The 57,465-nt window shown below is 67.8% G+C and carries 50 protein-coding genes, 1 pseudogene and 1 riboswitch (1 of these 52 running past the window's edge); of the genes and pseudogenes, 22 read left to right on the forward strand and 29 right to left on the reverse strand.

What is annotated here, in order from left to right:
* Positions 1–151: 151 nt before the first annotated feature.
* Positions 152–724, reverse strand: coding sequence for a hypothetical protein (locus AC06FE_RS03690; protein WP_478072249.1), 573 nt, complete (start codon positions 722–724; stop codon positions 152–154).
* 386 nt (positions 725–1,110) lie between these two features.
* On the opposite strand from AC06FE_RS03690, the gene AC06FE_RS03695 reads away from it, so the two are divergent.
* The 6 genes from AC06FE_RS03695 (at position 1,111) to AC06FE_RS03720 (ending at position 6,425) form a co-directional block, all read left to right on the forward strand.
* Positions 1,111–1,593: a hypothetical protein gene (locus AC06FE_RS03695; protein ID WP_478072250.1), complete on the forward strand. Its 483-nt coding sequence runs from the start codon at positions 1,111–1,113 to the stop codon at positions 1,591–1,593.
* A 98-nt stretch (positions 1,594–1,691) separates the two neighbouring features.
* On the forward strand, positions 1,692–2,465 hold the full coding sequence (locus tag AC06FE_RS03700; protein WP_132865263.1) for an SDR family oxidoreductase: 774 nt from the start codon (positions 1,692–1,694) through the stop codon (positions 2,463–2,465).
* A gap of 86 nt (positions 2,466–2,551) precedes the next feature.
* Complete coding sequence (locus tag AC06FE_RS03705; RefSeq protein WP_478072251.1) at positions 2,552–4,003, forward strand: aldehyde dehydrogenase family protein; 1,452 nt, start codon at positions 2,552–2,554, stop codon at positions 4,001–4,003.
* 3 nt (positions 4,004–4,006) lie between these two features.
* Positions 4,007–4,258, forward strand: a complete 252-nt coding sequence (locus AC06FE_RS03710; protein ID WP_132865265.1) for a DUF4209 domain-containing protein — start codon at positions 4,007–4,009, stop codon at positions 4,256–4,258.
* 28 nt (positions 4,259–4,286) lie between these two features.
* Positions 4,287–5,450, forward strand: coding sequence for a low temperature requirement protein A (locus AC06FE_RS03715; RefSeq protein WP_478072252.1), 1,164 nt, complete (start codon positions 4,287–4,289; stop codon positions 5,448–5,450).
* Between the two features lie 186 nt (positions 5,451–5,636).
* Positions 5,637–6,425: a hypothetical protein gene (locus AC06FE_RS03720; protein WP_478072253.1), complete on the forward strand. Its 789-nt coding sequence runs from the start codon at positions 5,637–5,639 to the stop codon at positions 6,423–6,425.
* On the opposite strand, the gene rarD is transcribed toward AC06FE_RS03720, so the two are convergent.
* The 4 genes from rarD to metX form a co-directional block, all read right to left on the reverse strand.
* Positions 6,400–7,302 (reverse strand): EamA family transporter RarD, encoded by a 903-nt coding sequence (gene rarD, locus AC06FE_RS03725; RefSeq protein ID WP_478072254.1) that lies wholly within the window; start codon positions 7,300–7,302, stop codon positions 6,400–6,402. The genes AC06FE_RS03720 and rarD overlap by 26 nt on opposite strands.
* Before the next feature lie 228 nt (positions 7,303–7,530).
* Positions 7,531–8,598 (reverse strand): homoserine dehydrogenase family protein, encoded by a 1,068-nt coding sequence (locus tag AC06FE_RS03730; RefSeq protein ID WP_313251712.1) that lies wholly within the window; start codon positions 8,596–8,598, stop codon positions 7,531–7,533.
* On the reverse strand, positions 8,595–9,842 hold the full coding sequence (locus AC06FE_RS03735) for an O-succinylhomoserine (thiol)-lyase (protein ID WP_478072255.1): 1,248 nt from the start codon (positions 9,840–9,842) through the stop codon (positions 8,595–8,597). Before AC06FE_RS03735 ends, AC06FE_RS03730 begins: the two co-directional genes overlap by 4 nt.
* Positions 9,839–10,867, reverse strand: a complete 1,029-nt coding sequence (metX, locus tag AC06FE_RS03740) for a homoserine O-succinyltransferase MetX (RefSeq protein WP_478072256.1) — start codon at positions 10,865–10,867, stop codon at positions 9,839–9,841. The genes AC06FE_RS03735 and metX overlap by 4 nt, the downstream gene beginning before the upstream one ends.
* Before the next feature lie 69 nt (positions 10,868–10,936).
* Positions 10,937–11,056: riboswitch (SAM riboswitch) on the reverse strand.
* A gap of 54 nt (positions 11,057–11,110) precedes the next feature.
* Between metX and AC06FE_RS03745 the strand changes: the two genes are divergently transcribed.
* The 4 genes from AC06FE_RS03745 (at position 11,111) to AC06FE_RS03760 (ending at position 16,561) form a co-directional block, all read left to right on the forward strand.
* Positions 11,111–11,977 carry a M23 family metallopeptidase gene (locus AC06FE_RS03745; protein ID WP_478072257.1) on the forward strand — a complete coding sequence of 289 codons (867 nt, stop codon included), beginning with the start codon at positions 11,111–11,113 and terminating at the stop codon, positions 11,975–11,977.
* 139 nt (positions 11,978–12,116) lie between these two features.
* Positions 12,117–13,721, forward strand: coding sequence for a peptide chain release factor 3 (locus AC06FE_RS03750; RefSeq protein WP_132865272.1), 1,605 nt, complete (start codon positions 12,117–12,119; stop codon positions 13,719–13,721).
* Positions 13,722–13,846: 125 nt separating this feature from the next.
* The gene (gene trhA, locus AC06FE_RS03755) at positions 13,847–14,479 is read left to right on the forward strand and encodes a PAQR family membrane homeostasis protein TrhA (RefSeq protein WP_132865273.1); all 633 of its coding nucleotides are present in this window, start codon (positions 13,847–13,849) and stop codon (positions 14,477–14,479) included.
* 120 nt (positions 14,480–14,599) lie between these two features.
* Positions 14,600–16,561, forward strand: coding sequence for an AsmA family protein (locus AC06FE_RS03760; protein ID WP_478072258.1), 1,962 nt, complete (start codon positions 14,600–14,602; stop codon positions 16,559–16,561).
* A gap of 18 nt (positions 16,562–16,579) precedes the next feature.
* Here the strand turns inward: AC06FE_RS03760 and AC06FE_RS03765 are convergent, their stop codons facing one another.
* The 3 genes from AC06FE_RS03765 to mtgA are packed head-to-tail and all read right to left on the reverse strand — an operon-like array spanning position 16,580 to position 18,772.
* Positions 16,580–17,011, reverse strand: coding sequence for a CBS domain-containing protein (locus tag AC06FE_RS03765; protein ID WP_132865275.1), 432 nt, complete (start codon positions 17,009–17,011; stop codon positions 16,580–16,582).
* Positions 16,971–17,990 (reverse strand): glycosyltransferase family 2 protein, encoded by a 1,020-nt coding sequence (locus AC06FE_RS03770; RefSeq protein WP_132865276.1) that lies wholly within the window; start codon positions 17,988–17,990, stop codon positions 16,971–16,973. Before AC06FE_RS03770 ends, AC06FE_RS03765 begins: the two co-directional genes overlap by 41 nt.
* Positions 17,991–18,016: 26 nt before the next feature.
* A complete protein-coding gene (gene mtgA, locus AC06FE_RS03775) occupies positions 18,017–18,772 on the reverse strand; it encodes a monofunctional biosynthetic peptidoglycan transglycosylase (RefSeq protein ID WP_192287396.1) in 756 nt (251 codons plus the stop codon).
* A gap of 77 nt (positions 18,773–18,849) precedes the next feature.
* Between mtgA and hslO the strand changes: the two genes are divergently transcribed.
* The 3 genes and pseudogenes from hslO to AC06FE_RS03790 all read left to right on the forward strand — a co-directional run bounded on the left by hslO (position 18,850) and on the right by AC06FE_RS03790 (position 23,568).
* Positions 18,850–19,743, forward strand: coding sequence for an Hsp33 family molecular chaperone HslO (hslO, locus tag AC06FE_RS03780; protein ID WP_192287397.1), 894 nt, complete (start codon positions 18,850–18,852; stop codon positions 19,741–19,743).
* A gap of 151 nt (positions 19,744–19,894) precedes the next feature.
* A complete protein-coding gene (locus AC06FE_RS03785) occupies positions 19,895–20,713 on the forward strand; it encodes an XOO1806 family protein (RefSeq protein ID WP_192287912.1) in 819 nt (272 codons plus the stop codon).
* 235 nt (positions 20,714–20,948) lie between these two features.
* A pseudogene (locus AC06FE_RS03790) lies at positions 20,949–23,568 on the forward strand (TonB-dependent receptor plug domain-containing protein).
* A 123-nt stretch (positions 23,569–23,691) separates the two neighbouring features.
* Here the strand turns inward: AC06FE_RS03790 and AC06FE_RS03795 are convergent.
* Positions 23,692–24,294, reverse strand: a complete 603-nt coding sequence (locus tag AC06FE_RS03795) for a TetR/AcrR family transcriptional regulator (RefSeq protein WP_132865284.1) — start codon at positions 24,292–24,294, stop codon at positions 23,692–23,694.
* A gap of 165 nt (positions 24,295–24,459) precedes the next feature.
* Here AC06FE_RS03795 and AC06FE_RS03800 point away from each other — a divergent pair, with 165 nt between their 5' ends.
* The 4 genes from AC06FE_RS03800 to AC06FE_RS03815 all read left to right on the forward strand — a co-directional run bounded on the left by AC06FE_RS03800 (position 24,460) and on the right by AC06FE_RS03815 (position 28,794).
* Complete coding sequence (locus AC06FE_RS03800) at positions 24,460–25,368, forward strand: alpha/beta fold hydrolase (protein ID WP_478072259.1); 909 nt, start codon at positions 24,460–24,462, stop codon at positions 25,366–25,368.
* Positions 25,365–27,839 (forward strand): acyl-CoA dehydrogenase, encoded by a 2,475-nt coding sequence (locus AC06FE_RS03805; RefSeq protein ID WP_478072260.1) that lies wholly within the window; start codon positions 25,365–25,367, stop codon positions 27,837–27,839. Before AC06FE_RS03800 ends, AC06FE_RS03805 begins: the two co-directional genes overlap by 4 nt.
* Positions 27,840–27,903: 64 nt before the next feature.
* On the forward strand, positions 27,904–28,383 hold the full coding sequence (locus tag AC06FE_RS03810; protein ID WP_478072261.1) for a hotdog fold domain-containing protein: 480 nt from the start codon (positions 27,904–27,906) through the stop codon (positions 28,381–28,383).
* A 6-nt stretch (positions 28,384–28,389) separates the two neighbouring features.
* Positions 28,390–28,794: a hypothetical protein gene (locus AC06FE_RS03815; protein ID WP_192287402.1), complete on the forward strand. Its 405-nt coding sequence runs from the start codon at positions 28,390–28,392 to the stop codon at positions 28,792–28,794.
* Between the two features lie 29 nt (positions 28,795–28,823).
* Here the strand turns inward: AC06FE_RS03815 and AC06FE_RS03820 are convergent, their stop codons facing one another.
* Complete coding sequence (locus tag AC06FE_RS03820; protein WP_478072262.1) at positions 28,824–29,171, reverse strand: DUF1304 domain-containing protein; 348 nt, start codon at positions 29,169–29,171, stop codon at positions 28,824–28,826.
* A gap of 50 nt (positions 29,172–29,221) precedes the next feature.
* Positions 29,222–30,547, reverse strand: coding sequence for an NTP/NDP exchange transporter (locus AC06FE_RS03825; protein ID WP_192287403.1), 1,326 nt, complete (start codon positions 30,545–30,547; stop codon positions 29,222–29,224).
* Positions 30,548–30,712: 165 nt separating this feature from the next.
* Here AC06FE_RS03825 and AC06FE_RS03830 point away from each other — a divergent pair, with 165 nt between their 5' ends.
* Together AC06FE_RS03830 and AC06FE_RS03835 are read left to right on the forward strand one after the other, a co-directional pair.
* On the forward strand, positions 30,713–32,296 hold the full coding sequence (locus tag AC06FE_RS03830) for a GMC family oxidoreductase (protein WP_478072263.1): 1,584 nt from the start codon (positions 30,713–30,715) through the stop codon (positions 32,294–32,296).
* A 212-nt stretch (positions 32,297–32,508) separates the two neighbouring features.
* Positions 32,509–33,921: a serine hydrolase domain-containing protein gene (locus AC06FE_RS03835; protein ID WP_192287404.1), complete on the forward strand. Its 1,413-nt coding sequence runs from the start codon at positions 32,509–32,511 to the stop codon at positions 33,919–33,921.
* Positions 33,922–34,203: 282 nt separating this feature from the next.
* Here AC06FE_RS03835 and AC06FE_RS03840 read toward each other — a convergent pair whose 3' ends face one another.
* The 10 genes from AC06FE_RS03840 to nudE all read right to left on the reverse strand — a co-directional run bounded on the left by AC06FE_RS03840 (position 34,204) and on the right by nudE (position 41,558).
* Complete coding sequence (locus AC06FE_RS03840; protein WP_132865293.1) at positions 34,204–34,707, reverse strand: histidine biosynthesis protein HisIE; 504 nt, start codon at positions 34,705–34,707, stop codon at positions 34,204–34,206.
* An 804-nt stretch (positions 34,708–35,511) separates the two neighbouring features.
* Complete coding sequence (gcvH, locus tag AC06FE_RS03845; protein WP_132865294.1) at positions 35,512–35,907, reverse strand: glycine cleavage system protein GcvH; 396 nt, start codon at positions 35,905–35,907, stop codon at positions 35,512–35,514.
* Positions 35,908–35,997: 90 nt separating this feature from the next.
* Complete coding sequence (gene gcvT, locus AC06FE_RS03850; protein WP_192287405.1) at positions 35,998–37,104, reverse strand: glycine cleavage system aminomethyltransferase GcvT; 1,107 nt, start codon at positions 37,102–37,104, stop codon at positions 35,998–36,000.
* 97 nt (positions 37,105–37,201) lie between these two features.
* Complete coding sequence (locus tag AC06FE_RS03855) at positions 37,202–37,633, reverse strand: NfeD family protein (RefSeq protein WP_132865296.1); 432 nt, start codon at positions 37,631–37,633, stop codon at positions 37,202–37,204.
* 3 nt (positions 37,634–37,636) lie between these two features.
* Positions 37,637–38,608 carry an SPFH domain-containing protein gene (locus AC06FE_RS03860; protein WP_132865297.1) on the reverse strand — a complete coding sequence of 324 codons (972 nt, stop codon included), beginning with the start codon at positions 38,606–38,608 and terminating at the stop codon, positions 37,637–37,639.
* Between the two features lie 51 nt (positions 38,609–38,659).
* A complete protein-coding gene (locus tag AC06FE_RS03865) occupies positions 38,660–38,962 on the reverse strand; it encodes an Mpo1-like protein (protein ID WP_132865298.1) in 303 nt (100 codons plus the stop codon).
* 38 nt (positions 38,963–39,000) lie between these two features.
* Positions 39,001–39,324 carry a YnfA family protein gene (locus tag AC06FE_RS03870; protein ID WP_132865299.1) on the reverse strand — a complete coding sequence of 108 codons (324 nt, stop codon included), beginning with the start codon at positions 39,322–39,324 and terminating at the stop codon, positions 39,001–39,003.
* Entirely contained in the window at positions 39,321–40,139 is an 819-nt protein-coding gene (mazG, locus tag AC06FE_RS03875; protein WP_478072264.1) for a nucleoside triphosphate pyrophosphohydrolase, read from the reverse strand. The genes AC06FE_RS03870 and mazG overlap by 4 nt, the downstream gene beginning before the upstream one ends.
* 67 nt (positions 40,140–40,206) lie before the next feature.
* Positions 40,207–41,013, reverse strand: a complete 807-nt coding sequence (gene cysQ / locus AC06FE_RS03880; protein WP_132865301.1) for a 3'(2'),5'-bisphosphate nucleotidase CysQ — start codon at positions 41,011–41,013, stop codon at positions 40,207–40,209.
* Positions 41,010–41,558 (reverse strand): ADP compounds hydrolase NudE, encoded by a 549-nt coding sequence (nudE, locus tag AC06FE_RS03885; protein ID WP_132865302.1) that lies wholly within the window; start codon positions 41,556–41,558, stop codon positions 41,010–41,012. Before nudE ends, cysQ begins: the two co-directional genes overlap by 4 nt.
* Positions 41,559–41,682: 124 nt before the next feature.
* Here nudE and AC06FE_RS03890 point away from each other — a divergent pair, with 124 nt between their 5' ends.
* Positions 41,683–42,417, forward strand: coding sequence for a 16S rRNA (uracil(1498)-N(3))-methyltransferase (locus tag AC06FE_RS03890; RefSeq protein ID WP_313251750.1), 735 nt, complete (start codon positions 41,683–41,685; stop codon positions 42,415–42,417).
* Positions 42,418–42,528: 111 nt separating this feature from the next.
* Here the strand turns inward: AC06FE_RS03890 and AC06FE_RS03895 are convergent, their stop codons facing one another.
* From AC06FE_RS03895 to pilG, 7 genes are all read right to left on the reverse strand, one after another.
* Positions 42,529–42,999 carry a chemotaxis protein CheW gene (locus AC06FE_RS03895; RefSeq protein WP_132865304.1) on the reverse strand — a complete coding sequence of 157 codons (471 nt, stop codon included), beginning with the start codon at positions 42,997–42,999 and terminating at the stop codon, positions 42,529–42,531.
* 25 nt (positions 43,000–43,024) lie between these two features.
* The gene (locus AC06FE_RS03900) at positions 43,025–44,347 is read right to left on the reverse strand and encodes a chemotaxis protein CheB (RefSeq protein ID WP_313251753.1); all 1,323 of its coding nucleotides are present in this window, start codon (positions 44,345–44,347) and stop codon (positions 43,025–43,027) included.
* Positions 44,334–51,260, reverse strand: a complete 6,927-nt coding sequence (locus AC06FE_RS03905) for a hybrid sensor histidine kinase/response regulator (protein WP_478072265.1) — start codon at positions 51,258–51,260, stop codon at positions 44,334–44,336. The genes AC06FE_RS03900 and AC06FE_RS03905 overlap by 14 nt, the downstream gene beginning before the upstream one ends.
* A 107-nt stretch (positions 51,261–51,367) precedes the next feature.
* A complete protein-coding gene (locus AC06FE_RS03910; protein ID WP_132865307.1) occupies positions 51,368–53,404 on the reverse strand; it encodes a methyl-accepting chemotaxis protein in 2,037 nt (678 codons plus the stop codon).
* Positions 53,405–53,445: 41 nt separating this feature from the next.
* Positions 53,446–53,976 carry a chemotaxis protein CheW gene (locus AC06FE_RS03915; RefSeq protein WP_132865308.1) on the reverse strand — a complete coding sequence of 177 codons (531 nt, stop codon included), beginning with the start codon at positions 53,974–53,976 and terminating at the stop codon, positions 53,446–53,448.
* On the reverse strand, positions 53,976–54,338 hold the full coding sequence (locus AC06FE_RS03920; RefSeq protein WP_132865309.1) for a response regulator: 363 nt from the start codon (positions 54,336–54,338) through the stop codon (positions 53,976–53,978). Before AC06FE_RS03920 ends, AC06FE_RS03915 begins: the two co-directional genes overlap by 1 nt.
* Before the next feature lie 17 nt (positions 54,339–54,355).
* A complete protein-coding gene (gene pilG / locus AC06FE_RS03925) occupies positions 54,356–54,757 on the reverse strand; it encodes a twitching motility response regulator PilG (protein WP_132866201.1) in 402 nt (133 codons plus the stop codon).
* Between the two features lie 237 nt (positions 54,758–54,994).
* Here pilG and gshB point away from each other — a divergent pair, with 237 nt between their 5' ends.
* Both gshB and AC06FE_RS03935 read left to right on the forward strand, forming a co-directional pair.
* Entirely contained in the window at positions 54,995–55,945 is a 951-nt protein-coding gene (gene gshB / locus AC06FE_RS03930) for a glutathione synthase (protein WP_478072266.1), read from the forward strand.
* Entirely contained in the window at positions 55,942–56,832 is an 891-nt protein-coding gene (locus tag AC06FE_RS03935; protein WP_132865311.1) for an energy transducer TonB family protein, read from the forward strand. The genes gshB and AC06FE_RS03935 overlap by 4 nt, the downstream gene beginning before the upstream one ends.
* A gap of 54 nt (positions 56,833–56,886) precedes the next feature.
* Here the strand turns inward: AC06FE_RS03935 and tsaB are convergent, their stop codons facing one another.
* A protein-coding gene (gene tsaB, locus AC06FE_RS03940) for a tRNA (adenosine(37)-N6)-threonylcarbamoyltransferase complex dimerization subunit type 1 TsaB (RefSeq protein WP_478072267.1) crosses the window boundary here: on the reverse strand, positions 56,887–57,465 show its 3' portion. Its footprint extends 129 nt past the window's final position; only the last 579 of its 708 coding nucleotides appear in the window; the start codon falls outside the window, past its right edge; it ends in the stop codon at positions 56,887–56,889.

Raw genomic sequence — 57,465 nt, forward strand, 5'->3', positions numbered from 1 at the left:
GATGCGTGTATTCAATGACCCGCTTTTGTAGCTTAAAGCCGCCCCAGTTCCCGCCAGGAGCGACATCCCCGAAACCCTGACACACCCGCGTCCGCGCATGATCCGGCGGTGGTATCCGGAGCGTCAAGCACAGCGTGCCCGACCACCGGTCTCACGCGATGTAGGCAACCCAGCGCCGCCCCAGTGCACCGACGATGCTCTCGAGCAGGTCGATGTTCAACGGCTGCGAGATGTCCAGGCCGGCCCTGACGAAATCCACGGGCATGCACAGGGTCTGCGCCAGCGAGTGACAGGAGGCACCGCTTCTCACCATCTCATTGAGGACCAGCACCTTCATCGACTCAGCAGCCGACAGGCGCGCGTCGATACCGTCCCGCGGCCGGCTCCGTGGCAGCGGGATGAGCCTTCCGGCCCGCATGTGTTCGCGTACGGCCGCCCTGAGCGCCGCGTTGAGCTTCTCCATGGAGTACTCCGAACCCGGCAGGCAGACCTCGGGCCAGTCCGCCAGATGCAACGTGTAGCTGCTGACGGCACCGACGGATTTCACGGGATAGACAAGCATGGAATTGAGCACACCAACCGTTTTCAGCACGTCAACCTGATCCCGGAACGTCCTGACAGAACCCATCACCCCGGCCCAAGCCCAGCAGGGCGCCGCAGGGGCCCGACACACCAACGCGAAGAACATACCGACGTGACGCACCCAAGCATCGAACAGATCCACGCCCTGATCGAATCACTGGACAACGCCTCGCTCAGTACCCACCAACGTGTCCAGGCCCTGCAGGAAATACGCCGCATGTCTGCCAGCCTCTACCTGAACCGTGCAACGCAGGACACCACCGAGCAGTGTCATCAGATCGACGCCCTGGCCCTGAAGGCGTGCGGCATTGCGTTGACGTCGCAGCAAGCATGACCCCGCCATCCCGTACCTGTTGGCAACGGAAGATAAGGGCTATTGACATGATGTTCACGCATGCTTCCTCACCCCGTCGGTGATAAACGATGAGGAATGACCGTCCCCGCCACGCATCGCCGCACCGCGCGCCGTTGCATCCCGCCGACACGCCACGTGCAGGCCACGCCTTGTCGGATGAAACACGCCCCGCGATGACAGGCACCGCGCCCGCGCCGCCCAACCCGCGGACCCCGAGCTTCGGGGAACTGCAGGCATTGATGCATCCGCACCTTCCCCAGGACCTCTCGAGATTCGATCTGCATGAACGGGTCGCGCAACGCTCGACGGAGATCCGCCAGACGGACCCGTTGAGCGCCGCGCTGCTGGCTGCCGCCGCCGTGCAGCTGCGGCGCCAGGCGCAGAACGAGCGCAGCGCGCACAGCACCCCGGCGCTGCGGGTGAGGACGCTGCGCGAACTGCAACCGGTCCTCATCGCGCTGCGGCAGGCCTGCATCCAGGAGGCGGCCTTGGCCGCACTTGGCCCGTCCGCGCCCGGCTGGCTGCGTGGCACCGATGCCAGGACCGGCGCAAGCCGCCTGGCAGCCTCCCGGGAGAGTCGCTCCGAACTCACCCGGCTGCTGGACGCCCTGCGCCAGGAGAACGCTCCACAGCGGGACGAACCCCGCAGCAACTGAGCTGCAAGCACCTCCTCCTGCGCCGCAGCGAGGCCACACGGCGACCACCGGCGTGCCGGAAGCGCCATCACCACCGCCCCACCACCAGGAACATGCAGATGAACGACCATTCCCTGAAGAACAAAGTCGCCGTGATCGCAGGCGGCGGCAAGAACCTCGGCGCGCTGATCGCCCACCAGTTCGTCGATGCCGGCGCGCGCGGCATCGCCCTCCACTACAACAGTGACGCCTCCCGCGCCGACGCCGAGAAGACCGCCGCCGAACTGAAGGCCAAGGGGGCCGATGCCACCCTGTTCCAGGGAAACCTGGCGGTGGTCGACAACAACGTGAAGCTGTTCGACCAGGCCAAGGCCCACTTCGGCCAGGTCGACATCGCCATCAACACCGCCGGCGTGGTCATCAAGAAGCCCATCGCCGACATCACCGAGGCCGACTACGACAAGAGCTTCGACGCCAATGCCAAGGCTGCGTTCTTCTTCATCCAGCAGGCCGGGCGCGTCCTCGCCGACGGCGGGAACATCGTGACGATCGTCAGCTCCCTGCTGGCCGCGTACACGCCGTTCTATGCGATCTACCCGGGCAGCAAGGCCGCCGTGGAGCACTACACGCGCGCCGCGTCCAAGGAGTTCGGCGAGCGTGGCATTTCGGTCAACGCCATCGGCCCGGGCCCGATGGATACGCCGTTCTTCTACGGGCAGGAACAGCCAGACGCGGTGGCCTACCACAAGTCCGCGGCGGCACTGAGCAAGTACAGCAGGACCGGGCTGACCGACATCCAGGACATCTCGCCGATCGTCAAGTTCCTGGTCACCGACGGCTGGTGGATCACCGGGCAGACCATCTTCGCCAATGGTGGCTATACCACCCGCTGATGCATGGCGGTGACGCGCACGAAGCGCGTCACCCTCCCTGTTCCATGGACAGGACGTTCAGCGGCCAATCGCGTGGGGTAATCACGATGAGCAATCGTTTCCAGTCCTGCTTCGACGCGCAGAAGGCGCGGTTCGACACCGATGCCACCAAGTCCCTTGCATGGCGCCTGGAGCAACTGGACCGCATGGAGAGGATGCTGCGCGAGCACCAGCAGGCGCTCTGCGCGGCGCTGCACCAGGATTTCGGCAAGCCACCGTTCGAGCAGTTGTTCGAGATCACTGTGCCGCTGGGCGTGATCCAGTACTACCGGGACAACCTGAAGGCCCTGATGGCACCGCAACCGGTGCCGATCCCGCCGGGACTGGAGGCCCGCGGCAACCGTGGCCTCGTGTTCAAGGAGCCGTACGGGGTGACCCTGGTCATCGGCCCCTTCAACGCGCCGATCCTGCTGTTGCTGGACCCCGCCATCGCCGCGCTGGCCGCAGGCAACACCGTGATCCTGAAACCAGCCAACACCACCCCGGCGACCGCCGAACTGCTGAGCCGCTGCATCACCAAGCACTTCAACCCCGAGGATGTCGCCATCGTCACCGGCGGCCGCGAGGAGATCGCGGCGCTGCTGGAACTGCCGTTCGACTTCATCTTCTTCACCGGCAGCTCGGCGGTCGGCAAGGTGGTGCTGCGCGCCGCCGCCGAACACCTGACCCCGGTCGTGCTGGAACTGGGCGGGCAGAACCCGACCGTCGTCGATGCCAGCGCCAACCTGGACATCGCGGTGGACCGGATCGCCTGGGGCCACAACGCCATCGCCGGCCAGTGGTGCGTGGCCCCGGGCTACGTCTGCGTGCACCGTTCGATCGCCGATGCGTTCATCACGCGCCTGAGACGGTCGTTGATCCATATGTATGGCGAAGACCCCCGCCACAGCCCGGATTTCGCGCGGATGATCAGCGAGCATGATGCCGAACGCGTGGCCTCGTACATCCTCCCGGACAAGGTCGTGCATGGCGGTCGCTTCGACGTCCCCGGCCGGTACGTCGAGCCGACGGTGCTGTATCCCTCCGCGTGGACCGACCCGGCCATGCAGCAGGAAGTGTTCGGCCCGGTCCTGCCCGTCATCCCCTATGACGACCTGCGCGAAGTGGTCGGCCTCATCAAGCGCAGGCCCAGGCCGCTGGCGGCCTATATCTTCAGCAAGGAGCCGGCGGCCATCGACTACTTCCTGGGGAGCGTGTCCTTCGGTGGCGGCTGCGTGAACCAGACCAACCTGCACTGCTGGATCGACAGCCTTCCCTTCGGCGGCGTCGGCTACTCGGGGATGGGCAAGTACTACGGCAAGGCCGGCTTCGACACGCTCAGCAACACCAAGGCCATGTTGATCGGCAACCCCGACGAGGTGCTGGACGTCTTCCCGCCCTACGCCGGCAAGGACATCGCCGGCAGCCTGGGGCTGTTCGCGTGGACCGAACCGCCCGCGCCCGGGAATGACGCCTCACCGATGCCGGATACGAACACCCACCCCAACGCGACGGACTGAACCATGCGCACAACCCTGCTGATCGTTGCTGGACTTCTCCTGGCCGCCCTGGCGTCGTGGCTGGGGGGCCCCTCACGACGCGTGATGGCGGCCGTGCTCTTCGCCGCGGCGTGGCTGGCCGTCGTCGGCTGGAACCTGCGCACGGGCCTGTCGCATGGCTACACGCTGCGCGAGGAGTTGCCGATCCAGGCCGCGATCTACCTGGTGCCACTGGCGCTGGCGGTGTGGCTGGCGTGGAAGCACGCGGCCAAGTGACCCCGAACCCCTCGCCACGGATGCCCCGGTGAACACCCGAATCCATTCCATGCTGCGCGTGCGCGACGGCCATGAGGCCAAGGTCGGTTACGCGGAACTGTTCTTCGACCTGGTCTATGTCTTTGCGGTCACTCAGGTATCGCACTTCCTGCTGGGCAACCTGACCCCGCTCGGCGCCGCCCAGGCGCTGCTGCTGTGGTTCGCGGTCTGGCTGGGTTGGCAGTACACCTGCTGGATCACCAACTGGTTCGACCCCGAGTCCCCGCGCATCCGCCGCATGCTGTTCGGGCTCATGTTCGTCTCGCTGGGGATGGCCGCGGCCCTGCCGGACGCCTTTGGCCAGCGCGGCCTCCTCTTCGCCGGCTGCTATGCGCTGATGCAGGTGGGGCGCGCCCTGTACATCCGCCTCAGCCTGGGCAACGCGCCGCTGGCCTCCAACTACACGCGCATCCTCGGATGGGCCTGCATCAGCGCGGTGTTCTGGATCGCCGGCGGCCTGCAGCAAGGCACGCCACGGATGCTCCTGTGGGCGGTGGCCGTGGCCTGCGAGTACCTGTCCCCGATGTTCGGCTTCCCGCTGCCGGGCCTGGGCCGTTCGAACAGCGAGCGCGACTGGACGGTGGAAGGCGGGCACATCGTCGAGCGCTGTGCCTTGTTCATGATCGTCGCGCTGGGCGAGTCGGTCCTGGTCGCGGGCGCAACGCTGGGCCACGCCCACCACTGGGACATGCCGATGCTGCTCGCGTTCACGGCCGCGTTCGCCGGCAGCGTGGCGATGTGGCGGGTCTACTTCAGCGTCGCGGTGAAGGAAGCGACCGAGGTCATCGTCCACGCCCCGGATCCCGGCCGCTACGCCGCGTTGTTCCACTACCTGCACGTGCTCATCCTGGCGGGCGTCATCGTCACCGCGGTCGGCAATGACCTGGTCATCGCGCACCCCACCGCCCGCATGGACGGAACGTCCCTGCTGGTGCTGGTGGTGGGACCGGCGCTGTTCCTGCTCGGCAGCGGCCTGTACAAGCGGGTGATCCACGGGCACTACCCCGTCTCGCACCTGGTCGGCCTGGGACTTCTTGCGATCACCGCGATCGTCGGCTGGCGCTTCAACCTGCTTGTGGCCAATGCGTGGACCACCGTGGTCCTGTTCGTGGTGACCGGATGGGAGCAGCATTCCAGCGCCAATCGCAGCTGAGCCTGCGGGCCGGTGTCCTCCCGCCGTGGTGTCCAATCCTTGTCTTGAAGTGCCCTGCCGGGCAGATCAGAATCCGGCCACCACACGATCTGCCCAGGGAACAGCATGCACAGCGAACAGGACCCCGCCCGCCCGGTACCGATGCGCCCGGCACCCCGCAGGCGGCCCGAGCCCAGGAAGGGCGGATTGACCCTCACCCGGGTCATGCTGGGCGCCTGCGTGCTGGTGGTGCTGGCCTGGTACATCGGAAGGCGCGACGCACCCGACGCCGGCGCGACGGCGCAGGCCGATGCGACGCCCGGCCCCGCAGCCGCGTCTTCGCACGGCGCGGCACGCTCGGAGGCGCACGTCGTGCAGGGTGAGAAATCCACCACGCTGGCCACCCTGGACGAAGCGCGCATGACGGTGGGCGAACAGGGCCGCGTGCTGCGCATCACGGGCAGCGTCGGCCGCAACTTCGCCCAGGACCTGCAGGCGGCGCTGGAGGCCAACCCCTCGCTGCAACGCATCGACATCACCAGTGGCGGCGGTTACGCCAAGCCCGGCCTGGAGGCGGCGCGGATGATCCGCCGCCGCAACCTGATCGTGCGGGTCAGCTCGCACTGCGCCAGCATGTGCGTTGCCCTCTGGGCCGCCGCTGCGCAGCGCCAACTGGAGCCGGACGCGGTGATCGGCCTGCATGCCTGGGATGCACAGTGCGACGCACGCCCGTCGCCGGACCGCGAGCAGTGCCATTACCAGATGCAGTTCGCCACCGATCACGACGCCAGCTACGACTCCTGGCTGCGCGAGGCCGGCTTCAATGCTTACCTGCTGGGGCTGCAGGAACGCACCGCCTCGGAGAACATCGCCGTGGTCAACGCGCTCCAGCTCTGGGAGAACGGCGTGGACTTCAGCGCCGTCAGCCACGACGGCACGCCGATGACGCGTGCCGATGTCCAGCGCTATCTCAGGGACCGCTACAGCCGCCGTTGAACCGGCGGCGGCGCAGCTTCATGCCGCCTTCCAGCGCCAGCAGGGCCACCGCGATCCAGATCGCGATGTAGGTCGGCCACTGGCCCTGCCCGACGCTCTCGCCGAGCAGCAGTGCGGCCAGCATCAACAGCACCGGCTCGACGTAGGTCAGCAGCCCGAACAGGCTGAAGGACAGCATCTTCGCCGCCAGCACGTAGCACATCAGCGCCACCGCGCTGACCACGCCCAGCAACGGGATCAATGCATACAGCGCCGGGCGTTGCGCCAGCATCTGCAGCAGCGCCTGGCCGTCCCCGATCGCGGCCCACCCCGCCACCGGCAGCAACAGCACCAGCTCCACCCAGAAGCCGCCCAGATGGGCGATGTCCAGGTGCCGGCGCACCAGGAAGTACGCCGGGTAGCCCAGTGCCACCAGCAGCATCTCCCACGACAGGCCGTGGTTGCGCAGCAGCGCCCAACCCACGCCGAACGCGGCGCTGGCCACCGCCAGCCGCTGCAGCGGCGACAGGCGTTCGCCATAGACCACGCGCCCGACCAGCACCATCACCAGCGGCAGCAGGAAGTAGCCCATCGACACCTGCAACGCCCGCCCGTGCAGCGGCGCCCACAGGAACAGCCACAACTGCACCCCGACCATCGCCGCGCAGGCCGGCATCGCCAGCCAGAGCCGGCGGTCGGAGCGCAGGCGTTGCAAGGTGCCTGGTATCAACGTGCGCTCGCCGCTCACCCGCAGCATCAGCGCCACCAGCGGCACGGCGAACAGCACGCGCCAGCCGAAGATGTCCTGTCCCTGCAGCGGTGCCAGGTGCGGGCTGCCGTAATACATCACGCCGAACAGCAGCGACGCCACCAACGAAACCAGCACACCCTTGGACACGGAACCACCCGATCGACAGACAGGGCAACCCGCACCTGAGGGGGCGGCAGCCGCCGCGGGACACGCGGCATCGACGCAGGGAGCGTGCCACCGGCGCAGGGTACCGGGGCCAACGCCGATCCCCAACCCTTCGGCCGGGAGGGAAACCCGCCTCACGCCCCCGCCGTCACCCCGCATCGCTGCACATGCCCTGCAGCCCCACACCCGCACCGAGCCGGCATGCGTCGCTCAGCGGCGCACGATCCCCAGCACATCGTCGAGCAGTGCCGCGGCGGTGACTTCGGCGCCCGCCCCCGGCCCCTGGATCAACAGCGGCTGGGTGCTGTACCGGTCACTGTGGATCGCCACGCGGTTGTCGGTGCCGCGCCCACCGGCCAGCGGATGATCGGCCGGCAAGGCGCGCAGGCCCACGCGGGCCCCCTGCGCGTCCACGCGCCCGACCACGCACAACTTCAGGCCCTGCGCACGGGCCTGCTGCAGACGCTCGGCCAATGGCGCGTCCAGCAGTTCCAGCGCGCCATCGACCTGGGCCGCCGGCAACGCGGCCAACGCCGACGGCACCAGCGAATCCACCTGCACCTGTTCGGCCTCCAGCGGCACGCCGGCCGCACGCGCCAGGATCAGCAGCTTGCGCCGCACGTCCTCGCCGGACAGGTCGATGCGCGGGTCTGGTTCGGTGTACCCGGCGGCGGCGGCCTCGCGCACGCAGGCGGAGAACGGCTGGCTGCCGTCGTAACGGTCGAACAGCCAGGCCAGCGACCCGGACAGCACGCCCTCGATCGCATGCACATGGTCGCCGCCGGCCACCAGCGCGCGGATGCTGCGCAGCAGCGGCAGGCCGGCGCCGACGGTGGCGGCATCACCGTACTGCGCGGCACCGTGGTCGGCGGCGGCGCGGATGTCGCGGGCACGCACCAGTGCGGTGCCGTTGCCCAGCTTGTTGGCCGTCACCACGTGGATGCCCTGCGCCAGCCACTGCGCATGATCGGCGGCCACCGCCTCGCTGGCCGTGGCATCGACCACGATGTCGCCGGCGACCAGCCGTCCCACTTCCTGCCGGTGCACGGGCTCGCCTTCACCGCGCTGCGCATTGCGCGCCTGTGACAGCACCGCATCGGGCGCATCACCGCAGGCCAGCGCGATGCGCGAGTTGGCCACCACATGCAGCGCCGGCAGGCTCAGCTGGCGCTGCTGCAGGGCCTGGTAGCGGCTGACGAACGCCGAGCCGACGGTGCCGGTGCCGAGCAACACCAGCCGGGCCTGCGTGGTTTCCTGCGGACGCAGCTGCGCGCTCATGCATCCACCGTTTTCTTGCATTTGGAGGCATCCCGCGACTGCGCGATCACGTTGGCCGCACGGGCCAAGGCGGCCTGCAGGTCGGCCAGCAGGTCCTGGCTGGACTCGATGCCCACCGACAGGCGCAGCAGGCCGTCGCTGATGCCGGCCTTGGCGCGCGCTTCGGCGGTCATCGCCGCATGGGTCATGGTCGCCGGGTGCGCCACCAGGCTCTCCACGCCACCCAGCGATTCGGCCAGCGTGAAGTACTGCAGCCCATCGACGAAGGCGCGCACCGCCGCGTGCGGGTCCTCGCCGTCGCACGGCTCCAGCTCGAAGGAAAGCATCGCGCCGAAGCCCTTCTGCTGGCGCGCCGCCACCGCATGGCCCGGGTGCGATTCCAGGCCCGGGTAATAGACGTTGGACACCGCTTCATTGCCCACCAGCAGCTCGACCAGCGCCTGGGTGTTCTCCTGGTGCACGCGCAGGCGTGCATCCAGCGTGCGCAGGCCACGCAGCGTCAGGAACGCATCGAACGGCGAACCGGTCAGGCCCAGCGCGTTGGCCCACCACACCAGCTGCTGGTGGACCTCGGCATCGGCGGCGATCACCGCGCCGCCCACCACGTCACTGTGGCCGTTGACGTACTTGGTGGTGGAATGCAGCACCACGTCGGCCCCGAACGCGATCGGGGTCTGCAGTGCCGGCGACAGGAAGGTGTTGTCGACCACCACCTTGGCACCGGCCTTGTGCGCGGCGTCGATCACGAAACGCAGGTCGGTGATGCGCAGCAGCGGGTTGGACGGGGTTTCGATCAGCACCAGCTTCGGCTGCTGCGCCAGGGCATCGGCCAGCGAGCGCGGGTCGGTCAGGTCGGCGGTGACCAGCTCGAAGTGGCCCTTGGTGGCCAGCGCGTTGAACAGGCGCCAGCTGCCGCCGTAGGCGTCATGCGGCACCACCAGGCGGTCACCCGGCTGCAGCAGCGCATTGAGCACCAGGTTGATCGCGCCCATGCCGGTGGCGGTGACCACGCCGCCGGCGCCGCCTTCCAGTTCGGCCAGGGCTTCGCCCAGCAGGTCGCGGGTCGGGTTGCCGCTGCGGGTGTAGTCGTACTGCCGCTTGTTGCCGAAGCCGTCGAAGCTGAAGTTGGATGACAGCACGATCGGCGGCGTCACCGCGCCGTGGGCGGTGTCCCGGTCGATGCCGGCACGCACGGCCGCGGTGACGCGGCTACAGGACACAGCGGAAGTGGGGGACAGGCTCATGCGGTTTCTCCGGGCAGGCGAAGGGCGTTGGCGAGGATCGCGTCGATGCGATCGGTTTCTTTGAGGAAGGCGTCGTGGCCGTAGGGCGAGCGCAGCACGCGCAGGCTGCCGCGCGGGCCCAGGCCCTCGACCAGCGTGACCAGGTCCGACAGCGGCACCAGGCGGTCGCCTTCCACGGCGACCACCAGGGTCGGCACGCTGATGGCAGCCGGGTCGACACGGTGCAGGTCGATGGATTCGGACAGGCGCAGGTAGGCGTTGACGCGGGTGCGGGCCACGTACTGCGCGCCGGCGGCGTCGAGGTAGTCCTCGGCGGCCACGCGCACGCGGCCATTGACCACTTCCGGCGCGGCGTCGAAGCGCTCGCCGAACTCCTCCGGCGTGCGGTAACTGAGCATGGCGAACTGGCGGGCCAATGCCAGCCCGTGCGTCTCGGCGCACTGCAGCTGGCCCAGCGCCACCGCGCGGCGCTGCAGCGCGCGCCAGGCCGAGGCATACGGATGCGGGCGGTGCGCGCCGCTGACCGCGATCAGCCTGGCCAGCCGCTGCGGGTGACGCACGGCCAACTGCTGGCCAACCAAGGCGCCGTAGGAATAGCCGACGAAACCATGCAGCTGTTCGATCTTCAGCGCGTCCAGTAGCGCGGCGATCGCGTCGGCCTGGTCGGTGGTATCGATCGGCGCGTCCAGCTCGCCGTCGGCGCCGATGAAATCCACGCCGAGCAGGCGGCGACGGCTGGGATCCAGCGCGCGGCCCACCCCGGCCAGCCCCTCGGCCCAGCCCTTCTCGCCGAAACCACTGTTGGCGGCGATGTGCCGATGCGCCGAGATGCCGCCGGCCACCAGCACCACCGGCGTGCCGGCCGTGCCGACCAGTTCATAGCGCAGGCGCAGCAGGCGCTGTCCTGCATGACGCATCGCCAGGCGCACCTCGACCTCGCCGCGCACGGCGGGAATGGCGCGTTCAGCGCTGTCTGGGAAAGCGGCGGGGAATTCCTGGGCGGCAATGGCAGTGGCGAAACGCATGGCTATATCCGGTAAGGAGCAGCCATCGAGCTTCGCGGGCCCGTGTTCGCCGTACGCGGGGTACGGATCGAACCATCTTTCGGCGGACACAGTGGTCACCGCAGGATTTGGCACCAAACACAGGCGCTTGCGCGTCTGCTGGTTGCCCCGGCTTCAAAGGGCCTGTCCCTCTGCCGGTCTCGATGGTGGCGCTACGATGCCAGCGCCCCGCGCCCGTGTCAATCTCTTTATTCGAATAAAGAGATGGATAGGTTTCCGACGCAACCAAGCAGGCACAATCCACTGCCCCTTGCCTGCCCCCTCACCGTGCACCCAACCACGCTGCTCCCCCTCCTCCTGCTGCTCTCCCTCGGCTGCGACGCCAGTCCCGGCGCACGCTGGCGCCAGGGCTGGAACCTCGGCGGCGCCCCGGCCATCCCGGCCACCTCCCCGGCCGACCACTTCGCCAGCCTGCGCCTGCAGGCGCGCGGCGGTGGCAATGCGGTGATCGCGCGCAACCTGCTGTCCGGTCCGGTTCAGGTGCAGCTGCGCGGACTGGACGCTCCCGCACCGCCGCATCTGCTCGCCGCCAACGAGGAACGCCTGCTGACCTGGCTGCCCGGCAACGCCAGTGGCGCGCGCCTGGTGCTGGATGCAGTCCCGGGTGATCCTGCGGCCCGGCCCGACGCCTACCGCTACCAGCTGCCGTTCCGGCAGGCGGCCATCCGCGTCAGCCAGGCGTTCGGCGGGCGCTTCAGCCATGGCGATGCGCAGAACCTGCACGCGGTCGACTTCCCGCTGCCGGAAGGCACGCCGGTGCTGGCGGCACGCGCCGGCACCGTGATGCAGGTGATCGCCGATTCGCCCGGGCAGGGCTGCCTGGTCCGGGTCCTGCACGGCGACGGCAGCATCGGCCTGTACGCCCACCTGCAGTCCGGCGGGCTGCAGGTCCGCCCGGGCCAACGGGTCCAGGTCGGCCAGGTGCTGGCCCGTTCGGGCAACACCGGCCGCAGCAGCGGCCCGCACCTGCATTTCGCGGTGCAGGCCAACACCGGGCTGGCGCTGGTATCGGTGCCGTTCCGCATGGACAGCCCCAACGGCGAACTGCGCTTCCCGCGCGAGGACCGCTGAACGATGGTGCCCGTCACCCCGCCCCCGCTGCCGCCGAACTGAACGCGCCGGGCGCGCGGCCGCCGCTGTTGCGGCCGGCCGACAGGTATAATTACCGGTTCATTCGTCTACTGCTGCGCCCGGGCGGGCGCCCCCGACCATGTCCGAAGTCGCCTCCGAAGCCGCGCGCCGCCGCACCTTCGCCATCATTTCCCACCCTGACGCCGGCAAGACCACGCTGACCGAAAAGCTGCTGCTGTTCGGAGGCGCGATCCAGATGGCCGGTTCGGTCAAGGGCCGCAAGGCCGCCCGCCACGCCACCTCCGACTGGATGGCGCTGGAAAAGGAGCGCGGCATCTCGGTGACCTCGTCGGTGATGCAGTTCCCGTACGAAGACAAGATCGTCAACCTGCTCGATACCCCCGGCCACGCCGACTTCGGCGAGGACACCTACCGCGTGCTCACCGCGGTGGACTCGGCGCTGATGGTCATCGACGTGGCCAAGGGCGTGGAAGAGCGCACCATCAAGCTGATGGAAGTCTGCCGGCTGCGCGACACCCCGATCATGACCTTCATCAACAAGCTCGACCGCGAGGGCAAGGACCCGATCGAGCTGCTGGATGAAGTAGAAACCGTGCTCGGCATCCAGTGCGCCCCGGTCACCTGGCCGATCGGCATGGGCCAGCGCCTGAAGGGCGTGGTCCACCTGCTCACCGGCGAAGTGCACCTGTACGAACCGGGCCGCAACTTCACCCGCCAGGACTCCACCATCTTCCCGTCCATCGATGCACCCGGCCTGGCCGGGAAGATCGGCGAGAAGATGCTGGCCGACCTGCGCGACGAACTGGAGCTGGTGCAGGGCGCCAGCCATCCGTTCGACAAGGACGCCTACCTGCGCGGCGAGCAGACCCCGGTGTTCTTCGGCTCGGGCGTGAACAACTTCGGCGTGCAGCCGTTGCTGGACTTCTTCGTCGAGCACGCGCCGGCGCCGCAGGCACGCGCCACCACCGGCCGCGACGTGGCCCCGCAGGAAGACAAGCTCAGCGGCTTCGTGTTCAAGATCCAGGCCAACATGGACCCGCAGCACCGTGACCGCGTGGCCTTCATGCGCGTGTGCTCGGGCAGGTTCAGCGCCGGCATGAAGACCTTCCACGTGCGCAGCGGCAAGGAAATGAAGCTGGCCAACGCGCTGACCTTCATGGCCAGCGACCGCGAGATCGCCGCCGAGGCCTGGCCGGGCGACGTGATCGGCATCCACAACCACGGCACCATCTCCATCGGCGATACCTTCACCGAAGGCGAAGCGGTCACCTTCACCGGCATCCCCAACTTCGCCCCGGAACTGTTCCGCCGCGCCCGCCTGAAGGACCCACTCAAGCTCAAGCAGCTGCAGAAGGGCCTGGCGCAGCTGTCCGAGGAAGGTGCCACCCAGTTCTTCCGCCCGCTGATGAGCAACGACCTGATCCTCGGCGCGGTCGGCGTGCTGCAGTTCGACGTGGCCGCCTACCGCCTGAAGGACGAGTACGGCGTGGAAGCGGTGTTCGAGCCGGTCTCGATCACCACCGCGCGCTGGGTCTCCTGCAGCAACGCCAAGAAGCTGGAGGAGTTCCGCGAGAAGAACGCCAACAACCTCAGCATCGATGCCTCCGGCCACCTGGTGTACCTGGCCCCGACCCGGGTCAACCTGCAACTGGCCGAGGAGCGCGCGCCGGACGTGCGTTTCTCCGCTACCCGCGAAGCGGCGCATACCGTCTCGGTGGATTGAGGGCGGGAGGACCGCCCTGCGCGAATGGGAACGGGAACGGCTGTCCCGTTCCGGTTCCCGCTCCCGGCCCGTTCCCTGCTTTAATAGCTGCCATCGGGCTTCCCCACAGCCCGCGGCAGTCGCACATGACCACAGCTGTTTCGATCCGGGAAGAAATCGCCAGCGCCCTGACCCACGGGCTGGGCGCCGTCACCGCACTGGCCGGCGGCGCCGTGCTGATCACCCTGGCCGCCATCTACGGGGATGGCTGGGAGCTGGGCAGCGCTATCGTCTTCGGTGTCGCCCTGCTGCTGCTGTACACCGCCTCCACCCTGTACCACGCCATCCAGCATCCGGTGGCCAAGGGCCGGCTGAAGATCTTCGACCACTGCGCAATCTACCTGCTGATCGCCGGCACCTACACGCCCTTCACCCTGGTCGGCCTGCGCGGCCCGTGGGGCTGGGGCCTGTTCAGTGCAATCTGGGCACTGGCGCTGTTCGGCGTGGTGTTCAAGCTGTTCTACACCGGCCGCTTCAAGAAGCTGTCCACGGCCATCTACATCGCCATGGGCTGGCTGGTGGTGGTGGCGATCAAGCCGATGTGGGCCTCGCTGGACGGGTGGACCATCGGCTGGCTGTTCGGCGGCGGCGTGTTCTACACGCTGGGAACCTTCTTCTACCATCGCGAGCAGGTCCCGTATTCGCACGCCATCTGGCACCTGTTCGTGATCGGCGGCAGCGTCTGCCATTTCGTCGCGGTGACCGCGCTGCTGCTTTGACCCGGCGCGCCCGCCGGCCGGCGATGCCCCGCAGGTGCATACGCGCCGGCAACGGAACATGCACGCCACGACAATGATTGCTTCGCGCGCCCTGCACCGCTGAGCGGCAACCATGGGCGCGTGAACAGCCCGTCCGCCCAACCGAAGACGCGCCCCTCACGCTGGCCTGCACGCCCCGGCAAACGCCTGCTCGCCGTGCTGCTGGCCCTGCTTGGCGCACTGCTCGCCCTGTTCCTGCTGTGGGACTGGAACTGGTTCAAGGCACCGCTGGAACGCGCAGTGCAGGCACGCACGGGCCGCGCCCTGCATATCGACAACCTCGACGTGACGCTGGGCCGCACCACCACGGTGCGTGGCGATGGCATCACGTTCGCCAATGCGCCATGGGCCCGCCAACCGGAAATGGCACGCGCACGGCGGGTTGAGGTCGACATCCGCCTGCTGCCGCTGCTGCGCGCCAGCGTCCAGCTGCCGGAGATCCGCCTGACCCACCCGGATGTGCTGTTGCAGACCGCCCCTACCCAGGGCCAGCCCGGCAACTGGGACGTCCTCGGCGGCAGCGGTGGCAACAGCACGCTGCAGCTCAAGCGCCTGCGCATCGACGCCGGCAAGCTGCGCTTCGTCGACGCCGCCGGACGCACCGATGTCGCGCTCGACCTGCAGAGCGGCAAGCCATCCCAGGGTGATGCCGCCCCGCCCCTCCACGTGGAAGGCAACGGCCACTGGCGCGGTGCCGCGTTCACGATGCGCGGCACCACCGAATCGCCGCTGGAACTCACCCATAGCGACACCCCGTTCCGGATCGCGCTCGATGCCCGTGCCGGTGCCACCCGTGCGCGCGCCAGCGGCAGCCTGACCAACCCCTTCCAACTGCAAGTGTTCAACCTGCAACTCCAGCTCAGCGGCCAGGACCTGGACGAGCTCTACCCGCTGATCGGCATCGCCATCCCGTCTTCCCCACCGTACCGACTGAACGGCCAGCTCGCGCGCGATCACCAGCGCTGGCGCTACACCGGCTTCACCGGCGTGGTGGGCAACAGCGACCTGGGCGGTGACGTGCAGGTGGAGACCGGCCGTGAACGACCGCGACTGCAGGCCAACCTGCTCTCGCAGCGGCTGGACTTCGACGACCTGGCCGGCTTCGTCGGTGCACCACCGAAGACCGGCGGCGAGGAGTCGGCCAACGCCCGGCAGAAGGCCGAGGCCGCGCGCTTGGCGGCCAGGCCCACCGTGCTGCCCGACAAGGCCTATGACCTCGGCAAGCTGCGCGCGATGGATGCCGATGTGCGCTGGAAGGCCCGCCGCATCAACGCGCCGTCGTTGCCGCTGGATGACATGGACGCACACCTGCTGCTCGACGATGGCCTGCTGCGGCTGGAGCCGCTGGACTTCGGCGTGGCCGGCGGGCATATCCGCAGCACGTTGCGCATGGATGCCCGTCGCCCGCAGATCGCCACCGCATTGGATGCCAACCTGCGCAACGTGCAGCTGGGCCGGCTGTTCCCCGATGCCAAGCTGGCCGAACAGGCCTCCGGTGGCATCAGCGGCCGCGTCCAGCTCAGCGGGACCGGTAATTCCGTGGCCGCCATGCTCGGCAGCAGCGACGGCAACGTCGCCATCGGCATGGGCCGCGGCCACATCGGCAACCTGCTGATGGAAGTGGCCGGGCTGGATATCGCCGAATCGGTGAAATTCCTGTTCTCCGGTGACAAGCAGATCCCGTTGCGCTGCGCCTTCGCCGACTTCGGCGTGCAGGACGGGCTGATGCAGGCGCGCGCGCTGGCCTTCGACACCACCGACACGCTGGTCGTCGGCGAAGGCACGGTCAGCCTGCGCCAGGAACACCTGGACCTGCTGCTGCGGCCGCGTCCAAAGGACATGAGCATCCTCGCCCTGCGTTCGCCGCTGCGCATCGGCGGTACCTTCAAGGACCCGTCCTTCCGCCCCGACTTCAAGGCGTTGGGCATCCGCGGAGCGATCGCCCTCACGCTGGGCAGCATCGCCCCACCGGCCGCGCTGCTGGCCACCCTGGAAACCGGGCCGGGCAAGGACGCCAACTGCGGCGGGCACTACGCCCGGTAGCACCCGCCACCGGACCGCTCAGCCCTGGGTGATGTATTCCTGCAACTGGCCCAGCTCGCGGCGCTGCTGCTCGATGACCGACTTGACCAGGTCGCCGATGGAAATCACGCCGACCACCTCGCCGCCCTCCAGCACCGGCAGGTGGCGGATGCGGCGCTGGGTGACCAGCTCCAGGCACTGCTCGACGCTGACCGTCGGCGCCACGGTGACCACCTCGGCGGTCATGATCTCCTGCACCGGCGTGGTCGCCGAGGAGCGGTCCATCAGCACGATCTTGCGCGCGTAGTCACGCTCGGACAGGATGCCGACCAGCTTCGGCCCATTCATCACCAGCACCGCGCCGATGCCCTTCTGCGCCATCAGGCGGATGGCGTCGATCACGGCCGATTCGGGCCGCACCGCGTGGATCTCAGGGGACTTGCTCCCCAGCAACTGTCGAACGGTCTGCATGGCGTTCTCCTGCGCTGATCGGTGCTGCCGATACTGCCACGTTCGCCGGGCGCCATGTGTCGACCAGGTACAAAGGCCGCTGCTTGGCCTCCATGTACAGGCGCCCCAGGTACTCGCCGATCAGGCCCAGCGCGATCAGCTGCACCCCGCCCAGGAACAGGATCACCGCCATCATCGTCGGCCAACCGGCGACCCGGTCGCCGTACAGCGCGGCCTTGCCCACCACCCAGGTACCGAACACGAATGCACTGGCCGCGGTGAACAGGCCCAGGTAGGTCGCCGCGCGCAACGGCGCGGTGGAAAAGCTGGTGATGCCTTCCAGCGCGAAATTCCACAACTTCCAGAAACCGAACTTGCTGCGCCCGGCGATGCGCTCGCCACGCCGGTACGGCAAGGCGATGCGGCGGTAACCGACCCAGCCGAACAATCCCTTCATGAAACGCTGCCGCTCCCGCAGCTGCCGCAGCCCGGCCAGCGCGCGTGGCGAGAGCAGGCGGAAGTCACCGGTATCGGCCGGAATCGGCGTCTTCGACAGGCGACCGATCAGGCGGTAGAACACCGCCGCGGTCGCCCGCTTCATCCAGCCATCGCCGTCGCGTGCCCAGCGCGTGCCGTGCACGTCGTCGTAACCTTGCCGCCACAGCGCGACGAACTCCGGGATCAGCTCCGGCGGATCCTGGCCATCGGCATCCAGCATGATCGCCGCCCCTTCCTCCACCGCATCCAACCCGGCGGTCAGCGCGATCTCCTTGCCGAAATTGCGCGACAGCCGCAGTGCGGCCACGCGCCGGTCATCCTGCGCCAACTGCTCGATCACCGCCCAGGTGGCATCGGAACTGCCGTCGTCCACGTACAGGATGCGGCCATCCACGTCCGCCATCGCATCGAGCTGCGCGCACAGCCGCGGATGCAGCAGCGGCAGCGCGTCCTGCTCGTTGAAGGCGGTGATGACAAGGGTCAGGCGATCAGCGGGATTCATGGCCCGATTCTACGCAGGCCGCCGGCTCAATCGCCCGCCTCCAGATAGTCCGCTCCGCCCAGCTGCCGGGCCTGGCGCTGGATCCAGGCTGCGCGGCGCTGCACGTAAGGACCGGGGCGGGCTGCGCTGTAGCGCCGCGGCGACGGCAGCACCGCGGCCAGGCGCGCGCTTTCGGCCGCGCTCAATTGCGAGGCGTCCTTGTTCCAGTAGCTGCGCGAGGCGGCCTGCACGCCGTAGATGCCGTCACCGAATTCGGCGACGTTGGCGTAGACCTCGATGATGCGCTGCTTGGACCACAACGCCTCGATCAGCACCGTGTACCAGACCTCCAGCCCCTTGCGCAGCCAGCTGCGCCCCTGCCACAGGAACACATTCTTGGCGGTCTGCTGGCTGATCGTGCTGGCCCCGCGCAGGCGCTTGCCCTTGGCATTGTTTGCCCGCGCCTTCTCGATGGCCTGCAGGTCAAAGCCGTTGTGCTCGGGGAACCGCTGGTCCTCGGCGGCCACCAGCGAGATCGGCACGCTGGCCGCCATCTGGTCCAGGTCCCGCCACTGGTAATGGATCCGGAACCCCCATTCGCCCTGCGCCAGGGCCTCCACCTGCCGGAACAGCATCACCGTGGAGAACGGCGGGTCGATGAAACGCAGCGCCAGCACCTGCAGCACGCTGAACAACGCCAGCGCCACCGGCACCCGCCACATCCACCACCACCAGCCGCGCCGGCGTCGGGCCACCCCCGCCTGTTCCGGCACGACCTTGCGCTCGTCCTGCTCCGCCCCCATTGAAGACCCACCTTGCAGATTCCATCGTCCGGCGCATTATCCGGCACCGGCCCCCACCTCGCGCAGATGCCGTCCCCATGACTGATACCTCCGACCTCCTCACCCGCTTCCTCCTGCCCGATGCCGGCGTCCGTGGCGTCCATGTCCGTCTGGGTGAAAGCTGGCGCGAAATCCTGTCCCACGGCGACTACCCGCCCGCCGCCGCGCGGCTGCTCGGCGAGGCCAGCGTGGCTACGGCGCTGTTCACCGGTCACACCAAGGTCGATGGCCGGCTGTCGATCCAGCTGCGCAGCAACTCCGCGCTGCGCGCGCTGTTCACCGAATGCACCTCCGCCGGCACCCTGCGCGGCATCGCCCAGCTGGCCGAGGGCGAGGACGCGCCGTCCAGCCTGAGCAGGCTCGGCGAAGGCACCCTGCTGGCGATCACCATCGAAAACCCGGGCCTGGACCCGCGCGAACCGCAGCGTTACCAGAGCCTGGTCAACCTCAGCGGCGACACCCTGGACGACGCCTTCGAGGACTATTTCCGCCATTCCGAGCAGTTGCCGACCCGCCTGTTGCTGGCCTGCGACGGCGAGCACGCCGCCGGCCTGCTGCTGCAGAAGCTGCCCGGCGATGCCGGCGACGAGGACGGCTGGGTCCGCGTCAGCGCCCTGTTCGACACCCTGGGCCGCGAGGAACTGCTGGCCCTGCCCGGCGCCGAACTGCTGCACCGTCTGTTCCATGAGGAGCACCCCCAACTGATGGGCGACAAGCCCTTGCGCTTCGGCTGTTCCTGCTCGCGCGAGCGGGTGGAGGCCATGCTGCAGTCGCTGGGCGAGGAGGAGGCCCGGGCCGCCGCCGAGGCCACCGGCCAGGTCGAGGTCCGCTGCGAGTTCTGTGGCCGCCAATACCACTTCCCTTTGACGGAATTCGGCGTATTGTTCGCTTCTACACCGGCCCAGCAGCCCGCCCCCGAGCGGTTGCAATAAGGGATTGCGAGTTTACGTTCTGGGGAGGACGAGGACTTGTTAAGAAACCATAAACACCATAGGATCAATGGCTCACGCGCCGGGAACTTCCCCGCGCATCCGGGGTCAGAGTGAGTCCATGAACGCCTTCCTGCGCCTGCCGCTTGCCTTGATGATCGCCCTTGGCGCGATCACGGGCGTGCATGCGCAGAACAAGCCGCGCACCGACAGCACCGTCCTGCCGGTCTGGAACCGCGGCAGTGGCAAGGTCGAGGCCCTGCTCTACCTGGAGCCGACCGGCGAACAGCGTGCCGGTGCCCGCTGGAATTTCGGCCGCAGCTCGCTGGATGCCGCGTTTGGCCTGTCCTCCGGCGACTCGCTGGGCCTGCTGTGCAACAGCAGCCGCGGCAGCAGCATCAGCGGGTTGGCCAGCCATTGCATGCTGGCCAGCCTGGGCGACGATGACGACGACAATGGTCATCACATCTCCGCCACCACCGCCTTCAACCGTCCCGGCGGCCGCATCGGCGTCACCGCCGGCACCGGCCGCGACACCCTGCCGGCCTGGCTGGCCGGTGGCAGCCGTTCCGGCGCGGCCCGGGTCGAGCAGAACGACCTGACCGTGTTCGGGCAGAAGAACATCGGCAGGGAAGGCTTCGTCTCGATCGGCGGCACCCTGGCCAAGGCCCGCCTGGTACCGCTCAGTGACGCCTCCCCGGCCATCGTCGACCAGTGGGACAGCAAGAGCCTGAGCGTGGGCGGTGGCTACGGCGCCTTCAGCGCCAACGTCATCGGCCGCGTGGTCGATGCCCCCGGCAGCAGCAAGTGGGAAGGGCTCGGCCTGGGCATCACCTGGCGCACCCCGTGGAGCGGCCAGCTGACCGTCGGTGCGGAGAACGTCATCACCCGCGGCAAGAACCCGTTCTCGCCCCGCAATGAGAGCAACGACGACGGTGCGATACCGTACGTGCGTTACGAGCAGGATCTGTAACCGCAATTTCCAAGTGACTTCCCTGAACGCCCCTTTTTGGGGCGTTCTTCGTTTCCGCCTTTCAAATCAGCACTTTGCCGAATTTGATGACCTTCCACCCTTCCATTAACCAATCTTTAATTTATTTGCAGGCGCAAGTACTATCGGTATCGACCTCGGGTTTTGGGATCGCCCTTCGACCCCACCCAGGCCACACGTGCAACACCCAAGTCCACTTGGCAGAGAGAGAGACCCAATGAATTGCAAGACCACCAAGCTGCGCGACGCAGTTGTCGTCGCCTTGGCAGCAAGTGTATTCCCGGCCGGCGCCGCGTTCGCCCAGGACACCACCACCCTCGACAAGATCGAAGTCACCGGCTCGCGCATCAAGCGCGCCGACGTGGAAACCTCTCAGCCGGTCTTCACGATGAGCCGTGAGCAGATCCAGGCCCAGGGCCAGACCTCGATCGGCGACATCATCCAGACCATCAGCACCAACGGTTCCAGCCTCAACAGCACCTACAACAACGGTGGCAACGGCGAAACCCGCGTCAACCTGCGCAACCTGGGCTCCAACCGCACGCTGGTGCTGGTCAATGGCCGTCGCTGGGTTGGTGGCACCGGTCTGGGCGGCGCCGTCGACCTGAACACCATTCCCACCGCTGCGGTTGAGCGCATTGAAGTCCTGAAGGACGGTGCATCGACCATCTACGGCTCCGACGCCATCGCCGGCGTGGTCAACATCATCCTGCGCCAGAACTTCGACGGCGCTGAAGCCAATGCCTACTTCGGCCAGTACGACAAGGGCGACGGCTCGCGCGAATCGTACGACTTCACCATCGGCTCCAGCGGCGAGCGCTGGTTACTTCGTCACCGGCAATGGCGGCAGCACCTGGCGCAACTACACCAGCGCCGACAGCTTCAACCACGCCCCGGGCAACCTGCTGGTGACCCCGCAGGAGCGCACCTCGCTGTTCGCCGACGCCGGCCTGTCGATCACCGACAACGTCCGCTTCAAGACCACGGTGACCTACAACGAGCGCAAGTCCGAGCAGGTCCTGGCCGCCATGCCGATCGTGCTGGGCCGTGCCGCACCGGGCACCAACGGCGCCAACATCGTCATCAGCAAGGACAACATCTACAACAACACCGGTCGTGACATCGACTACATCCAGTACCGTGCGATGGAGACCGGTGGCCGTATCTATACGCAGAACGTAAAGACCTACGGCTTCAACGGCGCGTTCGAAGGTGACTTCGAAGTCGGCAGCCGCTTCTGGAACTGGGAAGCCGGTATGTTCTACGGCAAGAACGACCAGACCGACATCACCACCGGCTTCTTCAACATCTCGGCCCTGCGCAACGCCCTGGGCGCATCGTTCATCGACGGCGATGGCGTTGCACGCTGCGGTACCGCAGGCAACGCGATCGACGGCTGCGTGCCGATGAACATGCTCAGCGGCGCCGGTTCGCTCACCCCGGAGATGATCAAGTACGCGAGCTTCACCGCGCACGACGTCTACGGTTATGAGCAGAAGACCTATTACGCGAACATCGGCGGCGAGCTGTTCGACCTGCCGGGCGGCGCGTTCGCCTTCTCCGCCGGCGTTGAACGCCGTGATGAGTCGGGCTTCGATGATCCCGATGGCCTGATCAATTCCGGTGACACCACCGGCAACTCGCGTACCGCCACCAGCGGCGGTTACAAGCTCGACGAAGCCTACCTGGAACTGGCGATCCCGCTGCTCGCCGGCGTGACCGGCGCCCAGCTGCTGGACTTCAGCGTGGCCACCCGCTTCTCCGACTACAGCAACTTCGGCAACACCGTCAACAGCAAGTTCGGTTTCCGCTGGAAGCCGATCAATGACCTGATGGTGCGCGGTAACTGGTCGCAGGGCTTCCGTGCCCCGTCGATCAATGAGTTGTTCTCGGGCGTGAGCGACACCTTTGAAGACGTCGCCGATCCGTGCGCCGGCACCATTGGTGACGATGCCAACACGCCTCCGGCCAGCTGCGCCGGCGTGCCGGCCTACACCCAGTCCAACCCGCAGATCCGCACCACGGTCGGGGGCAACACCAAGCTGGGTCCGGAAACCTCCGTCTCCAAGACCCTGGGCTTCGTCTACAGCCCGAGCTTCGTGCAGGGCCTGGACCTGTCGCTTGACTGGTGGAACATCAAGATCGAAGACGCCATCTACGCCCAGAACGCCCAGCAGATGCTGGACGCCTGCTACCAGCAGGGCGTGAGCTCGATCTGCGACATGATCACCCGTGACACCACCGGCCAGATCTCCAACATGCTGGCCGTGCCCAACAACGTCGGCACCATGGAAGTGGAAGGCTGGGACTTCACCGTCGGCTACCGCCTGCCGGATACCCGTTTCGGCAGCTTCAACTTCATCTGGGACAGCACCTACACCTCGAGCTACACCGTCGAGGATCCGGTGACCGAAGGCTACAACCGCGTCGGCAACTACCTGGACCGCGACAACTACTGGCGTATCCGCTCCAACCTGCTGGTTGCCTGGCAGCTGGGTGACTTCGGTGCCACCGCTTCGGCGCGTTACTACTCCAGCCAGGTCGAGGACTGCACCGGCTCGAACTACACCGGCGGCAACTTCGCACGCCTGTGCTCGGACGCGGATCACATCGGCCGTGGCAACAAGGCTGACCCGCAGCGCCACATCCCGAGCGTGACCTACACCGACCTGAGCGGTTACTGGAAGACCCCGTGGAACGGCCAGATCACCATCGGCGTCAACAACGCCTTTGATCGTGACCCGCCGAAGTCGTACACCACGTTCGCCAACTCGTTCGACCCGCAGTACGAAATCCCGGGCCGCTTCTTCTACATGCGCTACAACCAGAAGTTCTGATCGTAGCCAGGTAGTACCCGGAAACAGACCACGGCCCTTCGGGGCCGTGGTTTTTTGTTGGCTGTTGCAAGGACACAAAAAAGGCCGCAGCACGCTACGGCCTTCTCATTCACGGCGCCACGATCAGTTGCCCGGGATCAACGTCTCGATCACGTGCTCGACGTAGGCCTCGAAGTCCTCGCGGGCCTGCTTGGGCTGCTGCAGCTGCAGCGACAGCTGCAGGAAGCCGACATAGGCGGCATAGGCCAGGCGCGCGCGATGGCGGGCATCGGTGGAACTCAGGCCGGCCTGACGGAACGAGGCGATCAGGTACTCCATTCGCCGCTGTGACACGCGGTCGATGACCGGGCGCACCATCGGGTTGTCCAGCGCCTTGAGCAGTTCGCTGTAGATCACGTGCGGAGTGACCTCGTGCGCAACCAGCTGGAACAGCGCACGCAGGCGCGTGCGCGGGTCGGGGACTTCTTCCAGGCTGCCGAAGACCTGCTGCTGCTCGACCACTTCCCAGCGCTCCAGCGCCGCCTGCAGCAGTGCATCGCGCGAGGGGAAGTGCCAGTAGAAGCTGCCCTTGGTCACGCCCAGGCGCCGGGCCAGCGGCTCGACCGCCACCGCACCCACCCCCTGCTCTGCGATCAGGTCCAGCGCTGCCTGTGCCCAATCATCCGCACTGAGGCGGCTGTGCCGCGCGCCGCGGGCGTCCGCGGAAGAAGCTGTCGTGTCATTCATGCGCAGATTTAACCATACGGCGGGGACTGGTTGCAGTACGCACGAGGGATATATCCGCACAAAGTGCACTTACGACCGGTCCCCGGAAAGCCCGTCACCGCGGGATAACCGGCTTCCATACCGAAGGGTATTGACAGTCATCGCACGCAATCCATACCATCGGGTATGGTCAACATGCCCTCTTCCCCGTCGCGCAGCGAAGACATCCGCCTGGATGGCGCCCACGGCGCGACCCTGGCGGCCACGCGCTGGCCCGGCAAGCGCCCGCCGATCCTGTTCGCGCATGGCTTCGGCCAGACCCGTGGCGCCTGGACCAGCACCGCCGCGGCCCTCAACGCGGCCGGCTATGCCGCGCTCAGCCACGACGCCCGCGGCCATGGCGGCTCGGACTGGAACGCCGCCGACCTGCCCTATCACGGCGAACAGTTCACCGACGACCTGATCGTGGTGGCCGGCGAGCTGAGCCGCCCACCGGTGCTGGTCGCCGCCTCGATGGGGGGGCTGTTCGGCCTGATGGCCGAAGCCCGTTGGCCGGGGCTGTTCTCGGCAATGGTGCTGGTGGACATCACCCCCCGCTGGGAAACGCGCGGCGTGGAGCGCATCCTGGCCTTCATGAGCGCGCATCCGGAGGGCTTCGCCTCGCTGGAAGCCGCCGCCGACAGCATCGCCACCTACATGCCGCACCGCCCGCGCAAGAGCGAGGACGCACTACGCGCGCTGTTGCGCCCCACCACCGACGGCCGCTGGAGCTGGCACTGGGATCCGCGCCTGGTCCAGGAACTGGCCCGCGACAGCGAGCAGCACCAGGACGCTATCGCCGATGCGGCGCGGCGCGTGCACTGCCCGCTGCTGCTGATCAGCGGCGGCCGCAGCGACCTGGTCTCGCCGCAGACCGTCGAGGAATTCATGACACTGGTGCCGCACGCGCAGCACGTGCATCTGCCCGAGGCCACCCACATGGTCGCCGGCGATGACAACAACGCGTTTACCGCCGCCGTGTTGAACTATCTGGACGCACTGCCTTCTGCCGCAGCGTCCGCCCGAACCGAGCACGTTACCGGAGCAAGCCAATGAGCATCGTCGTCCCCTTCCTGGCCCTGCTGCTCGCAGGCGCCTTCGTCGCCTACCACCGCATGCGGCTGGTCATCTGGACCGCCATCAGCGCGGTGCTGCTGGGCATCTGCTGGTTCGCCGGCGTCCACCAGACCGCCATCCTCGTGGCCGCCGCGATCCTGGCCCTGGTCAGCGTGCCGGTGCTGCTGCCGTTCCTGCGCAAGCCGCTGATCACCGCCCCGTTCATGGGCGTGTTCCGCAAGGTGTTGCCGCCGCTGTCCAAGACCGAGCGCATCGCGCTGGAAACCGGCTCGGTCGGCTTCGAGGGCGAGCTGTTCACCGGTGACCCGGACTGGAACATCCTGCTCAACTATCCCAAGCCGCAGCTCACCGACGAGGAACAGGCCTTCCTGGATGGCCCGGTCGAGGAACTGTGCCGGATGGTCAACGACTTCGAGATCACCCACGTCCACGCCGACCTGCCGCCGGAGCTGTGGGACTACATCAAGAAGAACCGGTTCTTCGGCATGATCATCCCGAAGGAGTACGGCGGCCTGGGCTTCAGCGCGCTGGCCCACCACAAGGTGATCCAGAAGCTGGCGTCGGTATCGAGCGTGGTCAGCTCCACCGTCGGCGTGCCCAACTCGCTGGGCCCAGGTGAACTGCTCAACCACTACGGCACCAAGGAACAGAAGGATTACTACCTGCCGCGCCTGGCGATCGGCCAGGAAGTACCGTGCTTCGGCCTGACCGGCCCGTTCGCCGGCTCCGACGCCACCTCCATCCCCGACTTCGGCATCGTCTGCAAGGGCCAGTGGAAGGGCGAGGAAGTGCTGGGCGTCAAGCTGACCTTCGACAAGCGCTACATCACCCTGGCCCCGGTGGCCACGCTGATCGGCATGGCCTTCCGCATGTATGACCCGGACGGCCTGCTCGGCGACACCAAGGACATCGGCATCACCCTGGCGCTGCTGCCGCGTGACACCGCCGGCGTGGAGATCGGCCGCCGCCACTTCCCGCTGAACTCCACGTTCCAGAACGGCCCGATCCGCGGCAAGGATGTCTTCATCCCGCTGACCCAGCTGATCGGCGGCGCCGAGAAGCGCGGCCTGGGCTGGAACATGCTCAACGAGTGCCTGGCCGTGGGCCGCTCCATCACCCTGCCCTCGACCGCTTCGGGCGGCGCCAAAGCCGGCGCGGTGGTGACCGGCGCCTACGCGCGCATCCGCAAGCAGTTCGGCCTGTCGGTCGGCCGCTTCGAAGGCGTGGAAGAAGCGCTGGCGCGCATCGGCGGCAAGGCCTACAAGATCAGCGCGCTGTCGCAGGCCACCGCCGCGGCGGTGGACCGTGGCGACGTGCCGTCGGTGCCGTCGGCGATTGCCAAGTACCACTGCACCAACATGAGCCGCGAAGTCATTTCCGACGTGATGGACGTGATCGGCGGCAAGGGCATCATCCTGGGGCCGCGCAACTTCGCCGGCCGCAGCTGGCAGGCCGCGCCGATCGCCATCACGGTGGAAGGCGCCAACATCATGACCCGCTCGCTGCTGATCTTCGGCCAGGGCGCGATCCTCTGCCACCCGTGGGTGCTCAAGGAAATGAAGGCCGCCCAGGACGAGGACCGCAAGGCCGGCCTGCGCGAGTTCGACCAGGCCCTGTTCGGCCATGTCCGCTTCGGCATCTCCAACGCCGTGCGCTCGCTGTGGTTCGGCCTGACCGGCGCCCGCTTCGGCGCGGCCCCCGGTGACGCCTACACCCGCCGCTATTTCCGCAAGCTGGACCGCTACTCGGCCAACCTGGCGCTGATGGCCGACATCTCCATGATGACGCTCGGCGGCAAGCTGAAGTTCAAGGAATCGCTGTCCGGCCGCCTGGGGGATGTGCTCAGCCACATCTACATGACCAGTGCCATGCTCAAGCGCTACCACGACGAAGGCGCGCCGCAGGCCGACCAGCCGCTGCTGGCCTGGGCCTTCCACGACAGCGTGCACAAGATCGAGGAATCGCTGTCCGCTGCCCTGCGCAACTTCCCGATCCGTCCGATCGGCTGGCTGATGTGGGCGCTGATCTTCCCGTTCGGCCGCCGCGCCGAGGCACCGGGCGACCGCCTGAGCCGCCGCGTCGCCGCCACCCTGATGGCACCGGGCGAGGCCCGTGACCGCCTGGCCCACGGCGTGTTCCTGACCCCGTGCGAGAACAACCCGGGTGGCCGCATCAACAGCTACCTGTCCAAGGCGATCATGGCCGAGCCGGTGGAGCGCAAGTTCCTCAAAGCGCTGAAGACCAAGGGCATCGAGGCACTGACCTTCGCCACCCAGCTGGACGAGGCCGTGGCCGAGGGCGTGATCACCCAGGACGAGCGCAAGCTGCTGGAAGAGCTGCGCGAACTCACCATGGACACGATCACCGTGGACGACTTCGATCCGCACGAACTGCGTTCGGCCGGCTACTACGACCTGCCGGGCAAGCAGCGCCCGCAGCGGGCCGCGTAAGCCAGCGACAATGCGACAACGACGGCGGGCCTGGTGCCCGCCGTTTTCATATCAGGAAGCTCCCATGACCGCTCCGCTGCTTTCGCTGTACCGCCGCTTCACCCGCTGGCCCGCCGGCCACTGGCTGTTCACGCGCGCGGTGTGCTTCAAGGCCCCCTACTTCGCCAGCATCTCGCCCACCATCACCGCGCTGGAGCCAGGCCGCTGCGAGGGCGTGATCCACCAGCGCCGCCGCATCAGCAACCACATCGGCACCGTGCATGCGATCGCGATGTGCAACCTGGCCGAGCTGGTCGGCGGGGTGATGGTGGACGCCAGCCTGCCGGCGGACATGCGCTGGATCCCCAAGGGCATGGAGGTGAAGTACCAGGCCAAGGCCCTGGGCGTGCTAAAGGCCGTCGCGACACCACTGCGGCCCATCGCCAGCGCCGCGGCCGGCTACGACCTGCCGGTGGGGGTCAGCGTGACCGATGCGGCAGGGACCGAGGTGTTCCATGCGACCATCGCGATGTGGGTGTCGCCGCGCCCTCCCCGCACAGGCTGATCACCCATGACGACCGCCGAATTGCTGGTGCGCCTGGCAGGCGTTCACAGCCTGGGGTTTGCCGCCTTCCATCTGGCGTTCTGGCGGTTGTTCGGCTGGAAGCGCGAGCTCGCCCAGCTCAGCACCGCCAACCGCGCGATCCTGCAGATCCTCAACCTGCGCGTGATCTACGTGTTCCTGGGAATGGGGGTGATCGCGCTGGCCTTCACCTCGGACCTGGTCGACACGCGCCTGGGGGTGGTCCTGCTGTGCTTCATGGCGGTGTTCTGGCTGGGCCGCGCGCTTGAACAGTTCGTCTTCCTGCGCATCAACGACTGGCGCGTGCACCTGCTGACCGGCCTGTTCGTGCTGGGCGCGGTGCTGCATGCCGTGCCGATGTGGCTGGGCTTCATGCGCGCCATCAGCCACTGAGCGGCGGCGCTTGCCGGCGCGCGCTGGCGTCAGAGCACCCGCAACACCAGTGCGAGAATCGCCGGCACGGCCTGGATAGGGAAAATGCGCGGGCTGACGCTCCACGCGCCATAGGCACCGGCCACCACCACGCAGACCAACGAGAACGTCACCAGCACCGGTTGTCCCAGTGCCAGGCCGGCGATGATCCCGGCGGCGAGGAAGCCGTTGTACAAGCCCTGGTTGGCCGCCAGCACGCGGGTCGTCTCCGCCTTCTGCGGCGTGTTGCGGAATGTCTTGAGCCCCAGCGGGTGCGTCCACAGGAACATCTCCAGCACCAGGAAGTACACGTGCAGGAGTGCGACCAGCACGGTCAGCAGCAGCGCGAACAGGGACATGGATGTTGTTTCCTTCAAGCCAACAAAGACAGAGGGACACGCCGCTGCGTTCAACGATCGCGCGGCAGCTTCTTTTCCTCGCGCAACACGCCCAGCGCCGACAGTGTCATCAATACTGCCACCAGCGTGCCGCCGGCAAACACCAGGTGCGAGCCAAACAGCGACAGTCCCTTGTGGACCCAGGCGAAGGTCAGGTCGGCGCCCCGGTAGACCACCGTGTCGATCGCCGCACCGGCCTTGTAGCGCCATTGCCGGTCCACGCGCGTATAGATCGTCTCGCGCGCCGGCTTGCCCAGCGAAAACTCGCTGGCGCGGGTCATCACCTGCACCACCGCCACCATCAGTGGCAATGGTGAAGCGGCCAGCACCGAGAAACCAATGATGATGGCAAAGCCCGGGATCAGCAGCGCCGGGGCAATGCCGAAGCGCGACAGCAGCCAGCGGGTCAGGCCCAATTGCACGATCAGGGTCAATGCGTTCACCGCCAGGTCGATCCGCGAATAGAACGCGGTGCTGGCGGCCGGGTCGGTGATCATGCGCCGCGCGATGGACGCCTGTTCGTTGTACAGCATCGTGCCCACGCCTACGCCGAACACCACCATCAAGGCCAGCCAGCGCAGCAGCGGTTCGCGTGCGATCAGCTTCAGGCCATCGAGTACGCTGCCGCCCATGGGCTTCTCGCCATCGACCAGGCGTTGCTCGCGCTCGCGCTGCACCGCCCAGGGCCGCAACTGCCAGATGCACAGCACGCAGACCAGCAGGAAGCCGGCCGACACCAGCATCAGGTTGGCGATGCCCACCCGCTGCACCAGCGAACTGGTAATGATCGGGCCCAGGAAGGCGCCGACCGTGCCCGCGGCGCCGATGTAGCCGTAGTAGGCGCGTGCCTGCGCGTTGGAGAACACGTCGGCCATGAAGCTCCAGAACACCGCCACCGCAAACAGGTTGAACACGGTGATCCAGAAGAAGAACGCCATCCCCCGCCCCGGCACGCCGCTGTTGAACATCACGTAGAAGCCCAGCAGCGTGGCGATGAAGAAGCCATACACCGCCGGCAGGAACACCCGCCGCGGAAAGCGGCTGACCACCCAGCCATACAGCGGTTGCATCACCAGCATGATCAGGAACACGCAGGTGAACAGGAACTGCAGGGTGAAGTCCTTCAGCGGCATGCCGTGCGCGTCGAACCAGGCAATCAGCGATGCCGGGAAGATCGTCTGCAGGTCGGCCGAGGCCGCCATGGCCTCACGCACCGGGCGCAGCACGTAGTAGCCGCTGAGCAGGCAGAAGAAGTACAGGAACGACCACCACAGCGCCGGCGACTCGCGCAGTGCCTGGGTCAATCGCGACAGGGAAGTACGGCCGGCAACGCTCATGCAGCACCCCGGGCGCACAGGTGGCAGTGGGACGACGGCATGGGTACTCCGGGGGATACGGTGCGCGTACGTTATCTAATGCACTGCAACATCGCCAGTGCGCCGGACGTGCTGCCAGACAGTTGTCGCAGGCCCTATCCTGCAACGCTCGTGCAGGGGAATACCGTGAAGGAATTCGACTACATCATCGTCGGTGCCGGCTCGGCCGGTTGCGTGCTGGCCAACCGGCTCAGCGCCGACCCGCAGCTGCGGGTGCTGCTGGTCGAAGCCGGCCCCCGTGACTGGAACCCATTGATCCACATGCCCGCCGGCATCGCGCGGCTGGTCCGCAACCGCCGGGTCAACTGGAGCTACGACACCGAGCCGGAGCCGGCCTTGAACCAGCGTCGGCTGTGGTGGCCACGCGGCAAGGTGCTGGGCGGTTCCAGTTCGATCAACGCCATGTGCTACGTGCGCGGCGTGTGCGGCGACTACGACCGCTGGGCACAGGCCGGTGCCACCGGCTGGGACTGGGACAGCGTGCTGCCCTGGTTCCGGCGCAGCGAGGGCAACCGCCGCGGTGCCGATGCCCTGCACGGTGCCGACGGCCCGCTGCAGGTGGCCGACCTGCGCCACGTCAACCCGCTGAGCCATGCCTTCCTGCTGGCCGGGCAGCAGGCCGGCCATGCGCTCAACGAGGACTTCAATGGTCCTGACCAATTGGGGGTCGGCCTGTACCAGGTCACCCAGAAGGACGGTGCCCGTTGCTCCTCCGCCGCGGCCTACCTCACGCCCGTGCGCCAGCGCCCCAACCTGCAGGTGCTCACCGGTGCGCAGGTCGAGCGCGTGCAGATCGACGACGCCCGCGCGACCGGCGTGGTGCTGCGCGTCGGCGGGCAACGCCGGCACCTGCGCGCCAGCGGCGAGGTACTGCTCAGTGCCGGTGCGATCAACTCGCCGCAGTTGTTGATGCTGTCCGGCATCGGCCCGGCCGACCACCTGCGCGGCCACGGCATCGACGTGCACCTGGACCAGCCCGGCGTTGGCGCCAACCTGCAGGATCACCTGGACATCTGCACGCTCTACCGCACCGTGCCCGGCGTCAGCTACGACCGCGCCAGCGAACTGAAGATCGGCTTCGACTACTTCCTGCGCGGCCGGCGTGGCGCCGGCACCAGCAACGTGGCCGAGGCCGGCGGCTTCGTCCGCAGCCGCTACGCCCCCGACGAGCGCGCCGACATCCAGTTCCACTTCGTCCCGGCGATGCTCGATGACCACGGCCGCCATCGCCTACCCGGCGACGGCTACACCCTGCACGCCTGCTACCTGCATCCGCGCAGCCGCGGCCACATCGGCCTGGCCAGCAGCGACCCGCGTGCGCCGGCGCGCATCCACGCCAACTACCTGGGGGATGCCGGGGGCTTCGACCTGAAGATGATGATCGAGGCCGCACGGCTGAGCCGGGACATCCTGCGCCAGCCCGCGTTCGATCGCTGGCGCAGGGCGCCGCTGTTCCCCGAACGCGAGGACCTGGACGACGCCGGGCTGGAGGCCTTCATCCGCGCCAAGGCCGAGACCATCTATCACCCCATCGGCACCTGCCGGATGGGCAGCGACGCCACCGCCGTTGTCGATCCGCAGCTACGGGTACGCGGCATCGACGGGCTGCGGGTCATCGATGCCTCGGTCATGCCCACGCTGGTCAGCGGCAACACCAACGCCCCGACCATCATGATCGCCGAGCGCGCCGCTGCCCTGATCCGGGGCTGAGAGGCCATCGCTTCGTGGCAGGCATCACGCTTTGCAGCGCAGTCAGCTTTGCATGGCCCCGGCGATCCAGCGGACGGTCCCGAACCCTGCTGCCGGCTTAAAGAAAAATCAGCGATTTCAACATGATGCCCATTCATCCTCTTCTTGTTTGTGCAATCAGGAAAAGCGGCGCTAGAATCGCTGGCAGCTGTAACCAACAGGCATCCATCACGATGAAAGAGAACAACAATCGCCGGCGTATCCGTCCGGTGGCATCGGGGTTGCTCGGGGTGTTGATGCCCTTCGCATTGTCTTCGACGGCACAGACGCCGACCCACGACAGCCTGCCCGCCGCGGCAGCGCCGGCCGCCCTGCCGGTGAACCTTGAGAACGCCCCCGCCCAATCGCCGACCCAGCCGATGCCCTATCGCGTCGCCCTGCGGCCGGACCAGGTGCAACCGCTGCCCGCCGATTTCAACGTCGCTGCCATCGAATCGCTGGCCGAGCAGTTGACCTACGGCAACCGCGTGCCGGGCATGGCGATGGCGATCGTGCAGGACGGCCGCATCCTGTCGGCGCGTGGCTACGGCGTCACCGACATCAGCAACCCGCAGCCGGTCGATGCGCACACCGTGTTCCGCCTGGCCTCGCTGTCCAAGGCCTTCGCCGGCACCATGGCCGGCCTGCTGGTCAACGACGGCACGCTGCGCTGGGACAGCAAGGTCACCGATTACGTACCCGGCTTCCGCCTGTCCACGCCGGAGGCCACCAGCAAGCTCACCGTCGCCGACGTGCTGAGCCATCGTGTCGGCCTCACCTACAACGCCTACGACCGCGACGTCGAAGCCAATGCCGATTACTACACGCTGACCCAGAAGCTGGCCAGCGCGCCACTGCGCTGCGAGCCGGGTGATTGCTACGCCTACCAGAACGTCGCCTTCAGTCTGGTCGGCGACGTGGTGTTCGCCGCCTCGGGCAACTTCTACGAGCAGGCGGTGGAGAAGCGCATCCTCAAGCCGCTGGGCATGAACGATGCCAGCCTGGGTCTGGCCGGCATCCAGGCCAGCTCGCGCTGGGCGCGCCCGCACGTGCGCAGCCGCAATGGCTGGGTGTCGCTGAGCCCCAAGCCCACTTACTACCGCGTGGCTCCGGCGGCAGGCGTCAACGCCAGCGCCAGTGACATGGCGCAGTGGCTGCTGGCCCACACCGGCCACCGTCCGGACGTACTGCCGGCGCCGCTGCTGGCCACCCTGCATGCACCGCTGGTCAACACGCCCGGCGAGATGCGTTCGGGCTGGCGTCACCAGCGCCTGTCCTCGGCCGGCTATGCACTGGGTTGGCGCGTGTTCGACTACTCCGGGCACCAGGTGGTGTTCCATGCCGGTGCCGTGCAGGGCTATCGCGGACTGGTCGCGTTGCTGCCCGAGCGCGACCTGGGCATCGCCATCATGTGGAACGGCGAGAGCAGCCTGCCCAGCGGCATGATGCCGACCATCCTGGACCGTGCCATCGGCCTGCCGACGCAGCGTTGGCTCGACGTGGACACCGACTTCGGCAGCGACAACCTGATGGCCGAGGACAGTGCCCCGGCACGCAGCGGCAAGAAGGGCGCCTCGTCCGAGCGCGCCAACGCCTCGCCACGCTGATCCCGACATTCGTGCAACACCCGAGGGCGGCCAATGGCCGCCCTTCTTTTTTCGCAGGTGCGGCATCAGCCGCGAAGCCGGCACCACGGCGACCAATCCCGCAGTTGCCGGCAGTACATCCGTCACCCGCACAACGAGCGGCCACCGAATCACGCCTACGCCCGGTTGGGTATCGGCTTCGCGGCCAAGGCCTCTCCCACGGGGTGGACGTCGCGCATAAAAAAACTCCCTCCCCGCTGGGCAGTCGGGGAAGGAGTCTCAGGTACCGCTACCGAGCTTGGATCAGATCAGCGGTGCCGGGGTTGCCGGCAGGGCGACCGGAGCGGCCTTCTTCTTGCGAGCGGCCGGCTTCTTCTTGGCAGCAACCTTCTTGGCAGCCGGCTTCTTGGCAGCGGCCTTCTTGACGGTCTTCTTCACGGCCTTCTTGGCGGTGGCCTTCTTGGCAACCTTCTTGACGGCCTTCTTGGCAGTTGCCTTCTTGGCAACCTTCTTCACCGCCTTCTTGGCGGCGGCCTTCTTGGCAACCTTCTTGACGGTCTTCTTGGCAGCAGCCTTCTTGGCAGTCTTCTTCACTGCCTTCTTGGCGGTTGCCTTCTTGGCGACCTTCTTCACTGCCTTCTTGGCGGTCTTCTTGACGGCCTTCTTGGCGGTGGCCTTCTTGGCGACCTTCTTCACTGCCTTCTTGGCGGTTGCCTTCTTGGCAACCTTCTTCACGGCAGCTTTCTTGGCGACTTTCTTCACCGCCTTCTTGGCGGCCGGCTTCTTAGCAGCTTTTTTCGTGGCCATTGTATGGCTCCTCGTCAGTGATCTATGGAATTGAAATGCCCAGTTGAAGCAAACCCGCGGTTGGATCCGCGGAGGACCGACGACGCGTCAGGCGCGTCGTGACGGATACAGAAACACCCGCAACGATTCCCGCCACGGGTGCCATGTCTTGTTCGGGGGGTGTTTCGCGGAAGGAAGCGAGTCCTGCTCCACCATCGAGAGAATCCTGGCGGACGTCCAAGTTGTGCTTCGCGTCTGAATGTTGATCCGGCTCACTCGCTTCCGCAGGAAAGGTCTGCTGGGCGAAACCTAATCACGGTTTTTTTTACTGTCAACTGTCTTTTCAAAAAATTTTCGGGAAGCACCCGCGCCACCCCTCCGCCGCCACCGACCTTCCGGCACCGCAGGCACCCGCCCATCGATCGCACCCAAGGCGGTCGCGAAAAACACGAATGCAAAAAACATCGGGAAAAACGCACTTTTCGTTTCACGCATGCGGCAACGCATGCATGCGTGCAGCATCGACGCCGACACCTTGCGGGGTGCCGGCGACGCTCGGCCGACACCCGCCCGGCAGCAAAAAAAAATTCAGCCGGTGGTGATCCTTTGTTCAGCGCGACGGACATTTTGCGCAGAATTTTTTGCACCCTTCGCCGCCTTGGCGGCAACCGTTCGCTCCGTCGCACGCATGTGTTGATGCCGGTCGAGCATGTCGCCGTCCGTCGCCGAACACTTGCCCTGCGTCCACGTCATCACGCGGCGCTGACATCGGCGCAAACAAAAACGGCCGCCTCGCGGCGGCCGTCTCGTCGATGCGGAACGGACTCAGTGGTCCTCGTTCTCCAGCATCTCGGCGTAGTCGTCCGGACCGAGCAGGTCGTTCAACTGCTCCGGCTCGGACAGCTCGACGACGAACAGCCAGCCGTCGCCGTAGGCGTCTTCGTTGATGGTTTCCGGCTTGTCGGTCAGCGCTTCGTTGACCTCCACGACGGTACCGGACACCGGGCTGTAGACATCCGATGCCGCCTTGACCGATTCAACCACGGCGGCGCCGACGCCTACCTGCACGCTGTCGCCGACAGCCGGCAGCTCGACGTACACCAGGTCGCCCAGCAGGCCTTGGGCATGGTCGGAAATGCCGACGGTGACGCGGCCGTTACCTTCGGTACGGGCCCACTCGTGGGACTTGAGGAATTTGAGGTCGCCAGGGATCTCGCTCATGGAACTGCTCCGAAAAAAGCGGTGGTCGGGATGGAACACTAGTTTAACGAACCGGGCACGCGGTGGTGCCCGGTCCGGTCAGGCAAACAATCAGAGGTTGATGCCGGCTTGCGCCTGGCCGTCGCGCACGAACGGGAACTTCACCACCCGCACCGGCACTTCCTTGCCACGGATGTCCACGCGCACCTCGCCCGGCACGCCGGCCGGCACGCGGGCGAAGGCGATCGCCTTGCCCAGCGTCGGCGAGAAGGTACCGGACAGGATCTCGCCCTCGCCATTGGCGGTGAGCACCTTCTGGCCATGGCGCAGCACGCCCTTCTCGTCCATCACCAGGCCGATCATCTGGCGCGCGTCACCGGCGGCCTTCTGTGCCTCGAGCACCGGGCGTCCGATGAAGTCACGACCCTCGTCCAGGCTGACGGTCCAGGCCAGCGCCGCTTCGAACGGGCTGACGGTTTCGTCCATGTCCTGGCCATAGAGGTTCATGCCCGCTTCCAGGCGCAGCGTGTCACGCGCGCCCAGGCCGGCCGGCTTCACGCCGGCGGCCAGCAGCGCGTTCCAGAACGCGACGACCTGGTCCTGCGGCAACAGCACTTCGTAGCCGTCCTCGCCGGTGTAGCCGGTACGTGCGACGAACAGTTTCACGCCGGCGCTGGAGGTGACCTCCAGCGCGGCGAAACGTGCCAGCTTGTCCAGCGCGGCGCGGTCGGCCTCGGCCACCAGCCCGGCGACCAGCGCACGCGCCTGCGGCCCCTGCACGGCAACGATCGCCAACTCTTCGCGCTCGACCACGTCCACGTCGAACGCGGCGGCCTGCTGGCGGATCCAGGCCAGGTCCTTCTCGCGGGTGGAGGCGTTGACCACCATGCGGAAGAAGTCCTCGCCCAGGAAGTAGACGATCAGGTCGTCGATCACCCCGCCCTGCGGGTTGAGCATGCAGGAATACAGCGCCTTGCCGCTGACCTTGAGCTTGTCGATGGAGTTGGCCAGCAGGTGGCGCAGGAACTCACGGGTGCGCGCACCCTTCAGGTCGACCACGGTCATGTGGCTGACGTCGAACATGCCGGCCGCGGTGCGGACCAGGTGATGCTCATCGATCTGCGAGCCGTAGTGGATCGGCATGTCCCAGCCGCCGAAGTCGACCATCTTGGCGCCGAGCGAGCGGTGGGTGTCGTTGAGCAGGGTTTTCAGGGTCATGGCCGTTCCACGTAAAAGAGGTGCGGCATTATCCCAGATGGCACCATTTAAAACCTGCGGCACCGCCACACGACGGCACCGCCGGCACCGCCGGCACTCAGGCCGGCTGCACCTTCAGGGTCATGCCGTCCACCGCCACCACGCGCACGCGGCTGTCCACCGGCAGGTCCGGCCCGGCCACCACCCAAAGCGCATCGTCGACCTTGGCCCGCCCGCTGCCATCGACGATGGCCTGTTCGAGCACCACCACGCGCCCGACCAGTTGCTCGGCGCGGCGGTTGAGCAGTGGCTGGTCGCTCTGCCGTGCCGCCTTGCGGAACCAGGTGCGGTAGACCTGGATGGAGACGAAGCTCAGCACCACGAACAGCACCACCTGCAGCAGCAGGCTCATGCCATCGAACAGCCACACCAGCGCGAACACCACCGCCGCGGCGATGCCCATCCACAGCATGAATGCGCCGGGGAGCAACGCTTCGGCGGCGAACAGCACCACCGCCAGCGCCGCCCACGCAATGACCTCCCAGCGCATGGCTCAGCGCTCCAGCGGCGGCGGGTTGCCGCGTGCCGGTGCCGGCTTGCGCTCATCCTGGCGGCCGAATGCCTCCCTGGCCAATTCAGCGACGCCGGCGATCGAACCGATCACGCCGGAAGCCTCCATCGGCATCAGCACCAGCTTCTGGTTCGGCGAGTTGGCCAGTTCGGCGAAGGCCTCCACGTACTTCTGCGCGACGAAGTAGTTGATCGCCTGCACGTTGCCGTTGGCGATGGCGTCGGACACCATCGTGGTCGCCTTGGCTTCGGCCTCGGCCAGGCGCTCGCGGGCCTCGGCATCACGGAAGGCGGCCTCCTTGCGGCCCTCGGCCTCCAGCACCGCGGCCTGCTTCTGGCCTTCGGCGCGCAGGATCTCCGACTGGCGGACACCTTCGGCTTCCAGTACCGCGGCGCGCTTGTTCTGCTCGGCCATCTTCTGCTGCTGCATCGACTGCACCAGGTTGGTCGGCGGCTGGATGTCCTTGATCTCGATGCGGGTGACCTTCACGCCCCACGGGTTGGTGGCGTGGTCGACGACGTTGAGCAGCTTGGCGTTGATGGTCTCGCGCTGGCTCAGCGATTCGTCCAGGTCCATCGAACCGATCACGGTGCGGATGTTGGTCTGGACCAGGGCGATCATCGCCACTTCCAGGTTGGCCACTTCATAGGCCGCCTTGGCCGCGTCCAGCACCTGGAAGAACACCACCCCGTCCACGCGCACGACCGCGTTGTCCTTGGTGATCACGTCCTGGCTGGGGACGTCCAGCACCTGCTCCATCATGTTGACCTTGCGCCCCACCCCGTACACCACCGGGAACAGGAAGTGCAGGCCGGGGGTCATCGTGTGGGTGTACCTGCCGAAGCGCTCGACCGTCCACTCGTAGCCCTGCGGCACCATGCGCACGGTCTTGAACAGGACGATGATGCCTGCCACCGCCACGACCAACGCGAGAAATCCTGCTCCGCCGCCCATCTGCCCTCTCCCGAGCCTGTGTGATGGGGCGAGTATAGCCAGCCCCGCCGGTTACAGCGGCAGGCGCCCGCGCAGGATGTCGGCGAACATCACCCAGTCGCCGGCGAAGGAATAGAACGGATGGCTGAACGTGGCCGGGCGGTTCTTCTCGAAGAAAAAGTGCCCCACCCAGGCAAAGCCGTAGCCGCACAGCAGCGCGGCCAGCAACCAGCCCCATTGCTGCTGCCACATGGCCAGCGCCAGGCAGCCGAGCACGCCCCAGCTGCCGATGAAGTGCAGCCGGCGGCAGGTGCGGTTGCGGTGCTCCTGCAGGTAGTACGGGTAGAACTGGCGGAAACTGCTGAAACGCGACATGGCCTGCTCCCGGGGTTCCCGCGCGCAGGATAGAACCTTCAGTCGGCGCGCGGCGCGAACATGATCACGGCCATGCCGAGCAGGCACAGGCCACCGCCCAGCAGGTCCCAGCGGCTCGGCCGCACTGCGTCCACCAGCCACAGCCACAGCAGCGCCACGCACACATAGACGCCGCCGTAGGCCGCATAGACGCGCCCGCTGGCGGTGGGGTGCAAGGTCAGCAGCCAGGCAAACAGCGCCAGGCTCGCCGCCGCCGGCAGCAGCAGCCAGGGACTGCCCTGCTTGCGCAGCCACAACCACGGCAGGTAGCAGCCGACGATCTCGGCCACCGCGGTCAGCAGGAACAGCAACGCCGTCTTCATCGCGCCGCGCCCTTTTCCTCGTCCTTCACCTGCCGCCACAGTGCTTCCTGCTGCGCCAGGTCCAGGTCCTGCATGGCACCACCGCGTGCCCGCGCGTGTGTTTCCATCGCGCGGAAGCGGCGCTCGAACTTGAGGTTGGCCTGGCGCAACGCGGTGCCGACATCGACGCGCGCGTGCCGCGCGAGATTGGCGCAGACGAACAGCACGTCGCCGATCTCCTCCTGCAGGCGCGCCTGGTTGGCATCGACCGGCCCGGCGGCGAACTCGGCCTGCACCTCATCCACCTCCTCGCGCAGTTTGTCCAGCACCGGCACCGGGTCGGGCCAGTCGAAGCCGGTGCGCGCGGCACGCGACTGCAGCTTGGTCGCCCGTTGCCATTCCGGCAGGCCGCGCGAGATGCCGGCCAGCGCCGAATCATCGGTCTCGCCCCGGGCGGCACGCTCGGCGCGCTTGATCTGTTCCCAGTTGGCGCTGACATCGCCGGCACCGTCAACGCGGGCGTCGGCGAAGATGTGCGGATGGCGGCGGACCATCTTGTCGCTGATCGAGGCCACCACGTCACCGAAGTCGAACGCCCCCTGCTCGCTGGCCATCTGCGCGTGGAACACCACCTGCAGCAGCAGGTCGCCGAGTTCGTCCTTCAGGTCGTCCAGGTCGTTGCGATCGATCGCATCGGCCACCTCGTAGGCTTCCTCGACGGTGTACGGCGCGATGCTGGCGAAGTCCTGCTGCAGGTCCCACGGACAGCCGCCGTCCGGATCGCGCAGGCGCGCCATGATGTTCAACAGCGTCTGGATGTCGTTGCGCCCGGACATGTCGGTGGTGCCCTCATCAACAAAGCGCCGGCTTCGGCCGGCGCGGATCAGCATGCAGGCAGCGGGCTCAGAGCCCGGCCACCCAGTCCTGCCACGGCAGCGAGGCATCCCCCAACGCGACGAAGTCGCCATTGAGCAGACGCGGTCGCTGGTTGTACTGGAACGGTGCGCCGCTGTCGGCGGCCAGCAGCACGCCACCGGCGGCCTCCAGCACGCATTGCCCGGCGGCCGTGTCCCATTCACTGGTCGGCCCCAGCCGCGGGTACACGTCCAGCGTGCCCTCGGCGATGCGACAGAACTTCAGTGACGAGCCCTGCGCGACCATCTCGATCTCGCCCATGCGCTGCAGCAGCAACTCGGTGCGGCCGCTGCGGTGCGAACGACTGGCGGCCACACGCAACGGCAGCGCCGGCGGCACGCGGGTGATGATCACCTCGTCCTGCCCGTTCTCCCGGCGATAGGCCCTGTCGCCACGCATTGCGTGCCATACCACGCCGGTCACCGGCGCCTGCACCACGCCGAACACCGCATGGCCATCGACGATCAGCGCGATGTTCACGCTGAACTCGCCATTGCGCTTGATGAATTCGCGGGTGCCGTCGAGCGGGTCGACCAGCCAGTAGCGCGACCACTGCCGACGGGTTTCCCACGGCAGCTGCGCCGACTCCTCGGACAGCACCGGGATGTCGGGCGTCAGTGCCGCCAGGCCGTCGACGATCAGCCGGTGTGCGGCCAGGTCGGCGGTGGTGACCGGGCTGTCATCGTCCTTGCGTTCGATATCGAAGCCATTGGCGTAGACCTGCATGATCGCCACGCCGGCACGCTGGGCAATGTCGATCACCGCCTCGCGCTGCAAACGGTCCAGCCCGCTCATGCCTGCTTCCCCAGCCACTCGCGGGCGATGAACAACGCCGCCAGCGAACGGCCTTCGGAGAAGTCCTCGCGCAGCATCAGCTGGTCCAGCTCGGCCAGCTTCCACGGCACCACTTCCAGCTCCTCCGGCTCATCCCCGGCCAGCCGTTCCGGGTACAGGTCACGCGCCAGCACCAGCCAGGACGCGTGGCTCATGTAGGTCGGTGCCAATGTCATCGCACGCAGGACCTCGACCTTGCGCGCACCGTAGCCGGCTTCTTCCTTCAGCTCGCGGTCGGCGGCCTGTTCAGGGGTTTCGCCGGCATCGATGCGGCCCTTGACCAAGCCCAGTTCGTAGCGGTGCAGGCCGGCGGCGTACTCGCGCACCAGCAGCACGGTCTCGGCGTCCAGCATCGGTACCACCACCACCGCGCCATGCCCACGGCTCACCAGCCGCTGGAAGTGGCGGCGTTCACCGTTGGAAAACTCCAGGTCCAGCTGTTCCTGGCGGAACGGACCGATGTCCTGCTCGACCACCTTGTGGATCTGCGGCAACCGGCGGCTCATGCGTGGGCCCCGGCACGAATGCGGAGGATCGATAGAATGCGCATTGGCAGATACGTTCTCATGAGCCTGAAATGCTAGCAGACCCGGCCCCTTTCCCGCCGACCCGCCATTGCGAGGTCCCCCGATGCGCCTGACCCGTTGCCCCGTCGACCTGCCGCTGCAGGTGGGCCAGACCCTGTCGCTGCCCGAAGAGGCCGCCAATCACCTGGTGCGGGTGATGCGCCTGCGCGAAGGCGAAGGCTGCGTGCTGTTCAACGGTGACGGCCACGACTACGCCGCCACGGTGAGCAGCATCGGCAAGCGCGAGGTGCAGGTGCATGTCGACCGCTCCGACGCACTGGACAACGAATCGCCGCTGACGATCACCCTGCTGCAGGGCATCGCGCGCGGCGAGAAGATGGACCTGATCCTGCAGAAGGCCACCGAACTGGGCGTGAGCCGGATCCTGCCGGTCAACGCCGAGCGCACCGAGGTGAAGCTGGATGCGGCGCGCGCCGAGAAACGGCTGGCGCACTGGCGCAGCGTGGTTGGCTCGGCCTGCGGGCAATCCGGGCGCGCCCGGATTCCCCGGATCGACGCACCGCTGTCATTGGCCGCCGCGGCCGCGGCATTGCCGCCCCAGACCCTGCGACTGACGTTGGACCCGCAGGGCGAGCATCGCCTTGCCACGCTGGAGGCGGCACCGGCCAATGGCGTGGTGATCGCGATCGGTCCGGAAGGCGGCTGGTCGCCCCGTGACCGCCAGCAACTGGCCGATGCCGGCTTCCAGGGCCTGCAGCTCGGCCCGCGCATCCTGCGCACCGAAACCGCGGGGCTGGCGGCCATCGCCGCATTGCAGGCGAAGCTGGGCGATCTCTGAGCGTTGCCCGGTGCAGGCGCGAGTGGCCCGGCTGGCGGTCGCGACCGCACAGGCTGGTGACAGATAAAAAAAGCCGCGCGAGTGCGCGGCTTCTCTGTCCCGGCGCTGGGCTCAGGCGGCCGCCAGCGCCGCGGTCACCGCGCTTTCGATGGCATCCAGGTCCGGCAGCAGGGCACTCTGCTCGCCCAGCAGCACCCGCATGTGCACCACGCCCGGCAGGCTTTCTTCCGATGCGTCGGCCAGCAGGCCATCGCGGGGCACCGCGATCAGCTGCGGGAAGGACTGGGTCAGCAGCGCGAAGTACGGCAGCTCCGGGTTTCCGCCCAGGGCCTTGAGCACCACCACCTTGTTGTTGCCGCTGACCGGCTCGCCGCCCTGCCCGCTCAGGCCGGCATAGGACAGCAGCGGGACGCTCCAGCCGTGCCAGGCGATCTGGCCGACCAGCCAGGCCGGGGCATTGCCGATCGGCTCGACCGGCACACGCGACATCATTTCCGCGACCGTGGCATTGGGCAGCAGCACGCGCTCGTTGCCGGCCTGGATCAGGACCCCACGTACTTCGTCGTTGTTTGCGTAGCTCATCGTCGATTCCTTGGTTGCGCCGGCATCAGCCGGCGCAATGCGTTGCCAGTTCAGCGGCCAGATACTCCGGGTCGCCCGCCGGCTTGCCGGCAACCGCCAGCTGGCTGGCCGCCGCCGGGTCGTAGCAGCCTTCACCGATCTGGCCCGCGACCCAGCCACCGCGTTCGGCGAACGCCAGCACCGGCTCGACCAGGCCGACATCGGCGCCACTGAGCAGCATCACCGCGCTGCGCACCGGGTCCAATGCCTCCAGCAGGTCACCCTGCCCGTCGCCAAAGCGCAAGCCGCCCTCGGACGACAGGCTGGTGGCATCCGGCAGGATGTAGACATTGCCGCCGGCCAGGCTGACGCCCGGTTCGGCCAGGCTCACCGGCAAGCTGGTCGCACGCGACATCTGCTTGACCAGGTTGGCGTAACGACCACCGTCCAGGCGCAACTGCACCAGCACCGGGCGCGCGAAATCTTCCGGCAGGCCGGCCAGCACGCGGCGCACCGCGTCCGGGCCGCCGATGCCGGCGAACAGCAGCACTGCTCCGCCATCGGCACCTTCTTCCTCGATGTCGACCAGCGACAGCGAGGTGTTCAGCAGGCTGGCAAGCGCGGGCGGTGGCGGGGCCTCCGGCGTCGTCGCAACCTCCTGGTAACCCTCTTCCTCGACCAGCGACCACTTGCTGAAGTCCATGACCGGTGCGGTGGTCTCCGCCGCCGGCACCTGCACGGCCGGTTCGGTCCCGGCCGGTTCCGGCAGCGGCGGCGGCAGCACCGGCGACTCGGCCGCCGGCGTTGCGATCAGTTCCTCGAAGGAAAGCACCTGCGGACGCTCTTCGGGCACGACCGGCGGCACGTACAGCGCGTCGGCCGGCACGTCCACCGACTCGACGAATGCCTCGTCGAGGTGGAACTGCAACGGCGCATCGACATGGCGATCGGCCGGACGTTCCGGCAGCCCCGGCTCGAGCGCGGCGGCCGGCTCGGCGGCCTCGTCCTCCTGCCCGGGGGGCAGCACGTTGCCATGTCCCTGCAGCTTGGCCGCCAGGTGGCGAATCCAGCGCTGCGCCTCCCAGCCCTCGCGACGCGCGGCCAGTTCGGCTTCCTCGAACATCAGGGTCAGGTGCGGGGCTTCGAGCAGCGGCTCCAGGCGCTCCAGGGCGTCCTCGACCGCCGGCTCCAACGCCACCAGCACCACCTGCGGCGCAGCCGCTTCCAGGGCGGCACCGTCGAGCTGGTTGGGATCCTCCTCCAGCACGACGTGGCCACCGGCGGCGGCGATTGCCTCACGCAGGCGTTCGCGTGCCGCACCGGCACGGGCCAGCAGGGCTACCGGCTTGGTGGTGTCATTCGCGTACACGTGCGATCCCCAGCAGGTCGTAGACATTGCGCATCAGGTCCAGCTCCTGGTACGGCTTGCCCAGGTAACGCTGCACGCCGATCTCGAACGCACGCTGGCGATGCTTGTCACCGCTGCGCGAGGTGATCATCACGATCGGCACGTCCTTGTAGCGCGGGTCGGCGCGCATGGCGGTGGCCAGCTCGTAGCCGTCCATGCGCGGCATCTCGATGTCCAGCAGCATCAGGTCGGGCACGCGCTCTTCCAGCAGCTCCAGCGCCTCGACGCCGTCGCGCGCGGCGGCGACCTCGAAGTTGTGGCGCTCCAGCACGCGGCCGGTGACCTTGCGCATGGTCAGCGAATCGTCGACCACCATCACCAGCGGCGCATGGCGCTGGCTGGTGACCACGGTCGCCTCCACCGCCTGCTGCGGCTGGGCCAGGTGGCGACGCACCAGCGGCGCGACGTCCAGGATCACCACCACGTTGCCTTCGCCGGTGATGGTGGCGCCGTAGATGCCCGGTACCGAGGCGATCTGCAGGCCCACCGGCTTGACCACGATTTCGCGGTTGCCCAGCACCTGGTCGATCGCCACCGCCGCGCGCAGGTCGCCCGAGCGCACCAGCAGCAACGGGATCTCGTTCTGGCCTTCGGCCTTGGCCGCGGCCTGGCCGACCAGGGTGCCCAGGTTGTACAGGGTGAAGTCTTCGCCGTTGTAGTGGTAACCGCTCTGCCCGGATTCGAAGCGCTCGCGGGAAATGCGGCCGATACCGCTGACCGATGCCACCGGCACCGCGTAGGTGGTCTCGCCGATGCGGACGAACACCGCCTGGGTGACCGCCAGCGTCTGCGGCAGGCGCAGGGTGAAGGTGGCGCCGTGGCCACGCTCGGAATGGATGTCCACCGAGCCGCCAAGCTGGCGTACTTCGTTGCGCACCACGTCCATGCCCACGCCACGGCCGGCCAGCTGGCTGACCTGCTCACTGGTGCTGAAGCCCGAGGCGAAGATCATCTGGTCCAGCTGGCTGTCGTCGATCTGCTCCTCGGCGCCCAGCAGGCCACGCTGCTCGGCGCGACGGCGGATCGCCGCGCGGTCCAGGCCGGCGCCGTCATCGGCCACTTCCAGCACGATTTCCGACCCTTCGCGGCGCAGGCGCAGGGCGATCTCGCCTTCCTCGACCTTGCCGGCCCGGGCACGTGCGGCCGGTTCTTCCAGGCCATGCGCAACCGAGTTGCGCAGCATGTGCTCCAGCGGCGCGACCATGCGGTCGAGCACGTTGCGGTCCAGTTCGCCGTGCGTGCCTTCCAGCTTCAGGTGCACCTGCTTGCCGGTGTCGTGCGCGGCCTGGCGGACCACGCGACGCAGGCGCGGCACCAGGCCGTCGAACGGCACCATGCGCGCGCGCATCAGGCCGTCCTGCAGTTCCGAGCTCACGCGTGACTGCTGCTGCAGCAGCGTGTCGTAGTTGCGCGACAGCTCGTCGAGCACGCCCTGCAGGCCGCCCAAGTCGGCCGCCGATTCGTTCAGCGCACGGCTGAGCTGCTGCAGCGTCGAGAAACGGTCCAGTTCCAGCGGGTCGAAGGTCTGGTCGGCCTGTTCGTGCTCGCGGCGGTAGCGGGCGACGATCTGGGCTTCGGTTTCCAGGTCCAGGCGGCGCAGCTGGTCGCGCAGACGCGCGTTGGTGCGGTCCAGTTCGGCCATGGCGCCACGGAAGGCACCGAGCTGCTGCTCCAGGCGCGAGCGGTAGATCGCCACTTCGCCGGCGTGGTTGACCAGGCTGTCGAGCAGGTCCGCGCGCACGCGCACCTGTTCCTGGCCACGGGGGGCACCGTCTTCCTCGGCGGTCTGTTCGTCGATCACCGGTGCCGACAACGGCACCGCGGCTGCCAGCGGCTGCGGCTGCACCTCGTCCGTCACCGGCATCGGGGCGGACGCGTCCAGCGCCGGTGCCTCGACCGGTGCCGGCGCCGCTTCGGCGCGGCCATCGGTACGGGCTTCGAACGCGCCGATCAGGTCCAGCGGCATCTGCACCGCGTGGTGGTCACCGGTATGCACCAGCAGCTGGTGCAGGCGGTCGAAGCCCCGCTCCAGCAGCGTGACGTCGCCGCGGGTCATCTCGGTGCGGTTGGCCGCCACCGCTTCCAGCAGCGATTCGATGCCGTGGCCAAGGTCGCCAATGGCATTGATGCCGGCCATGCGCGCACCACCCTTGAGGGTGTGCAGGTCGCGCTGCAGGCCCGCCAGTGCTTCGCGGTCCTCCGGCGTCGAGCGCAGCTCGTGCAGCAGGCCATCGCAGTGGTCGAGCAGGTCCTTGCCTTCCTCGACGAAGATGTCGACCAGCTCGCGGTCCAGCTCGTTGAAGTCCAGCGGGCCGACCACCAGTTCGGCCAGCACCGGCTCGGACACCACCACCGGCTGGTCTTCCGGCAACGGGGCGGTCAGTGGTGCCAGTTCGATCCTGGCAGCCGTACCCGGCACATCGACCGGCACGTCGGCAACCGGTACGGCAACCGGTTCAGCCGGCTCCGTGATTTCGTCGCCCTGCCCGGCCACATCGGCAGCCAGCGTGTCGATCTCTTCCGCGTCCACGACCGGGTCGATTGCGACCTCGGCGCCTGCGGTGGCGGCGTCGTCGCGTTCCACGACGACGGCAACCGGCACGTCGACCGCGGCGTCTTCCAGCACCGGTGCGACTGCGGCTTCAGCCGCTGCGTCTTCCAGCGGCGCGTCTTCGGCGACGTCATGGATGTCTTCCAGCCGCATTTCGCTGGGCGCGGACACATCGACATCCTCGACACCGGCCGTCGCTTCGTTCACGGCGGCGTCCGTCGCTGCGACGTCGGAGGCAGTTTCCTCGATGTCGACGACAACCGCTTCCTGCAGTGCATCCACGTCGTTCCCGACCGCGACAGCACCTTCGGCATCGGCATCTTGCAGGGCAGCTTCCGAGGCCGGCACCGTTTCGCTATCCGCCAGCGGTGCGAGCTCGGCAGACAGGTCCTCGAGCTCGTCCACCTGCGCCGCGATCTCCGCCACCTGCACGTCGGCGTCGGCGTCGGCAACAAGGTCGGCGTCCTGCACCGACGGCGCTTCGAATTCGCTCGGCGTGGCTTCGTCGGGCACGGACGGTTCCAGCGCGTTCGCCTCACGGGCCGGAACAACCTCCTCGGCTGGCGTGTCCTTGCGGAACGCCGCGGCCGCGACGCCCGCGACCGCTGCGCCGGCCGTCGCCAGCCAGGCGAACGGTGACGATGTACCCGAAGCCGCCGGAGACTCAACCGCTTCCTGCGCGGACGACGCTTCGGCCGCTTCTGCGGGTGCCTGGCGGACGTCGTCGGCGAAGGCAACCGGTGCCTCATCGATCGGTGCCCGCTGTGCGGCTTCATCCACGTCGGCGTGGGAATCCTGCTGCGCGGTATCGGCTGCATCGACAACATTCAACGCGGCGGCAACCGCATCCGTCGTGGTCGTCGGCTCGACGGCCATCTCCGCTTCGGCGGACGACAGGTCCACAGGCGATTCGATGGCCTGTCCGGCATCCGTCTGCACATCCTGCACCGGCACGGCGCCCGGCGTGCCTTCCAGCAGCGAGGCATCCAGGTACGCCGACAGGTCTTCGGCCATGGACAGTTCCGGGGCGGACGGCTCCGCCGCGCCGGTTTCCTCGACGGCTGCAGGGTCGGCGTCGTCCAGCGACAGCTCGTCCTCGACCGGCATCGGCGGCCACTTGGCATCGGGCAATGCATCGACCAGCGCCTGCAGGCGTTCGGCCACACCCGGGAATGCCGGGATGCGGGGCGCCGGGTCGCGCAGTGCGTTGATGGTGGTGTCGATGGCCGCTGCCATCTGCGACAGCGCCTGCACACCGACCGCGCCCGGCACGATGCCGGCCGCCAGCGAGCGCTTGACGAAGGATTCGGCTGGCGAGGTGATGCTGGTGATCACCGGCACGTCGGTCATCGCGAACGCACCGCTCATGGTGTGCACGGCGCGCAACAGGTCTTCGTTGACCGGCTGCGGTGCTTCGTTCGACTGTGCCAGCCAGCGATTGACCGTTTCCAGGTGCACGCTGACCTCGGCTTCGAGGATCTCGCGCAGCACGCTGTCCACCGAGGCCGGGGTGCCTTCCGCCTCGACGGCGGCCACCGCCATCGGCTCGGCCACGATCGCCTCGGCGACCGGCGCGGGTGCCGGAGCAGGCGCAGCACTCGGCGTCTGGTAGAACGCTTCCTCGCCTGCGGCGACGCGGTCGGCCACATCCTGCATGCCCAGCAGGTCCGAATGCAGGCTGCCGGCGCCGCGCAGCGCGGCATTGAGCTCCGGCAGCACGTCATAGGCCTGGTTGACCATGGCGACCACGGCCGGGCTGGCCGGGCGACTGCCGTCCAGCACGCGGTTGAGCATGCCTTCGATCTTCCAGCTGAACTCGCCCAAGGTGCGTGCGCCAACCAGGCGACCACTGCCCTTGAGGGTATGGAACACTCGGCGCACCGGGCGCAGCCGCTCCATGTTGCCCGGCGCAGCGCGCCAGGCCGTCAACAGGTGCCCCAGGTTGACCAGTTCTTCGTCGAACTCCTCGATGAAGACATCGCGGATGTCCTGGTCGATGTCATCACCCCCATCGATGAACCCGCCATCGAGCGTGGCGAACGACACCGGTGCACGCGCGGCAGGTGCGGCGGCGGCGGCCGCGGCCTCCACCAACTCCGGTACGCGTGCCGGTTCCGGCGCGGCCGGGCGTGCGAACGGATCGAACGCGTCGGCGGCAGCATTGAGCTCGGCCATGAAGGCGGCAGCCTCGGCATCGGCCACTTCCACCGCTTCGGGCACCTGTTGGGCGACCACGACCGACGGCTCCTCGGCCGGTGCCACCGGTGCGGCGGCATGGACGGCTTCGGTCGGCTGCTGCGCGAGCGGCGCTTCCTCCAGCTGCCAGTAAACCGGCGCGTCGATCGCGGCGGGCTCGGCGGGCGACGCTGCTTCCAGCGTGACTGCCTCGTCCAGCTCCGGCGCGAAGAAACCGTCGGCAACGGTCACGTCCTGCACCACGGCCGGCGCGACGCGCGCAGACGCATCGTCCAGCTCCAGCAGGCTGCTGTCGAAGGTAAAGACCGTCGATGCCGCGGCCTCCGGCACGACCTCCTCGGAGGCCACCGGGTCGAAGGCCTGGAAAGCGGTGGGTGCGATGTCCGTGGCCGGTGCATCGTCTCGCTCTTCCAGCACGATCGGCGCCACGACATCGTCGTTGCCCACCGGCTGCGCGTATTCGGCCGCGACCGGGTCGAACACCGACGCATCCGCAGTGACGGCCGGTTCGGCCGGCACCTCAAACGGCCCGGCGACATTCGGCACCGGCGGCAGTTCGTTCAAGGTGGGCTTGGCATGGATGGCCGCGCCGAACAGCAATGGATAGGCCGGCGTTGACGTGGCAGCGGCAGGCGCGATCTCCGGCAGCGGCGGCGGAACCACCGCGGCAACCGGCTCCTGTACCGGGGGCTCGGCCTGCGGCGCGGCTTCCTCGACGATGACCGGCGTTTCCTGCACCGGTTCCAGATCCCACCGCGGCGTCTCGACCGGCGGCTCGGCCGCTGCCGGGGCCTCGACGAGCGCAACCGGGGCAACTTCCTCCACGGCAGGTGCGTCCATCGTGACGGCGGCGGCGATGCCGGCCGGCGCGTCGACGGTCAATGCCGGGATCGGCCAGTAATGCAGTGCTTCCAGGCTGCTGCGGGTGATGTCGAGGATGTCCTCGCGGCCCGAGCGGCGGTCACGCAGCGCTTCGAGGTAGTACTCCAGGCTGGCCATGGCGTCGGCCAGGGTATCCAGCTGGCGGCCACCGGGAATGCGGCGGCGCCCGATCAGTTCGGATTCGATGTATTGGCGCACGGCCAGCAGGTAGTCGGCCGGCTGCGGCAGTTCCAGCATGCGCAGCGCGCCGGCGACCTCGCCGAGCAGGCGCGGCACTTCGGCCAGGCGCTCGTGGTCCCAGTTGGTCTCGATGAAGGCGACGAACGATTCCCGCGCGGCGGTGAAGTTGGCGATGGCTTCGTGCGCCAGCACCTCCACCGTGCGCCGGGTCTCCACCGCGGCCGCGTCGTCCTCGCCTTCGGCATTCGCGCCGAGGTGGGCGACCTGGTCGTCCAGCGAGGCGTCCACGTACAGCAGCGAGCCGGCGATATCCAGCAACAGGTTGTCGTCGATGCCACGGTTGCCGGCGACCACCTCGGCCAGCGCGTCGCGCTGCTTGGCGACGATGCCACGGGCCACGCCCAGGCCCATCACGCCCAGCGTGTCGGACACCGCGCGCAGTTCGTCGACCTGGGTCTGCAGGTCCGCCGCATTGCCACCGGTACGCACGTGCAGGTCCAGCGCATCCTTGATGCGCATCAGGTCTTCCTTGACCGCGTTGCCGACCGTGTCGAGCAGTTCGCGGTTGCGGCCACGCAGGCTGCCGCGGGCATGTTCCAGTTCGGCCGGGCTGGCGTCGCTGGCATCGGGGTTGAACGCGAACAGCACGCTCTCGTTGATGCCTTCGGCACCACGCGCGGCGCGGATCTCGTTGAGCAGCGGCAGCAGCACGATCGGGATGTCGCGGTGGCCGTTCTGCAGGCGCTCCAGGTAGTCCGGCAACAGCACGGTGCCGCGCATCAGCGTGGCGCAGGCTTCCTCGCGCTCGGGCACGGCGCCGTCGCGCACCGCGTTGGCCAGCAGTTCCAGCTCCTCGGCCACCATCGCCGGGGCGTACAGCTCGACCATGCGCAGCGTGCCCTGCACCTGGTGCAGGTAGCCGGCGCAGAAACGCATGCGGCTGGTGTCGCTCGGGTCTTCAACGAACTGCTCGACCTCGTTGCGCACCTGGCGCAGGGTCTCGTCCAGCTCCGGCTTCACCCAGCCCAGCGCCGCGTGGCTCATGGCATCGCGCAAGGTACTCATCGCACTCCCCTGTACAGCAGCGATCGCATGGCGAGGTTCTGGCCCTGCTTCGCGGTATGGCAATACTTCATCTGCTGGTTCCCTTCATCCCCGACCAGTCAGCCCGTTCAAGCCGGCAGCTTGAAGTCGGCCACCGAACGCCGCAGCTCGGCCGCCAGCTGGTTCAGCTGGCCCAGCGAATCGGCGGTCTGCCCCGCACCGTGCGAGGTCTGGCCGGTAATCTGCCGGATCACGCCCATGGTCTGGGTGATGTCGGTAGCGGCTGCGGCCTGCTGGTTGGCGGCGACGGAGATGCTCTTGATGAGGTTGTTCAGCGCGTTGGACACGCGTTCGATTTCGGTCAGCGCGGTACCGGCGTCCTCGGCCAGGCGCGCACCGGACACCACTTCGGCGGTGGTCTGCTCCATCGAGGTGACCGCTTCGTTGGTATCGGCCTGAATCGCCTGCACCAGGCCTTCGATTCGACGGGTCGCGCCGGAGGTACGTTCTGCCAGGCGCTGCACTTCGTCGGCCACGACCGCGAAGCCGCGGCCCGCTTCACCGGCCGACGCCGCCTGCACGGCCGCGTTCAATGCCAGGATGTTGGTCTGCTCGGAAATGTCGTTGATCAGTTCCACGATCGAGCCGATTTCCTGCGAGGACTCGCCCAGCCGCTTGATGCGCTTGGAGGTTTCCTGGATCTGGTCGCGGATCTGGTCCATGCCCTGGATGGTCTGGCGCACCACGCCGGCACCCTCGGTCGCGATGACCACCGAGCGCTGTGCCACTTCGGCCGACTCGCTGGAGTTGCGCGACACCTGTTCAATGGAGGTCGCGATTTCGCCGATGCGGTCCGAGGCGCTGGTGATCTCGTCGGCCTGGTGGCCGGCCGCTTCTGCCAGCTGCATGGCGGTGGCCTGGGTTTCCTGCGCCGACACCGCCACCTTGCTGGAGATGTCGTTGATGGTGGTCACCAGGTGGCGCAGTTCGTCCACGGCGTAGTTGATTGCGTCGGCGATGGCGCCGGTCATGTCCTCGGTCACCGAGGCCTTCACCGTCAGGTCACCTTCACCGAGCGAGCTGATTTCGTCCAGCAGCCGCATGATCGCCTGCTGGTTGCGGCTGTTGAACTCCACCTGCGTCTGGTAGCGGGTTTCCTGTTCGCGCGAACGGCTGCGCACGGTGCTCCAGACGAACATGATGATCGACAGCACCGACAGGCCGCCGAACACCACGCTCCACCAGAAGTTCGGGAAGATGCGGGTATCACGGGTCGAGCCGAAGGCCGAGAACGCGTCGAACAGCCTGCGGCTGCTCTCCAGCATCTTGTCCGAGCCGGTGGTCAGCGCGGTGGCCGAGGACTGTGCGGCGAACAGGTTGCGCGAGCTGGCCAGGATGGCGTCGGCGTCCTTCTTCATCTTCGCCCACTGGTTGGCCGACTGCTCCAGCGCCACCTGTGCATCGGCGCTGCGCACCGCGGTGATGCCCATTTCCTGGTTGCCGTGGCGCAGGCCTTCCAGTACCTGCGAGAACACCACCATGTCGCGCGCAAGCGCGTCGCCGGCGCCGCTCGCGCCCGGGCCACCGGCGCGGATTTCGGTCACGCGGCGGGCCATCGTGCCGGCCACCACGACCTGCTGCAGGCCGTTGTACACCTGCGAGGACTGCGCGCCACCGGCGGTCATTTCGCGCACCACCTCGTTCAACTGCGCCTGCAGCTGCGGCACCGCGCCGACGAAGCTGTCGGCGTTGCCGGCCAGTGCCATGATCGCCGGCTCACTGGCCACAATCTGTTCGGCGTTCTTGGACAGCGGCTTCCAGGTATCGACCAGGTTGGCCAGCGGGCGGGACACGCCGGCCTCGGTGCCGAAGCGGCCCTGCAGCTCGCTCACGGTGCCTTCGATCTTGCTGCGGGTGTCCTTGAACGCGGCATAGGCCGTGCGGCTGCCGCCCACGGCGTCGCGGCCCTGGTTGGCCAGCTGCTGTGACAGCACCTGCAGGTCGGCCGCGCCGGTACTGGCGCCTGCCAGGCGGCTGCCCTGCCACGTTGCCACACCGGTGTTGGCGCCGAAGACGATCATCGACAGCACCAGCAGGCCCAACCAGAAGTTGGTGCCCACGTTGCCCAGCTTGCCGGCCCTGGTGGATTCAGGAGCAGTACTCATCGTTCGACCTCGATATCAATGCGATGAAGCAGGCACGCCAATCAGGCGGCGGCCTGCCGGAATTCAGGAGTGCGGGAAAGCAACGACAGCGAAAACACGCCCCAGTCGCGCCCCTCGTCGTGGAAGGCACGCTCGACGAAGTGGGCATAGCGGCCCTGGGCGATGTCACCGGCCGGCACCTGCATGTGCTGCTCGAAGCTGCGCTGGCCGTACAACTCGTCGATGACCAGCGCCACGTCGCCGCCGGCCTGGCGCATGATCAGCACGCGCTGGCCTTCCTGCGGCGCGGTACGCTCGCCTTCGAGGAAATTCTTCAGGTCCACCACCGGGAACAGGTTGCCGCGCAGGTTGCCCACGCCCAGCAGCCACGGCTGCGCGCCGGGCACCAGGGTGATCGGCGGCATCGGCACGATTTCGACCACTTCGCGGAAGTCGGACACCAGGTGGCGCGTGCCGATGCGGAAGCCCACCCCGCGCCAGACATCCTGTGAGAAGCGCCGCTCGGGCAACTGCACCGCGTGCGCTAGGCTGCGCCGTTCGTAAGCTTCAAGGATGTCGAAGGGAGAACGCATCAACCCACCAATTTGTTGATCCGCGCGATCAGGTCATCCTCACGCGGCGGCTTGACGATGTAGTCGGTCGCACCCTGGCGCATGCCCCAGGCCTTGTCCGTTTCCATGCTCTTGGTGCTGACGATCAGCACCGGGATATCGCGAGTGGCCTCGTCACGCGACATCGCGCGCGTGGCCTGGAAACCGCTCATGCCCGGCAGCACCACGTCCATCAACACCAGTTGCGGCCCCTGGCTGCGTGCGATCTGCAGCCCCTCCTCGGCGTTGTCCGCCGACAATACTTCGTGGCCGGCCTTGACCAGCCATTGCGTAAACACCGCCCGGTCGGTCGGTGAGTCTTCGATCAACAGAATTCGAGCCATTTTGCCTTACCCCCTGGTCAGGCGTTGACGTATGTGCGGATGGCACCCAGTAGTTCGTCGCGGGTAAATGGCTTGGTGAGGTACTGCTCGGAGCCGACGATGCGGCCGCGTGCCTTGTCGAACAGGCCATCCTTGGACGAGAGCATGATCACCGGCGTCGACTTGAACAGCTGGTTGCCCTTGATCAGGGCACAGGTCTGATACCCGTCCAGACGCGGCATCATGATGTCGACGAAGATGATCTGTGGCTGCTGGTCGGCGATCTTGGCCAATGCCTCGAAGCCATCGGTCGCGGTAACGACCTCGCAGCCTTCACGTTTCAGAAGTGTTTCGGCGGTACGCCGGATGGTCTTCGAGTCATCGATCACCATCACCCTCAGTCCTGCGAGTTCCCCACCCGCAGCCATTTCTTCAACCATTTCCTGTTTCCCCGAACGCGCGGCCTGCATCGACGATGCCGCCGCGAAAGCGCATCTATATCCCAGCCCACGCGGCTGCTGTCAAGCAATGTCCACGGGAACAGGCCGGACATCCTTCACATGTGACGCACTTCTCATTTATGGCGCAAGTCCATTCAGGCTCTCCCGCCCCGCCCCGCGCTGGGCGCACCTGCCACGAACGGCTACCATCACCGTCTGAATTGCCGGATTGGACCCATGCCTTTAGACGTCATCGTGGTGATGGACCCCATCGCCCACATCAAGATCGCCAAGGACACCACCTTCGCGATGCTGCTGGAAGCCCAGCGCCGTGGCCACCGCCTGCACTACGTCCGCCCGGGCGGCCTGTCCCTGCACGGGGGCGTGGCCATGGCCGAGGTGGCGCCGCTGCAGGTCCGCGACGACAAGGCCGGCTGGTTCACCCTGGGGGCCTTCGCGCCGCTGGTCTTCGGCCCCGGCCAGATCGTGCTGATGCGCAAGGACCCGCCGTTCGACGGCGAGTACCTGTACGACACCCTCGTCCTGGGCATCGCCCAGCAGGCCGGTGCGCTGGTGGTCAACGACCCGCAGGGCCTGCGCGACTTCAACGAGAAGCTGGCCGCGCTGTTGTTCCCGCAGTGCTGCCCGCCGACCCTGGTCAGCCGCAGCGCCGCCGAGCTGAAGGCCTTCGTGCTTGAACACGGCCAGGCGGTGCTCAAGCCGCTGGACGGTATGGGCGGCCGCTCGATCTTCCGCAGCGGCACGGGCGATCCGAACCTGAACGTGATCCTGGAAACGCTGACCGAAGGCGGCCACAAGCTGGCCCTGGCGCAGCGCTTCATCCCCGACATCAGCGCCGGCGACAAGCGCATCCTGCTGGTCGATGGCGAACCGGTGGACTACTGCCTGGCGCGCATCCCGCAGGGCGACGAGTTCCGCGGCAACCTGGCCGCCGGTGGCCGCGGCGAAGGCCGCCCGCTGAGCGAGCGCGACCGCTGGATCGCCACCCAGGTCGGCCCGGAGATGAAGCGCCGCGGCATGCGCTTCGTGGGCCTGGACGTGATCGGCGACTACCTGACCGAGGTCAACGTCACCAGCCCCACCTGCGTGCGCGAGCTGGACGCCCAGTTCGGCCTGAACATCGCCGGGCAGCTGTTCGACGTCATCGAGGCCGGCCTGACGCAATGAGTTCCACCGCCGCCGGCCTGCCCGCCTCGTCACGCGTTACCGAACAGCAACGACTGACCGCCACGCTGGTGCTGTCCACGCTGGTGCATGGGTTGCTGATCCTGGGCGTGGGCTTCGCGGTCAGCGACAACGCGCCACTGGTGCCGACGCTGGACGTGATCTTCAGCCAGACCAGCACGCCACTGACGCCCAAGCAGGCCGACTTCCTCGCCCAGGCCAACCAGCAGGGCGGCGGCGACCATGACAAGGCACAGCGTCCGCGCGACAGCCAGGCCGGCGTGGTGCCGCAGAACCAGGACGGGTTGGCCCCGGTGCCGCTGCAGGCGCAGTCGGCCGCCGCGCCGCCTCCGCCGGAAGCACGGGTGATCACCAGCGTGCACGGCCAGGACCGCGTCGCCGATGCGCAGTCGCGGCCCCTGCCCGACCGCCCCGATGCCAATGCGCCGATGACCGCCCGCGAGCAGCGCGACGCGGAGATGGCGCGCCTGGCCGCCGAGGTGCACCTGCGCTCGGAGCAATATGCCAAGCGGCCGAACCGCAAGTTCGTCTCGGCCAGCACCCGCGAATACGCCTACGCGAACTACCTGCGCGCCTGGGTGGACCGCGCCGAGCGCGTGGGCAACCTCAACTACCCCGACGAAGCACGCCGGCGCCGGCTGGGTGGCCAGGTGGTGATCACGGTGGGCGTGCGCCGCGACGGCAGCGTGGAAAGCAGCCGGGTGCTGCGCAGCAGCGGCGTGCCGTTGCTCGATGCCACCGCCCTGCGCGTGATCGAACTGGCGCAGCCGTTCCCGGCGCTGCCACGGACCGAGGATGACATCGACATCCTGCAGGTCACCCGCACCTGGGTATTCCTGCCCGGTGGCGAGCTGCGCGACGACCGCTGAGGCGGTGACGGCGGGGATTCCATCCCTGCCTGTGGGGTTCTGCCTGCGGCCCGCTCAGCGCCTGGAATCGCGCAGGGCCTGCTGCTCGACCAGGGTCAGGGCGACGTTGTCGCGCAGGTAGGCCGGCTGCACCCGTTCCGGGGCGATGCCTTCGCCACGGGCGAGCATCGGCACCGCGATCTTCAGCACGTCCGCCGCATGTGGCAGCGCCGCCGGGTCCTGCGTGAGCAGACGCCCGGCCAGCCGCGTCGCCAGCACGCCTTCCAGCGCCCCCAGGCCGGTGCCGACCGCGGACCAGGCCGAAGCGTCGTCCGGCAGCGCATACGCCTCCGGGGCCACCAGCACTTCCTGCCCGTCCAGCAGCAGCCCACCCTCCGCATCACGCAGGTAACGCGCGGCGTAGATCTCGCCCATGCGGGCGTCGATGCTGGCCAGTACCCGTGGCGCATCAGCCGGTGCGCGCAACGCCAGCGTCTGCAGCGTGGATACCGGCAGCAACGGGCGGTCCAGCGCCAACGCGATGCCCTGGGCGATGGCGATGGCCAGGCGCACGCCGGTGAAGGCGCCGGGACCACGGCTGAGCGCGATGCCATCGAGCTGGCTGCGGGCAACGCCGGCCTCGGCCAGCAACTG

This window comes from Stenotrophomonas sp. Steno-C18, from assembly GCF_056393195.1.

Bases quoted from the DNA above. Each gene is read 5' to 3' on its own strand.
- AC06FE_RS03695 (WP_478072250.1), top strand. From the start codon at position 1,111: ATGACAGGCACCGCGCCCGCGCCGCCCAACCCGCGGACCCCGAGCTTC.
- AC06FE_RS03700 (WP_132865263.1), top strand. From the start codon at position 1,692: ATGAACGACCATTCCCTGAAGAACAAAGTCGCCGTGATCGCAGGCGGC.
- AC06FE_RS03705 (WP_478072251.1), top strand. From the start codon at position 2,552: ATGAGCAATCGTTTCCAGTCCTGCTTCGACGCGCAGAAGGCGCGGTTC.
- AC06FE_RS03710 (WP_132865265.1), top strand. From the start codon at position 4,007: ATGCGCACAACCCTGCTGATCGTTGCTGGACTTCTCCTGGCCGCCCTG.
- AC06FE_RS03730 (WP_313251712.1), bottom strand. From the start codon at position 8,598: ATGAGCGCGCAGCTGCGTCCGCAGGAAACCACGCAGGCCCGGCTGGTG.
- AC06FE_RS03735 (WP_478072255.1), bottom strand. From the start codon at position 9,842: ATGAGCCTGTCCCCCACTTCCGCTGTGTCCTGTAGCCGCGTCACCGCG.
- metX (WP_478072256.1), bottom strand. From the start codon at position 10,867: ATGCGTTTCGCCACTGCCATTGCCGCCCAGGAATTCCCCGCCGCTTTC.
- AC06FE_RS03745 (WP_478072257.1), top strand. From the start codon at position 11,111: ATGGATAGGTTTCCGACGCAACCAAGCAGGCACAATCCACTGCCCCTT.
- AC06FE_RS03750 (WP_132865272.1), top strand. From the start codon at position 12,117: ATGTCCGAAGTCGCCTCCGAAGCCGCGCGCCGCCGCACCTTCGCCATC.
- trhA (WP_132865273.1), top strand. From the start codon at position 13,847: ATGACCACAGCTGTTTCGATCCGGGAAGAAATCGCCAGCGCCCTGACC.
- AC06FE_RS03765 (WP_132865275.1), bottom strand. From the start codon at position 17,011: ATGCAGACCGTTCGACAGTTGCTGGGGAGCAAGTCCCCTGAGATCCAC.
- AC06FE_RS03770 (WP_132865276.1), bottom strand. From the start codon at position 17,990: ATGAATCCCGCTGATCGCCTGACCCTTGTCATCACCGCCTTCAACGAG.
- mtgA (WP_192287396.1), bottom strand. From the start codon at position 18,772: ATGGGGGCGGAGCAGGACGAGCGCAAGGTCGTGCCGGAACAGGCGGGG.
- hslO (WP_192287397.1), top strand. From the start codon at position 18,850: ATGACTGATACCTCCGACCTCCTCACCCGCTTCCTCCTGCCCGATGCC.
- AC06FE_RS03785 (WP_192287912.1), top strand. From the start codon at position 19,895: ATGATCGCCCTTGGCGCGATCACGGGCGTGCATGCGCAGAACAAGCCG.
- AC06FE_RS03795 (WP_132865284.1), bottom strand. From the start codon at position 24,294: ATGAATGACACGACAGCTTCTTCCGCGGACGCCCGCGGCGCGCGGCAC.
- AC06FE_RS03800 (WP_478072259.1), top strand. From the start codon at position 24,460: ATGGTCAACATGCCCTCTTCCCCGTCGCGCAGCGAAGACATCCGCCTG.
- AC06FE_RS03805 (WP_478072260.1), top strand. From the start codon at position 25,365: ATGAGCATCGTCGTCCCCTTCCTGGCCCTGCTGCTCGCAGGCGCCTTC.
- AC06FE_RS03810 (WP_478072261.1), top strand. From the start codon at position 27,904: ATGACCGCTCCGCTGCTTTCGCTGTACCGCCGCTTCACCCGCTGGCCC.
- AC06FE_RS03815 (WP_192287402.1), top strand. From the start codon at position 28,390: ATGACGACCGCCGAATTGCTGGTGCGCCTGGCAGGCGTTCACAGCCTG.
- AC06FE_RS03820 (WP_478072262.1), bottom strand. From the start codon at position 29,171: ATGTCCCTGTTCGCGCTGCTGCTGACCGTGCTGGTCGCACTCCTGCAC.
- AC06FE_RS03825 (WP_192287403.1), bottom strand. From the start codon at position 30,547: ATGAGCGTTGCCGGCCGTACTTCCCTGTCGCGATTGACCCAGGCACTG.
- AC06FE_RS03835 (WP_192287404.1), top strand. From the start codon at position 32,509: ATGAAAGAGAACAACAATCGCCGGCGTATCCGTCCGGTGGCATCGGGG.
- AC06FE_RS03840 (WP_132865293.1), bottom strand. From the start codon at position 34,707: ATGGCCACGAAAAAAGCTGCTAAGAAGCCGGCCGCCAAGAAGGCGGTG.
- gcvH (WP_132865294.1), bottom strand. From the start codon at position 35,907: ATGAGCGAGATCCCTGGCGACCTCAAATTCCTCAAGTCCCACGAGTGG.
- gcvT (WP_192287405.1), bottom strand. From the start codon at position 37,104: ATGACCCTGAAAACCCTGCTCAACGACACCCACCGCTCGCTCGGCGCC.
- AC06FE_RS03855 (WP_132865296.1), bottom strand. From the start codon at position 37,633: ATGCGCTGGGAGGTCATTGCGTGGGCGGCGCTGGCGGTGGTGCTGTTC.
- AC06FE_RS03860 (WP_132865297.1), bottom strand. From the start codon at position 38,608: ATGGGCGGCGGAGCAGGATTTCTCGCGTTGGTCGTGGCGGTGGCAGGC.
- AC06FE_RS03865 (WP_132865298.1), bottom strand. From the start codon at position 38,962: ATGTCGCGTTTCAGCAGTTTCCGCCAGTTCTACCCGTACTACCTGCAG.
- AC06FE_RS03870 (WP_132865299.1), bottom strand. From the start codon at position 39,324: ATGAAGACGGCGTTGCTGTTCCTGCTGACCGCGGTGGCCGAGATCGTC.
- mazG (WP_478072264.1), bottom strand. From the start codon at position 40,139: ATGTCCGGGCGCAACGACATCCAGACGCTGTTGAACATCATGGCGCGC.
- cysQ (WP_132865301.1), bottom strand. From the start codon at position 41,013: ATGAGCGGGCTGGACCGTTTGCAGCGCGAGGCGGTGATCGACATTGCC.
- nudE (WP_132865302.1), bottom strand. From the start codon at position 41,558: ATGAGCCGCCGGTTGCCGCAGATCCACAAGGTGGTCGAGCAGGACATC.
- AC06FE_RS03890 (WP_313251750.1), top strand. From the start codon at position 41,683: ATGCGCCTGACCCGTTGCCCCGTCGACCTGCCGCTGCAGGTGGGCCAG.
- AC06FE_RS03895 (WP_132865304.1), bottom strand. From the start codon at position 42,999: ATGAGCTACGCAAACAACGACGAAGTACGTGGGGTCCTGATCCAGGCC.
- AC06FE_RS03905 (WP_478072265.1), bottom strand. From the start codon at position 51,260: ATGAGTACCTTGCGCGATGCCATGAGCCACGCGGCGCTGGGCTGGGTG.
- AC06FE_RS03910 (WP_132865307.1), bottom strand. From the start codon at position 53,404: ATGAGTACTGCTCCTGAATCCACCAGGGCCGGCAAGCTGGGCAACGTG.
- AC06FE_RS03915 (WP_132865308.1), bottom strand. From the start codon at position 53,976: ATGCGTTCTCCCTTCGACATCCTTGAAGCTTACGAACGGCGCAGCCTA.
- AC06FE_RS03920 (WP_132865309.1), bottom strand. From the start codon at position 54,338: ATGGCTCGAATTCTGTTGATCGAAGACTCACCGACCGACCGGGCGGTG.
- pilG (WP_132866201.1), bottom strand. From the start codon at position 54,757: ATGGTTGAAGAAATGGCTGCGGGTGGGGAACTCGCAGGACTGAGGGTG.
- gshB (WP_478072266.1), top strand. From the start codon at position 54,995: ATGCCTTTAGACGTCATCGTGGTGATGGACCCCATCGCCCACATCAAG.
- AC06FE_RS03935 (WP_132865311.1), top strand. From the start codon at position 55,942: ATGAGTTCCACCGCCGCCGGCCTGCCCGCCTCGTCACGCGTTACCGAA.